46 protein-coding genes (1 of these 46 cut by a window edge) are annotated in these 57,671 nt (G+C 38.3%); 24 read left to right on the top strand and 22 right to left on the bottom strand.

Annotation, left to right across the window (positions count from 1 at the left end):
- The 4 genes in view from pgl to ACN0TV_RS04715 are tightly spaced (at most 27 nt apart) and all read right to left on the bottom strand, a layout consistent with a single transcriptional unit that may run on beyond the window.
- Positions 1-181: the 5' portion of a 6-phosphogluconolactonase gene (gene pgl, locus ACN0TV_RS04730; protein ID WP_417360626.1), read on the bottom strand. The gene continues 545 nt to the left of window position 1, outside the view; the window shows 181 of its 726 coding nt (coding positions 1-181); the start codon lies at positions 179-181; its stop codon lies beyond the left edge, outside the window.
- Positions 178-1,698, bottom strand: a complete 1,521-nt coding sequence (zwf, locus tag ACN0TV_RS04725) for a glucose-6-phosphate dehydrogenase (RefSeq protein WP_417360625.1) — start codon at positions 1,696-1,698, stop codon at positions 178-180. The genes pgl and zwf overlap by 4 nt, the downstream gene beginning before the upstream one ends.
- A gap of 19 nt (positions 1,699-1,717) precedes the next feature.
- Positions 1,718-3,127: an NADP-dependent phosphogluconate dehydrogenase gene (gndA, locus tag ACN0TV_RS04720; RefSeq protein WP_417360623.1), complete on the bottom strand. Its 1,410-nt coding sequence runs from the start codon at positions 3,125-3,127 to the stop codon at positions 1,718-1,720.
- 27 nt (positions 3,128-3,154) lie between these two features.
- Complete coding sequence (locus ACN0TV_RS04715) at positions 3,155-3,616, bottom strand: RpiB/LacA/LacB family sugar-phosphate isomerase (RefSeq protein WP_417360621.1); 462 nt, start codon at positions 3,614-3,616, stop codon at positions 3,155-3,157.
- 277 nt (positions 3,617-3,893) lie between these two features.
- On the opposite strand from ACN0TV_RS04715, the gene ACN0TV_RS04710 reads away from it, so the two are divergent.
- A complete protein-coding gene (locus ACN0TV_RS04710; RefSeq protein ID WP_417360619.1) occupies positions 3,894-4,313 on the top strand; it encodes a VOC family protein in 420 nt (139 codons plus the stop codon).
- On the opposite strand, the gene ACN0TV_RS04705 is transcribed toward ACN0TV_RS04710, so the two are convergent.
- Entirely contained in the window at positions 4,303-5,436 is a 1,134-nt protein-coding gene (locus tag ACN0TV_RS04705) for a formylglycine-generating enzyme family protein (RefSeq protein ID WP_417360617.1), read from the bottom strand. The genes ACN0TV_RS04710 and ACN0TV_RS04705 overlap by 11 nt on opposite strands.
- Positions 5,437-5,650: 214 nt before the next feature.
- On the opposite strand from ACN0TV_RS04705, the gene ACN0TV_RS04700 reads away from it, so the two are divergent.
- The 8 genes from ACN0TV_RS04700 (at position 5,651) to ACN0TV_RS04665 (ending at position 12,922) form a co-directional block, all read left to right on the top strand.
- A complete protein-coding gene (locus ACN0TV_RS04700; protein ID WP_417360615.1) occupies positions 5,651-6,685 on the top strand; it encodes an FAD:protein FMN transferase in 1,035 nt (344 codons plus the stop codon).
- A gap of 67 nt (positions 6,686-6,752) precedes the next feature.
- On the top strand, positions 6,753-7,319 hold the full coding sequence (locus ACN0TV_RS04695) for a DUF4251 domain-containing protein (protein ID WP_417360613.1): 567 nt from the start codon (positions 6,753-6,755) through the stop codon (positions 7,317-7,319).
- 64 nt (positions 7,320-7,383) lie between these two features.
- The gene (locus ACN0TV_RS04690; RefSeq protein ID WP_417360611.1) at positions 7,384-8,469 is read left to right on the top strand and encodes a sensor histidine kinase; all 1,086 of its coding nucleotides are present in this window, start codon (positions 7,384-7,386) and stop codon (positions 8,467-8,469) included.
- An 8-nt stretch (positions 8,470-8,477) separates the two neighbouring features.
- Entirely contained in the window at positions 8,478-9,794 is a 1,317-nt protein-coding gene (locus ACN0TV_RS04685) for a sigma-54-dependent transcriptional regulator (protein WP_417360952.1), read from the top strand.
- A gap of 352 nt (positions 9,795-10,146) precedes the next feature.
- Positions 10,147-11,436, top strand: coding sequence for a Glu/Leu/Phe/Val family dehydrogenase (locus tag ACN0TV_RS04680; protein WP_417360609.1), 1,290 nt, complete (start codon positions 10,147-10,149; stop codon positions 11,434-11,436).
- 41 nt (positions 11,437-11,477) lie between these two features.
- Entirely contained in the window at positions 11,478-11,918 is a 441-nt protein-coding gene (locus tag ACN0TV_RS04675) for a GreA/GreB family elongation factor (protein WP_417360607.1), read from the top strand.
- Between the two features lie 277 nt (positions 11,919-12,195).
- A complete protein-coding gene (locus ACN0TV_RS04670; RefSeq protein WP_417360605.1) occupies positions 12,196-12,501 on the top strand; it encodes a hypothetical protein in 306 nt (101 codons plus the stop codon).
- Entirely contained in the window at positions 12,491-12,922 is a 432-nt protein-coding gene (locus tag ACN0TV_RS04665; RefSeq protein ID WP_417360603.1) for a hypothetical protein, read from the top strand. The genes ACN0TV_RS04670 and ACN0TV_RS04665 overlap by 11 nt, the downstream gene beginning before the upstream one ends.
- A 109-nt stretch (positions 12,923-13,031) precedes the next feature.
- Here the strand turns inward: ACN0TV_RS04665 and ACN0TV_RS04660 are convergent, their stop codons facing one another.
- Positions 13,032-14,306 carry an O-acetylhomoserine aminocarboxypropyltransferase/cysteine synthase family protein gene (locus ACN0TV_RS04660; RefSeq protein WP_417360601.1) on the bottom strand — a complete coding sequence of 425 codons (1,275 nt, stop codon included), beginning with the start codon at positions 14,304-14,306 and terminating at the stop codon, positions 13,032-13,034.
- A gap of 712 nt (positions 14,307-15,018) precedes the next feature.
- Between ACN0TV_RS04660 and ACN0TV_RS04655 the strand changes: the two genes are divergently transcribed.
- On the top strand, positions 15,019-18,015 hold the full coding sequence (locus ACN0TV_RS04655) for a SusC/RagA family TonB-linked outer membrane protein (protein WP_417360600.1): 2,997 nt from the start codon (positions 15,019-15,021) through the stop codon (positions 18,013-18,015).
- Positions 18,016-18,026: 11 nt separating this feature from the next.
- Positions 18,027-19,631: a RagB/SusD family nutrient uptake outer membrane protein gene (locus ACN0TV_RS04650; RefSeq protein ID WP_417360598.1), complete on the top strand. Its 1,605-nt coding sequence runs from the start codon at positions 18,027-18,029 to the stop codon at positions 19,629-19,631.
- Positions 19,632-19,732: 101 nt separating this feature from the next.
- Here ACN0TV_RS04650 and ACN0TV_RS04645 read toward each other — a convergent pair whose 3' ends face one another.
- Positions 19,733-20,575, bottom strand: a complete 843-nt coding sequence (locus ACN0TV_RS04645) for an AraC family transcriptional regulator (protein WP_417360950.1) — start codon at positions 20,573-20,575, stop codon at positions 19,733-19,735.
- Between the two features lie 249 nt (positions 20,576-20,824).
- On the opposite strand from ACN0TV_RS04645, the gene ACN0TV_RS04640 reads away from it, so the two are divergent.
- The 6 genes from ACN0TV_RS04640 to ACN0TV_RS04615 all read left to right on the top strand — a co-directional run bounded on the left by ACN0TV_RS04640 (position 20,825) and on the right by ACN0TV_RS04615 (position 32,615).
- The gene (locus tag ACN0TV_RS04640; RefSeq protein WP_417360596.1) at positions 20,825-23,098 is read left to right on the top strand and encodes a DPP IV N-terminal domain-containing protein; all 2,274 of its coding nucleotides are present in this window, start codon (positions 20,825-20,827) and stop codon (positions 23,096-23,098) included.
- 15 nt (positions 23,099-23,113) lie between these two features.
- The gene (locus tag ACN0TV_RS04635) at positions 23,114-26,149 is read left to right on the top strand and encodes a beta-L-arabinofuranosidase domain-containing protein (RefSeq protein ID WP_417360594.1); all 3,036 of its coding nucleotides are present in this window, start codon (positions 23,114-23,116) and stop codon (positions 26,147-26,149) included.
- 305 nt (positions 26,150-26,454) lie between these two features.
- Positions 26,455-29,154, top strand: a complete 2,700-nt coding sequence (locus ACN0TV_RS04630) for a DUF5695 domain-containing protein (RefSeq protein WP_417360592.1) — start codon at positions 26,455-26,457, stop codon at positions 29,152-29,154.
- A gap of 194 nt (positions 29,155-29,348) precedes the next feature.
- Positions 29,349-30,272: a quinolinate synthase NadA gene (gene nadA, locus ACN0TV_RS04625; protein WP_417360590.1), complete on the top strand. Its 924-nt coding sequence runs from the start codon at positions 29,349-29,351 to the stop codon at positions 30,270-30,272.
- Between the two features lie 3 nt (positions 30,273-30,275).
- A complete protein-coding gene (gene nadB, locus ACN0TV_RS04620) occupies positions 30,276-31,817 on the top strand; it encodes an L-aspartate oxidase (protein WP_417360588.1) in 1,542 nt (513 codons plus the stop codon).
- 90 nt (positions 31,818-31,907) lie between these two features.
- On the top strand, positions 31,908-32,615 hold the full coding sequence (locus tag ACN0TV_RS04615; protein ID WP_417360586.1) for a class I SAM-dependent methyltransferase: 708 nt from the start codon (positions 31,908-31,910) through the stop codon (positions 32,613-32,615).
- A gap of 13 nt (positions 32,616-32,628) precedes the next feature.
- On the opposite strand, the gene ACN0TV_RS04610 is transcribed toward ACN0TV_RS04615, so the two are convergent.
- Entirely contained in the window at positions 32,629-33,129 is a 501-nt protein-coding gene (locus ACN0TV_RS04610; protein ID WP_417360584.1) for a DUF4199 domain-containing protein, read from the bottom strand.
- A 982-nt stretch (positions 33,130-34,111) separates the two neighbouring features.
- Between ACN0TV_RS04610 and ACN0TV_RS04605 the strand changes: the two genes are divergently transcribed.
- Entirely contained in the window at positions 34,112-35,773 is a 1,662-nt protein-coding gene (locus ACN0TV_RS04605; protein ID WP_417360582.1) for a sulfatase, read from the top strand.
- Between the two features lie 129 nt (positions 35,774-35,902).
- On the opposite strand, the gene ACN0TV_RS04600 is transcribed toward ACN0TV_RS04605, so the two are convergent.
- Both ACN0TV_RS04600 and ACN0TV_RS04595 read right to left on the bottom strand, forming a co-directional pair.
- Positions 35,903-36,598, bottom strand: coding sequence for an LrgB family protein (locus ACN0TV_RS04600; protein ID WP_417360580.1), 696 nt, complete (start codon positions 36,596-36,598; stop codon positions 35,903-35,905).
- Positions 36,595-36,930 carry a CidA/LrgA family protein gene (locus ACN0TV_RS04595; RefSeq protein ID WP_417360578.1) on the bottom strand — a complete coding sequence of 112 codons (336 nt, stop codon included), beginning with the start codon at positions 36,928-36,930 and terminating at the stop codon, positions 36,595-36,597. Before ACN0TV_RS04595 ends, ACN0TV_RS04600 begins: the two co-directional genes overlap by 4 nt.
- 429 nt (positions 36,931-37,359) lie before the next feature.
- Here ACN0TV_RS04595 and ACN0TV_RS04590 point away from each other — a divergent pair, with 429 nt between their 5' ends.
- The 4 genes from ACN0TV_RS04590 to ACN0TV_RS04575 all read left to right on the top strand — a co-directional run bounded on the left by ACN0TV_RS04590 (position 37,360) and on the right by ACN0TV_RS04575 (position 43,552).
- The gene (locus tag ACN0TV_RS04590) at positions 37,360-38,724 is read left to right on the top strand and encodes a family 43 glycosylhydrolase (protein ID WP_417360577.1); all 1,365 of its coding nucleotides are present in this window, start codon (positions 37,360-37,362) and stop codon (positions 38,722-38,724) included.
- Between the two features lie 113 nt (positions 38,725-38,837).
- Positions 38,838-39,809, top strand: coding sequence for a glycoside hydrolase family 43 protein (locus ACN0TV_RS04585; protein WP_417360575.1), 972 nt, complete (start codon positions 38,838-38,840; stop codon positions 39,807-39,809).
- Positions 39,810-39,860: 51 nt separating this feature from the next.
- Positions 39,861-41,567, top strand: coding sequence for a glycoside hydrolase family 43 protein (locus ACN0TV_RS04580; RefSeq protein WP_417360573.1), 1,707 nt, complete (start codon positions 39,861-39,863; stop codon positions 41,565-41,567).
- A gap of 62 nt (positions 41,568-41,629) precedes the next feature.
- Positions 41,630-43,552 carry an alpha/beta hydrolase-fold protein gene (locus ACN0TV_RS04575; RefSeq protein ID WP_417360571.1) on the top strand — a complete coding sequence of 641 codons (1,923 nt, stop codon included), beginning with the start codon at positions 41,630-41,632 and terminating at the stop codon, positions 43,550-43,552.
- Between the two features lie 55 nt (positions 43,553-43,607).
- On the opposite strand, the gene ACN0TV_RS04570 is transcribed toward ACN0TV_RS04575, so the two are convergent.
- The 7 genes from ACN0TV_RS04570 to ACN0TV_RS04540 all read right to left on the bottom strand — a co-directional run bounded on the left by ACN0TV_RS04570 (position 43,608) and on the right by ACN0TV_RS04540 (position 50,375).
- Positions 43,608-43,895, bottom strand: a complete 288-nt coding sequence (locus tag ACN0TV_RS04570) for a hypothetical protein (RefSeq protein WP_417360569.1) — start codon at positions 43,893-43,895, stop codon at positions 43,608-43,610.
- Between the two features lie 3 nt (positions 43,896-43,898).
- Positions 43,899-44,417, bottom strand: coding sequence for a ubiquinol-cytochrome c reductase iron-sulfur subunit (locus tag ACN0TV_RS04565; RefSeq protein WP_417360567.1), 519 nt, complete (start codon positions 44,415-44,417; stop codon positions 43,899-43,901).
- 13 nt (positions 44,418-44,430) lie between these two features.
- Positions 44,431-45,000 carry a 4Fe-4S dicluster domain-containing protein gene (locus tag ACN0TV_RS04560; RefSeq protein WP_417360566.1) on the bottom strand — a complete coding sequence of 190 codons (570 nt, stop codon included), beginning with the start codon at positions 44,998-45,000 and terminating at the stop codon, positions 44,431-44,433.
- 50 nt (positions 45,001-45,050) lie between these two features.
- Positions 45,051-47,270, bottom strand: coding sequence for a molybdopterin oxidoreductase family protein (locus tag ACN0TV_RS04555; RefSeq protein ID WP_417360564.1), 2,220 nt, complete (start codon positions 47,268-47,270; stop codon positions 45,051-45,053).
- Positions 47,271-47,291: 21 nt separating this feature from the next.
- Positions 47,292-48,347 carry an MFS transporter gene (locus ACN0TV_RS04550; RefSeq protein WP_417360562.1) on the bottom strand — a complete coding sequence of 352 codons (1,056 nt, stop codon included), beginning with the start codon at positions 48,345-48,347 and terminating at the stop codon, positions 47,292-47,294.
- Positions 48,348-48,595: 248 nt separating this feature from the next.
- Entirely contained in the window at positions 48,596-49,672 is a 1,077-nt protein-coding gene (locus ACN0TV_RS04545; protein WP_417360560.1) for a tellurite resistance/C4-dicarboxylate transporter family protein, read from the bottom strand.
- A gap of 241 nt (positions 49,673-49,913) precedes the next feature.
- Positions 49,914-50,375 carry a hemerythrin domain-containing protein gene (locus tag ACN0TV_RS04540; RefSeq protein WP_417360558.1) on the bottom strand — a complete coding sequence of 154 codons (462 nt, stop codon included), beginning with the start codon at positions 50,373-50,375 and terminating at the stop codon, positions 49,914-49,916.
- Between the two features lie 356 nt (positions 50,376-50,731).
- Between ACN0TV_RS04540 and ACN0TV_RS04535 the strand changes: the two genes are divergently transcribed.
- Both ACN0TV_RS04535 and ACN0TV_RS04530 read left to right on the top strand, forming a co-directional pair.
- On the top strand, positions 50,732-51,208 hold the full coding sequence (locus ACN0TV_RS04535; protein WP_417360556.1) for a hypothetical protein: 477 nt from the start codon (positions 50,732-50,734) through the stop codon (positions 51,206-51,208).
- Between the two features lie 115 nt (positions 51,209-51,323).
- Positions 51,324-52,247 (top strand): mechanosensitive ion channel family protein, encoded by a 924-nt coding sequence (locus ACN0TV_RS04530; RefSeq protein WP_417360555.1) that lies wholly within the window; start codon positions 51,324-51,326, stop codon positions 52,245-52,247.
- A gap of 292 nt (positions 52,248-52,539) precedes the next feature.
- Here the strand turns inward: ACN0TV_RS04530 and ACN0TV_RS04525 are convergent, their stop codons facing one another.
- From ACN0TV_RS04525 to ACN0TV_RS04505, 5 genes are all read right to left on the bottom strand, one after another.
- The gene (locus ACN0TV_RS04525) at positions 52,540-52,755 is read right to left on the bottom strand and encodes a hypothetical protein (protein ID WP_417360553.1); all 216 of its coding nucleotides are present in this window, start codon (positions 52,753-52,755) and stop codon (positions 52,540-52,542) included.
- Between the two features lie 123 nt (positions 52,756-52,878).
- Complete coding sequence (locus ACN0TV_RS04520; protein WP_417360551.1) at positions 52,879-53,205, bottom strand: 2Fe-2S iron-sulfur cluster-binding protein; 327 nt, start codon at positions 53,203-53,205, stop codon at positions 52,879-52,881.
- Between the two features lie 168 nt (positions 53,206-53,373).
- On the bottom strand, positions 53,374-55,074 hold the full coding sequence (gene cysI / locus ACN0TV_RS04515) for an assimilatory sulfite reductase (NADPH) hemoprotein subunit (RefSeq protein WP_417360549.1): 1,701 nt from the start codon (positions 55,072-55,074) through the stop codon (positions 53,374-53,376).
- Positions 55,075-55,116: 42 nt separating this feature from the next.
- Complete coding sequence (locus ACN0TV_RS04510; RefSeq protein ID WP_417360547.1) at positions 55,117-56,940, bottom strand: assimilatory sulfite reductase (NADPH) flavoprotein subunit; 1,824 nt, start codon at positions 56,938-56,940, stop codon at positions 55,117-55,119.
- 20 nt (positions 56,941-56,960) lie between these two features.
- The gene (locus tag ACN0TV_RS04505) at positions 56,961-57,596 is read right to left on the bottom strand and encodes a peroxiredoxin (RefSeq protein WP_417360545.1); all 636 of its coding nucleotides are present in this window, start codon (positions 57,594-57,596) and stop codon (positions 56,961-56,963) included.
- Positions 57,597-57,671 lie beyond the last annotated feature (75 nt).

Here is a 57,671-nt window from a genome sequence, read left to right as displayed (position 1 = left end):
AGTCAATCTTTTCACGATAACTATCAGTTGCGAGTAATTGATATAACCCTGCAGGGGAGGATCCCCCTGTCAGAGCAACAGTAAATTTTCCATGGTCCAAAATAGCTTGTTGTGCCTTACTCACAAAGTAATCGGCCAATTCAGCGTTTAGGTTTTCTTTATTCTCAAAAATTCGAATCATTTTTTGTCAGTTTCATTTGAATGTTTGTTTACAGCCCATACGTGACCTTCACGAGCTATAAGTGCTTCTGCATTTTCAGGTCCCCAACTTCCTGCTTGGTAATTTGGAAAATCAATTGATTCTCTTTTATCCCATGCCTCTAGAATTGTGGAGATCACATCCCAGGCTTCTTCAATTTGATCCGAACGCATAAATAGCGTTGTATCTCCTACCATAGCATCCAAGAGTAAAGTCTCATAGGCCTCTGGAGTCTGAGTGGAACAATTGTCGTAATTGAAAATCATCTCTGAAGGATTCAAATTCATTTCAAGTCCTGGACGTTTTGTCATAAATCGCAATAAAATATCCATCTGAGGTTGAATGTTGATGGTCAATCGATTTGGCATTATGCTGTCAATCTGATTGGTAGGGAATGAGGCATGAGGAACAGGTTTGAATTGTATAGTAATTGAAGAGGTTTTCTCTTGCATACGTTTCCCTGTTCTGAGATAAAAAGGAACATTTTGCCAACGCCAGTTGTCCAAATAAAACTTAATGGCTGCGTAGGTTTCTGTATTGGATTTCTTATCTACTTCATTTTCTTCCCTGTATCCAACTACCTTTTGACCTTTGATCCATCCTGAGCTGTATTGTCCTCTTACTGCGTAATGATGTACCTCTTCAGGTTTAATTCTACGAATTGAACGGAGTACGTCATATTTTCGGCTACGAATTTCTTCGGCATCAAATGATGCTGGTGGCTCCATAGCGACCATACAAAGGATTTGTAACAGGTGATTTTGGATCATATCCCTTAGGGCTCCCGACCCTTCGTAATAACCACCCCTGTCTTCTACACCGACCTGTTCTGCAACAGTGATCTGTACCGAGTCGATATAGTTCCTGTTCCACAATGGCTCAAATAAGGCGTTCGCAAATCGAAAAGCTAAGATATTTTGAACGGTTTCTTTACCTAAATAGTGGTCAATCCTAAAAATTTGATCCTCGTCAAAGGTTGCAGTTAATTTTTTGTTTAATTCAACTGCAGATGCTTTATCATATCCGAAAGGCTTTTCGATGATAATTCTATCCTTTTCTTTAATAGTTGCTAGACCAGAGTCACGTAAATGGAGACTTAAAGTCTCTATGAAACGCGGTGAGATGGATAAATAGAACAATCTATTGGCACGTTCTCCCCATTGTTTTTCATAAGGTTCTATGGTCTTTAATAACTCTGTATAGGATCCTTGATCATTGATGTTGGAAGTCAAATAGTGTAGAGATCCTTTGAATTTTTCCCAATCTGATTTTTTGGGTGTTCCTTTTCTTGAAAATTCTTTCAATCCTTGATATAGGTGATCTTGATAAGCTTTATCAGTGAGCTCTGTCCTTCCAAGGCCGTAGATGACAAAGTTCTCTGGCATCCACCCGTCAATAAACAAATTGTAAAAAGCTGGTATTAATTTTCTTTTTGCTAGATCGCCTGTTCCTCCGAATATAACGATAACCGTAGCAGTTGCATTTTTTCCTGTTTTCATATAAACTTTTTAGAATTGTTTAATCCTCCCACTCGGTGTGAAAAATCCCCTCACGGTCAGTTCGTTCGTAACGGTGTGAACCGAAGTAATCTCGTTGCGCTTGGATAAGGTTTGTAGGTAGGGTTTCACTTCTATAGGCATCAAAATACGCTAGAGCAGTACTGTATACTGAAAGCGGAATACCTAGGTTGATCCCTGTTTTTAACACCTCTCTGATGGCTTGTTGTTTTGGCTCCACTGTTGCTGCCAAATCTTTATCTAACAAGAGGTTAGGTAGCTCAGGATTGTTGCGGTATGCTTTTCTAAAGTTTTCCAATACAGTAGCGCGGATGATACAACCACCTCTCCAGATTTTTGAAACTTCTTCTAAGTCCAGCCCATATTCATATTCTTTAGACGCCAAGTGAAGCTGTGCCATACCTTGTGCGTATGCAGATATCATTGCGAAGTAGAATGCATCTTTCAATTGAACAAGAAAGGCTTCTAAATTTACATCACTCTTAGCTTCCCAATTGTAGATAGTAGAAGCGCTTATGCGTTCTTCTTTGTATTTTGAAATATCTCTCATAGTAACCGCAAGGTCGATTGACGGTACAGGTGCCTGAATTTCCATGGCGTTTTGAGAGGTCCATTTCCCTGTACCTTTAGCTTTCGCTGTGTCTGAGATAAGGTGAATTAATTTTTTACCTGTAAGCGGATCATCTTGTTTTAGAATATCAGCTGTGATTTCTACCAAATAAGATTCAAGCTCTTTGCTGTTATTCCACTGGTCGAATAATTCTTGAATGCGTTTGTCTTCAACATTTAGACCGCGGTGTAATAAATCGTAGGTTTCTGCAAGAAGTTGCATAATGGCGTACTCAATACCGTTGTGTACCATTTTGACATAGTTCCCTGCGGATCCGCTACCTAGATAGCTCACACAAGGTTCTCCATCAACTTTAGCGGCAACGGCTTCAAAAATTGGACGAAGTCGTTCATAAGCACCTTTGTCACCTCCGGGCATCATACTAGGGCCAAATCTGGCTCCTTTTTCTCCTCCGGAAATTCCCATTCCGAAATAATGTATATTTTTCTCAGCTAGTTCTTTTACTCTTCTGTTAGTGTCTGTGAAGTAGGAGTTACCCCCATCCACGACAATATCCCCTTCTTCAAGGTGTTCTAGTAAAGAACCAATTACGCTATCCACAGGTTTTCCAGCTGGAACCAACAACATAATGGCTCTTGGTTTTTCTATAAGGCTTACAAATTCTTTAACGTCAGTGGTTCCTTTAATCTGATGTTTATCTTCGGCTTCTTGCTCTAGAGAAGCAGCCTTTTCAGCATCTAAATCCAAACCAACAACAGAGAAATCGTGATCAGCCATATTGAGCAAAAGGTTCCTACCCATTACTCCAAGACCAACCATTCCAAAGTCAAATTTTTTCATAGTTTTTTATTCGTATTTATTGATATTCTATAAATTTTTGAAATTCAATTCTTCAATCGCTTTTACCTTATCCAATCTTCTTTGGAATCGCCCGTGATCGATAAATTTGGCTTCGAGAAATGCTACTGTGAGTTCTTCAATTAGGGCTGTACCTATGACTCTTCCTCCCATGCATAGGAGATTTAGATCATCGTGTTCTACACCTTGATGTGCAGAATAATGTTCTGATATCAGAGCAGCACGTACCCCCTTGAATTTATTAGCGGCAACAGAAACACCTACGCCACTTCCACAGATTGCAATTCCTTTGTCAATTTTTTGTTCCGAGATTGCGAGTGCTAAAGGCTTAACTATATCTGAGTAGTCATCTTTCGGATCCATAGTATGGGCACCAAAATCTTCATATTCATAGCCCTTCTCCTTTAAAAAAAGCTTTAGAGCTTCCTTATTTTTAAATCCTGCATGATCCGCAGCTATACCAATTTTCACAAGCAATATGCTTTTAGAATTAATTCAAAGTATAAAATTACGTATTTCTAAGGGATTAGGGTAATATAATTTGTATATATAACGATAGTTTTAGGATATGAGATATTTGTATCTCTTAGTATATTACGGTCTAAAGAGCCATAGACTTGAAGCTATAAATACCAGTAGGTGTCAGCGAATTGACATAGATTTTGTCGCATACACCCCCAACTATTGTCGCGTTTAACATGTTGAAACTGTGTTTTATGATGTACTTTTAATACTAAAATTAAAAATTATGAATGTAAAACAGTTGTGGTTAAATCTTCCTGTAAAGGATATAGAGAGATCTAAGAAATTCTTCACTGAGATTGGGTTTAGAGAAAATCCGATTCATAAGGATTCTACAAACCTAGCCGGGTTTTTAATAGGCAATCAAGATTTTGTATTGATGTTGTTTCCTGAAAATGACTTCAAAACTTTTACTAACCACGAGGTTTCAGATACGAAAGCGGGAAGTGAAATGTTGATTAATATTGATGCACAAAGCAAGAAAGAAGTAGATGAGATGGAGGCCATGGTTCGAAAGGCTGGAGGAGAGGTATACCAAAGCGCATCCGAGTCCCAGTCTTGGCTCTACGGATTTGGTTTTAAGGATCTCGACGGTCATCGCTGGGCCGTGTTACATATGGATATGGGCAAAATGCCTAGAGGCTAGTTGTTGGCTTGGTTGTATGCTCTTTTAGCATCTCTGCTGTGGCTATTGTCCTAAAACCCAAATGCGCCTGTCCAGAGTCGGTGGATGTAGCCATTCTAGCGGAGATACGATAGCTCGCGCAATAGGTATCGGAGCATAGGAAGGATCCTCCTTTAATGATCTTCTCCTGCGAATAAGGATTGTTTGGATTGAATGCTTTTTCAGCTCCATTTGGATTATGAACTACGCCATTTTCTAGAAGTTGTTTATAATAGTCCACATGATACCAATCTTGAGTCCATTCCCATACATTCCCAGCTATTTCATAGAGTCCATAGGCGTTTGGAGGAAAGGATTTTACAGGCGCTTTATTTTCAAAACCGTCGATTTGGTCGTTTTGGGTCGGGAATTCCCCAGTCCAAGTATTGGCATTAGCATTCAGCTCAGTTTCATTATCACCCCAAGTATAACGTTTGTTACGCATTCCTGCATTGGCAGCTAATTCCCATTGAGCTTCCGTTGGAAGTTTGCGCCCTGCCCATTCACAGTAGGCAATAGCGTCGGCAAATGCGATATGAACTACAGGGTAATTTCCTTTGCCTTCAATGGTACTCTCCGGCCCCTTAGGGTGTTTCCAATTGGCACCAATTTTCCATTCCCACCACTGTGAGAAATCATAAAGATTTGGAACGCTAGTTGCTGTTTTTTTGAACACCAAAGACCCAGGTTGTAGAATGGAGTCATGTGGTTTTGGAGTTCCAGCCGGGAGCTGTTTCTTGAGGTCCTGCCAATCAATTTCTCGTTCAGCAATGGTGATATAACCAGTTTGATTTACGAATTCGGAAAATTCATCATTAGTAACTTCTGTAATATCCATAAAAAATCCGTCTACCGCTACGGGATGTGCTGGTTTTTCATGTTCTAGTGCGAAGCTGTCGCCTTGTCGTGCACCTTGAGTGAAATTCCCTCCAGGAATCCATACCATACCTTCTGGGGTAATAATATCCGTTGGTTTTTTCTTGACCACCTCAATCTGTGTTGTTAGTGCTTTAGAGCTCTTACTGGCATTAGACGGGCTCTCCTTGGTGTTTTTACAGGATACAAGAAGGCAGCTTAATGCAGTGATAAGGAGAGTGATTTTCATCAGAAAAATTTTAATTTTCCAAACTTACAAAAGTTTTGAATACATCTGAAATTTGGATGGATCAGTTAACAAGAAAAGAACATTAGGTTCCAAGTGATACGCTATTTAAGTGAAAGATTCAACAATTAGTGACAAGTATTAATGGCAAAACAGGGGCCAAAGCATTGAGATAATCCTAATTTTGTCACTACTTTTGAAAAAAATAACTCAAGCGATGCATATACGGTCAATACGTTTCTATAGCCTCATTTTACCTTTAACCCTTGCCTTGTTCGTTGTAAGTTGTAAACAAGATCAAGAAGAATCGGAACAAACATACACTCAGTATGAAGGTCCTGTGTTTGGAACCTATTACCGTATTAAAATTGATTCCGATAATAATTTTAAGCCCCAAATCGACTCTGTTTTTCAGGCGATTAATACTGCTGCAAATAGTTATGTTGGTGCTTCTGAAATCACAAGCCTAAATTCAACAGGGAAGCTTGAAAATCCAAGCCCTACTTTTTTAAGTATGATAAAACAGGCTCAGCATTTTCAGCAGATCACTAAAGGTTATTTTGAACCGGCCTTATATCCATTGATCAAGGCATGGAGATTCGAGCAAGGTGGCGCCACCATGCAGGTAGATTCCCTTGAACTTGAAAACTTAATGAGTTTACTGCCCATGGAGGAGAGTGTCATGATTTCAGATACCTTGATCAAGGTCAAAAAAGAAGGCACTAAAATTGATCTCAGCGCGATGGGAGAGGGGTATGCAATTGAAGGAATCCACCAGGTTTTGATAGATGCAGGTATTGAAAATTATATGATTGAAATCGGCGGAGAAATCTTTGCTCGTGGACTAAACGAAAAGGGTAAGACCTGGACCATCGGTATAGAAGATCCATCAAAAGCAGCAACAAATTCTTACGACAACATCATCACCAAAGTACAGCTCAGTAATCAAGGAATTAGTACCTCTGGCAGTTATAGAAAATTCTATACCGATGATCAAGGAAATAAATACCCACATATTATAAATCCTAAAACGGGTTACCCAGTCCAGCATCATCTGGTGAGTGTAAGTATCAAAGCGGCATCTCCATTAGTTGCGGATACCTATGCAACGGCATGTATGGCAATGGGGACAGAGAAGGCCAAAGCATTTATAGCAGCAGATTCCGATGTCGAGTTGTTTATGGCGTATTATGTCAAAGATTCATTGAAAACCTGGAATTCACCAAACTTTTACAAAATAGCAACTCAATAGTGGTTTTCGTTGAATTTGTGTCGCGAATTTCTTAAATTGTAAGCTGTCTAATTTAATCCAATGGATTATGAGAGGTGTAAGTATCTTATTTGGAGTTTTTGCTATTTTTATGCTTTCCAATTGTGGGGGTTCCCAAAGTGCTTATGGGACGCAGCAAGATAAAGTTTTAGTGGACTCACTAATAGCAAAAAGGGAGTTTAGAATTGTCAATCAATGGGCACTTCCTATGATGAGTTCAAGTATGATGAAAATAGCATCAAGTGGAATTTTAGGACCCGGCAACAGCGGTCAACGTATTGATTTGTCCGGGAACGGTAATTTTTTGGAATTTAAAGGCGATACTGTAAAGGCTTTTTTGCCGTATTTCGGAGAGCGTCATATGGGTGGTGGATACAACACAGATGGTGTAGGTATTCACTTCGACCAAGTGGTAGAGACCATACAATTTGACTACAAAAATGCTAAAGACCAGCACATTATTAAATTTAGAGCAAAGGACGGTGCAGAAACCTTCGAATTGACCTTGTTTGTATTTTCAAATAAAAAGAGTTCTCTTCTTGTTAGTAGTAGCCAACGCGACATGATCCGTTACGAAGGAAACATAATAGCGTTGCCTGAGAAAGACCGTCCCTAATCCAATTGTTTTCAATATATTGTTTTTCAACAAGCCTTAACGGTGGTAAGTAATTAATTTAAAAATGAATACCATTGAGTATACCCTTAGAGAGCGATTGAAGGAGTTAACCTGCATGTATGAGGTCACTTCTATCATAGTCAATAGTGACTTTGAAAAGCTTGAACTGAGTTTAAAATCCATTGCTTTTTGTCTAAAAAAAGCTTTTCAGCATGAGTCTGAAGCTAGCGTACACATTATATGTTCTGAAATTGAAGTGGCAATCGGTCAGCAGCTTTCAAACTATGTTCAAATAAAAGCACCGATCAACGTTTTTAATGTGCCTAATGGTTCCATTGCAGTTCGTTATCCTTCAGATAAGTACACGCAACATGAGTTTCTGGAAGAAGAAAGTAAATTGCTATCCAATATTTGTCTGGAAATTGGAAACTTGATTGAAAGAAAACAAATCAAGGAAAAAGAAGAGTTGATCCGCAAGCAAATGGAGCGTAATGATCGGTTAAACATATTGGGAGAGATTACCGCAGGAATTGCACATGAACTCAACACCCCATTGACCAGTATTATTGGTTTTACGGAACTATTAGATGAGCAAATCAAGGACGAACTCGTTCAAAGTGATCTAAGTAGAATTAAAGAAAATGCACTTTTTTGTAGGGAAATTGTAAAAAAATTAATGTTCTTTGCATGTGAAGTTCCACAACAAATTCAAGAGATTTTGTTAAATCCTGTACTTCAAAATGTACTGAACTTGCTCAGTCCAGCGTTTAAAAAGAAGGATGTAACTGCGAATTTGAAGATGAAAGATAGTTATATAGGCATCAAGGCAGATGAAATACAGTTAACCCAGGTATTGTTTAATATTATTATGAACGCATTATATTATTCGCCACCCAAGACCACCGTAGATATACTGGCTAGCAAAGATCAAAAAGGTATCGTAATTTTGATCAAAGATCAGGGGCCGGGTATTCATAGTAATTTAAGTGATAAGATTTATGAACCATTTTTCACCACCAAACCTGTGGGTGATGGTTCTGGCCTGGGATTAAGTGTTGTGCACGGGATTATGAGTAGTCATAAAGGGAGTATTTCCTTTTACCCGAACAAACCCTATGGAACAGTATTTGAATTGTGTTTTCCAAAGTGACCATGAAGATAAATTTTAAGAAAGAAAATATATTGATAGTTGATGATGATATTCATGTTCTTGAATTATTAAAGCGTCATTTACAATCCATGCAGTACTACACTTTTAAGGCAGTATCTGTAAAAGAAGCTTTGAGCATTTTAAAAAGTAATCGAATAGATCTACTTATCACGGATATAAAGATGCCAGATGTAGATGGTTTTGAACTGATGAAATACGTCTGTGAACATTACCCTTCCATGCCTATACTAGTGGTAAGCGGCTATGTTTCTGCAAAAGAAGCACTGGAGATGGGTAAATCTGGAGTAATTGATTATTTAGTAAAACCCTTTACCAAGGATGAGTTAAAGGCTTCTATCACAAAATCACTCAGTGGACATCGTCAACTGTATCCACAAGAGGTGGCAACCACTACCTATAATTTTAGGGAGTTGGTTGGTAATTCACCTGCACTGAATCAGATCAAAGAAATTATACACCGGGTAAAAGATATCAAAGCCACGGTTCTGATACAAGGAGAGAGTGGAACAGGTAAGGAGCTAATTGCCCGGGCGGTTCACTACAATGGCAAATTTTCTAGAAAACCTTTTATCGCAGTAAACTGTGGGGCTATTCCTGAGGATTTGTTGGAGGCAGAGCTCTTTGGTTATGAAAAGGGTGCATTTACGGGTGCTAACGAATCTCGGGAAGGGTTCTTTCAAGCTGCAGAAGGCGGAACTATTTTTTTAGATGAAATCGGTAATGCCTCACCCAAGGTTCAAAATAGCCTTCTTCGAGTACTTCAGGAAAAGGAAGTACAGAAGGTGGGATCTCAAAAATCCACCAAAATAGATATTCGTGTGATCGCCGCTACCAATAGTAATTTGGTAAACGCAATTAAACAAGGAAAGTTCAGACAAGACCTCTACTACCGATTATCTGTAGTGGAAATCACGGCGCCCCCGCTAAGAGAACGTGTCGAAGATGTCGTACCACTTGCCAAATTATTTCTGCAAAAATATGCCATGGAATATAAGGATAGGTCCATGGCAATAGGAGCAGACACCCTGGAGATCTTAGAACGGTATAGCTGGCCAGGTAATATACGCGAGCTGGAAAATTGTATTCAACGTGCGGTGATCATGAGTGATGGAGAAATACGGCCAAATCAATTGCCAGATATATTTAAGTTTCAGATAAACTTCCCCAAGGATGGATTAAAGTCCCTTGCGGAAAAAGAAAGAGAATACATACAACAGGTCTTAGACCTTGTCGAAAACAATAAAACCAAGGCAGCAGAGATTTTGGGAATTGACCGAAAGACACTTAGGTCGAAGGTAGGTTAAAAGGTATTTCGTCCCTTAGGTTGGGGAGAATATCCCCGAATGGGTAAAATTTCCCGAATTAAAATTTAAATTGTCTTGAGTTGAAGTAAAACAATAATCTGATAATCAGTATGTTGTTGTTTATAGATCATAGAGGTAGTATTAATGGCACAACTGTTGAATTTAATGACAGCGGTTAATCGATCGTATGTTGTGTATCAAATTATCAAGAGGGTTAATTGAGTCGAAGTGTTAAAGCTTCTTGTCTGCCTTGACCGCTTGATGTTATAGACTATTGAAATAGTTCAGCATAAAATTGACCACCAAACAAACACTAAAATAACTTCATAACATATTAACTAACAGTATTTTGATGATTTCAGAAAAAATTAAAAAAAACGATCCGGCAAAGCGTGGGATGTTAGCCAATGTGATGCGGCAGTTTGAACATGCTTCGGATAGTATTGGACTGAATCCTAATATTAGAAAAATCCTTGCCATTACAAACAATGAGCTCGTAGTACACTTTCCCGTTAAAATGGATAGTGGCGAGATCGAAGTGTTTACCGGCTACCGAGTTCAGCACAACAACGCCTTAGGCCCTTATAAGGGAGGATTGCGTTACCATCCAACTGTTGATTTGGATGCTGCTAGAGCATTGGCGATGTGGATGACCTGGAAAACTGCTTTGGCAGGATTACCTTATGGTGGAGCCAAGGGAGGGATTCAAATAGATCCAAAAAAATATTCTACCGCTGAATTGGAACGAATCACGCGTAGGTTCACTTATGCACTTGGTGATAATATAGGGCCTGAGCTTGATATTCCAGCCCCAGATATCAATACCAATTCGCAAACGATGGCGTGGATATTAGATACCTATATGAGTACTAAGTCTCCAAACGAACGCTCTAAAAATTTACATGTGGTTACTGGAAAACCATTGGGTGCCGGTGGTTCTGAAGGAAGAGATCGTGCCACTGGATTCGGCGTGTTTCTATGTGTTAAATTTTGGGCTCAACAAAATAAGGTCGATTTAAAAGATAAGACTTTTATTGTGCAAGGATTTGGTAACGTAGGGTATTGGGCATCTAGTTTTCTTGAAAATGAAGGAGCAAAACTTATCGCAGTTCAGGATGTTACTGGGACCTATTATAATAAAGATGGGATTTCTGTGGAAGAACTCAATGACTATCAGAATTCTGTTGGCAGTCTTGAAGGATTTAAGAATGCATCGTTGATCCCTAGTGATAAATTTTTCGGTACCGAATGTGATATTTGTATTCCTGCAGCTTTGGGTAACCAAATTACTGCAGCCAATGCGCCAGGTATTAAAGCTAAAGTCATTGCTGAGGGTGCTAATGGACCAACAGATGTAGAGGCAGAGGAGATACTATTACAAAAGGATATCACCATTATTCCAGATATCTTATGCAACTCCGGAGGTGTTATTGGTAGTTATTTTGAATGGTTACAAAACAGAAATGGGGAGATTTGGACCATGGAGGAGGTGATGGAAAAATTAGAGAAAAAATTGAAAACCTCATTTGATAGAGTTATGAATGTTGCAAAAGAGCGAGGGGTAGATCCGAGAACCGCTGCTTTTATGATTGCAATAGAAAGGCTAGAACAGGCCTATATTCAACGAGGGATTTTTCCATAAATAAAATCTAAGCTCTAGAAAAAATACGAAATGAAATGAAAATGAGAATGACATATCAAGTACCCATTGTTGAGAAAAGAGAATATGTGCTTTTAAAACGATTGATAAGTTTATCTCATTTTCATTTTGATAAAAGGCAAGCTGCCGAGGTCAGAAAGCTAAGTGATTTATTAAAAAACGCTAAGGTTCTCGATGAGGAGGATATGCCTGAAAACATTGTGAGACTTTATACCACAGTAACTGTATCACGATTTGAATCAGAAGATATACAATTTCAAATTGTGCTTCCGGATGCCGCAAATTCCAATAAGAGGCTAAAGTCTATAATCTCCCCTTTGGGAGTAGCTTGCTTTGGACTAGGTTTAGGAGTTGCACTTCAAATTCCTACTACTGATGGGACAGTAAAAGCCTACACTATTCTCGGGGTAAAACAGTCCCATACAGCGAAAAACTCCATCTCAGTGAACTACAATATTGATTAAGTGCTTAACATGGTGTGTTTAAGCAATTCCAATTGAATTTTAAGCTTAGCTTCAATATCTGTTGTCTATTGCTATCATTGTAAAAAGCCTATATTGGGCATAGATTTTCTATGTATATATCATTATTTATTTGAAATTTCGAGATATTGTGTTAAATTGTGAAAGTTTTGAAATATGTTATATTTATCGTTAATTGAGATTTATTTCGTGATAAATGAGGTTATTTTAACTAAAGATGTTATTTTAGACATTTCTAATTAATTTAAAACTTTATATCATGAAAAAACTAATATTTACTTTGGCAAGTGTAATTGTATTGACAATCTTAAACTCATGTGCTCACGATGAGAGTACATCCCAAATTGATAACCTATATGCAGTGGACCGCAAAAATGTTGAAAGACCCGGAGACCAAGGTAAGGAGCCTTCATCAGTCGACAGAAGAAACGTTGAAAGACCAGGAGACCAAGGTCAAGAGAAATCGGTCGACAGAAGAAACGTTGAAAGACCAGGAGACCAAGGAGAGACTCAGTCTGTTGATCGCAGAAATGTCGAAAGGCCTGGTAACCAAGGTGGGAATTAGAATATTCGCAAGTTTTTTGGTGGCTCTATCTGGTTTGATTTTATTTTCGGATAAGGTTACTACTTTTGGCATAACAAGTAATTTCGGATTTAAGGACACTCAAACGTTTATTTGGGCGCTATCTCAATCTTTTTCGCCACTGATATTAATTCTTGGAAGTTGCTTTAAGCCTTTTCGAATTGCGTATACGATTCCTGGATATATTTATTTTATCCAAATTTATTGGGTATTTCATCCTGAAATAAAATTTGACGATGTGTTTTTGCAAATTTACGCTATCGGATTCGTTTCTGGTTTTACGACCCTAATTATTGTAATAAACTACATGTTCCAGGGTGAAAGAGAAGAAGAATTGGAGTACCATTCTAGATTGGAACATTATCTTGATCTCCAAAAGCCAGTTGCAAAAGCGACAGAATAGGCAGAGAACGGAGGTTAAAATGAGATCATAAATTAAAACAAAAAAAAAGGGAAGTGCTACAGACTATAAGCACCGCCCTTTTTTATTTCAAGAAATACTTTCTTTAAAATTAAAGCGACTTGAAGACTGATTTTAGGTCTTCTTTTAAGTCCTCTATGTCTTCAAGACCTATGGATAGTCTAATAAGATCTTGAGATACTCCAGCAGCTTTTTGATCTTGCTCGCTCAATTGTTGGTGCGTTGTACTTGCAGGATGTATAACCAATGATTTGGTGTCTCCAATGTTTGCAAGTAGGGAGAAATATTTGGTGTTATTTGCAACCTTCTTAGCTGCTTCGAATCCGCCCTTTACTCCAAAGGTAAGTATACCACTTTGACCTTCAGGTAAGTATTCTTTAGCAAGGGCGTGGTATGGACTGCTTTCCAATCCTGGATAGTTTACCCATGATACCTCTTGTTGTTCTTGAAGCCATTTCGCTAAGCTCAATGTGTTTTTACTGATTTTCTCCATTCTGATACCTAAGGTTTCTAATCCTTGAATGATCTGGAATGAGTTATAAGGACTAATGGCGGCACCTAAATCTCTTAAACCTTCAACCCGAGCTCTTGCTATAAAAGCAGCTGGCCCTAATGCATCGTGGTAAACTAAACCATGGTATCCAGGAGATGGTTGGGTGAATTCAGGGAATTTACCACTGCTCCAATCAAAGGTACCTGCATCGATAATCGCCCCCCCAATTGAAGTACCGTTTCCTCCGATATATTTGGTTAGGGAATGAATCACAATGTTTGCCCCGTATTCAAAAGGCTTTAACAAGTAAGAAGTCGCTACGGTGTTATCGACGATCAAAGGAATTTTATTCTCTTTAGCAATCTGTGCGATGGCTTTAATGTCAAGGACGTCCAATTTAGGATTTCCAAGAGATTCTATAAAGATAGCTCTGGTGTTCTCCTGAATGGCGTTTTGGAAATTAGCAGTATGTGAAGGATCAATAAAGCTTGTTGTAATTCCAAATCTTGGTAGGGTTACCCCAAATAAATTATAGGTACCTCCATATAAACTACTAGAAGAAACGATATGATCGCCACTCTTTAGTAGTGTTAGGATGGTGGTCGAAATCGCTGCCATGCCAGATGCGGTGGTAACAGCACCAATACCGCCTTCCAAAGCAGCTAACCGTTGCTCTAAGATGTCGTTGGTTGGGTTGTTTAGACGCGTGTATATATAACCTGCTTCAGATAGGTTAAACAGGTTGGCTGCATGATCAGCATCGTTAAACACGAAAGAAGTCGTCTGATAAATTGGTACTGCCCTAGTACCTCCATGGGCAGTAACATCATGGCCTCCATGTACTGCTGTGGTAGAAAATTTTGATTCGCTCATAATGGATTCAATATGTTTAATTGTTATAATAAATAAAAAAAGTCCCCAAACAATGAGGACTCTATATGTGTTCTATTAAAAGCACAACATTATATAGCCCCTGCAAGGTAGGACAAGCACATATAAATGTAATGTTTAAAAGTCGTTAATTTCATTATTAATGGAATGATTGACAAATGTATTTATTTTTTTCAAATGCAACAAATCCATCGATTTAATAGATTAAAGAAATCTATATTTTTTAATGCTTTTTTTGAAGTATTATAGGTGTGAGACTCTAATGTTTAGGGAGTTTCCGCCCTAGAAGAATAACTTTTCGGTCAGCTGGAAGCATAAGGGGTTACTGTCTTTATCACAATTTTCGCTAAAAACAAAGGTTTTTTTCTTCAAATCCATAATATACCACGGCCCATTCTGTTGTGATCCTTTTTGAATTTATGGCCTTCTAAGGATGCTTTTTAGTACTATTCTACAAATTATCTGGATGGGATAGTTTTGAGTTTTTAGTGTATTTTCTCAGGTTTACCCACTTATTGTTTGTTAAGTGGGTAATATAGTATTAGTATGTGCTAATATTTAAATAAATTTTAATATTCATAATCATAAATTTACAAGTGTTAAACTAACACGTATTTGGAGCGTCATATTAGGTTTTGTTTAATATGTTGTATCTATTTAAAAACTAACGAATTAACCTGTAAAACTATTGATTATGAAACAAACCAATTCATTTGAAGACATCGGGAGCGGGGAGTATTTTACTGCTTATAAATGGCTTTTTTTAGTTGTTTTTCTTTTGATGTCATTTACTTCAATGGCTCAAATCGGGATTCAGGGTAGCGTGAATGACCCTAATGGAATTCCCATTGCTGGAGCATCAGTAATAATAAAAAACACTTCTATTGGAGTGGTTACTGATTTTGACGGAAAATTTAACCTAAGTGTAATTTCAACCAATGCCGTTTTGACGGTTTCCTATATTGGTTTTGAAACTTATGAAATTAAGGTAGGGAATCAAACCAATTTTAATGTGGTTTTGGAAGAAAACTTACAAGAACTTGATGAAGTTGTTGTCATCGGGTATGGTACTCAGAAAAGGGCCGATGTGACCTCTGCAGTATCTACTGTTAAAGCTGAAGACTTTGTCAAAGGGAATGTAAAAGATGCCGCTCAACTTATTCAAGGTAAGGTGGCCGGGCTTACAATATCTGCACCTTCAGGAGATCCCACCGAAGGAACGCAGATAAAATTAAGAGGGGTGTCTTCATTAACTGGAGGTACAGCCCCTTTAGTTTTGGTTGATGGCGTTCCAGGAAGTCTAAGTACCGTAGCTCCTGAGGATATTGCAACTATTGACGTTCTAAAGGATGGTTCTGCGACCGCAATTTACGGAACCCGTGGTACGAATGGTGTAATTATAATCTCAACAAAACAAGGAAATTATAATGAGCGTCCTACTATTGAATATAGTGGTTATTCTTCGTTGTCAACTATTTCAGAACAAATGGATTTTTTGGATGCAGATCAACTGCGTGAGAAATTTGCGCAGGGTTATGAATTTACGGGTGCAAACCTGCAAGACTTTGGGCATAGTACAGATTGGCTGGATGAAATTACTCGGGATGCAGTTAGTCAGATACATAATTTGATTTTTAGAGGTGGAAATGATGCCACTAATATCACTGCTTCGATCAACTATAGAGATTTAGAAGGTATTTTTCTAAAATCAGAGACCGAAAAATACACCGGTCGTATCAGTGTAAATCACGCAATGTTTGACAACAAATTAAAAACCAATATAGCAGTTATTGCCAGTGAACAGGTATTCAATGCTTTGGGTGATGGAACTAGTTTTGATCCTTATATCTACCGACAAGCCATTATTAGAAACCCTACCGAACCAGTATATGATGAGAACGGGAATTGGAATGAGCGTGATGTGTATTTCTATGACAATCCCGTAGGATATATTGAAGAGACCATAGGGGAGAATCGCTACAGAAATTTGCGTTTTGATTTTAGTATGAGTTATGACTTTAATGATAATCTAACGCTAAAAGGACTCTATACGCGAAAAGGGAATTCAAATATTCGCGGTTTCTACAGAACTAAGAAACACGTCTCAACGGTCAAATACGGGCAGGATGGTTTTGCCTCCAGAGGTACTGATGAATATAGAGGGAACTATGGTCAAATCACCTTTGACTACGATCAGAAGTTTGGTAAACATAGTATTAGTGCAATGGCAGGGTATAACTATGAAGATAATGTTAACGAAGGATTTTGGGCAACCAACCGCAGGTTTCCCACCGATGGATTTAATTATAATAATATTGGAGTTGGACAGGGCTTAGAACTTGGAGAGGCCGGTATGGAAAGTTATAAAAACTCCGATAAATTAATCGCCTTTTTTGGAAGGGTAACGTATAACTTCGATGATCGTTATTTGCTGTTAGCTAGTTTACGACATGAAGGTTCATCACGTTTTGGAAAGGATAATAAATGGGGTAGCTTCCCTGGTATATCTGCAGGATGGCGTATCGACCAGGAGTCCTTTATGGAGGATGTAACTTGGGTGGATAACCTAAAACTAAGAGCAGGATACGGGGTGACTGGGATTAATGCCGGATCAAATTACCAATCCCTCAGTGGACTCACCTATGGTGATTACTTTTTAAACAACGGTAATTGGATCCGTGAATTAGTACCTTCTCGAAATGCTAACCCTAACCTTGCTTGGGAGAAGAAAAAAGAGGTGAATTTCGGATTAGATTTTGGTTTTTTAAACCATCGGATTAGTGGAACTGTTGATTATTACCAAAGAACCACAGATGGAGCTTTATTTAATTATAGTGTTCCAACACCTCCATATTTTTACCCAACTATAGCGGCTAATGTTGCTGAGCTTAAGAATTCGGGATTAGAAGTGTTACTTACCCTGGTGCCCTTTGATAATGAACATTTTAATTGGACATCCAACATGACTTATTCTACCAACTCTAACGAGGTGGTGTCACTTTCTAATGATGAATTTCAGTTGACTAACGATTTCTTCTACCAAGGTTATACAGGAGAACCTATTCAAATCGAGACCCACAGAGTGAAGGAAGGAGAACCCATCGGGAACTTCTATGGGCTTAAGAGTGTTGATATTACTGACGATGGTGTTTTTTTAATAGAGACTCCTGAAGGAGAAATAATTCCCGCAACGGAGTCGTCCACTGATGATCGTCAGGTATTGGGCAATGGTCTTCCAAAGGCATATTTCAGTTGGAATAACTCAGTTTCTTATAAAAACTGGGATCTTAATGTGAATTTGAGAGGTGCCTTGGATTATCAAATTTTAAATTTCTCTCGTATGTTTTATGAAAACCCTACGGTAAGTTACAACGTTCTCGATACTGCTTTTGACAAAGTATATGGTAAGGCCGTACTAAATGATGTACAGCGTTATGTGAGTCATTATGTAGAAGACGGAGATTTCTTAAAAATAGACAATGTAACCCTTGGGTACACACTTCCCAAGGATGCTTTGAAATTCACCAATAACTTTAGAATTTATCTGTCAGGATTAAATTTGGCCACTTTCACAAAATACAAAGGTATTGACCCGGAAGTGAATAGAAATGGTTTATCTCCAGGAAACGATGAAAGGGACAAATATCCTTCTACCAGAACATTTACACTAGGAATTAATTTTACCTTATAAATTATAGTCAGATGAAAAATAGAACAAAAAACATAACCTCTGCTTCTTTGAAAATGTTCAGTTTTGCTATAGTATTTGCTATCGTAGCGGCAGGCTGTACAAATCTTGAAGAGGAGGTATATTCAGAAGTTACAGAGGACTCATTTGTCCCCGCGGAATCTGATATTATTGCCGTTATGGCTTCCGCCTATACACCCCTTAGATACATTATGGGATGGCAGGGTTGGTTTGATTTACAGGAAGAATCAGCGGATATTATTGTAACACCTACTAGACCTAACGGTTGGGATGATGGTGGAACCTATAAACGTATGCATTTTCACAAGTGGGATAATTTACAATGGCAACCCACAAATACTTGGGTAACTTGTTTTAGTGGAATCAACAGTGCCAATAGGGTTATTCTTCAGATTGAATCTGGAGTCTTACCTGTTACAGAGGAACAAGCTTTGAGCATAGCTGCAGAAATGAGAGCTTTGCGCGCCCTGTATTATTCCATGCTTTTGGATACTCATGGTAATGTTCCAATTATCTCTAGTTATGGTGATGAGCTTCCGGTTCAAAACACCAGAAGAGAGGTTTATGATTTTGTAGTGTCTGAACTCACGACCGTAATTCCTTCACTTTCAGAAACTGTTGATAGGTCTACCTATGGACGTATGACCAAATGGGCGGCTTATCATGTACTGGCTAAGGTATATTTGAATGCTGAGGTGTATTCTGGTGACCAACAGTGGGACAAAGCCATTGCTGCATGTGATCAAATTATAAACAGCGGACAGTTTTCGCTCTCGCCCACATACACGGAGATATTTGATGCTCAAAATGAAGATAATTCCGAGATGGTTTTTGCTGTGCCATATGATCAAATCTATGCACCTGAGTTTGGTGAACACATGAAGATGTTGTTGCCGGATCACCGATCTGTTTTTAATATGGAAGCTCAGCCATGGGGAGGTTCAAGCTGTAATCCTCAATTCATTGATACTTACCAAGAAGGGGATAAACGTTTAGATGACACTTGGCTGATGGGAGATCAGATCAATGCTGTTGATGGTAGTGTGGTAATGACTTTGGTTAAGGAAATGCCTAGTATCTACAATTGTACTTTTACACAAGGTTTTAGACTTGGGAAATATGAAATTGAATCCGGAGCTACAGCGTCGCTTAACAATGACTTTCCATTTTTAAGATATACCGAGGTTTTGATGATTAAAGCGGAATCTTTACTTAGAATCGGAAGAGCTGCAGAGGCAGCAGTTTTGGTTACCGATGTTCGAAACAGATCCTTTGATAATCCTGCGGATGCAGCGGTAACAGGAGCTGAATTGCAAGGAAATACAACTTGGCACTATGGAACCTTAGCTGAAGATGGTAGTATTGACCAACTTGGTGATCAGTCCGTGGTTCAGTACGGTCGCTTTCTAGACGAACTAGGGTGGGAATTCGCAGGAGAAGCACATCGTAGAACAGATTTGATTCGATTTGGAGTTTTCCAAACTAAAAACTGGTACAACCACATTCCTCAGGGCGATCATACTATTCTTTTCCCTATAGGACTTGAGCAATTGAATACCAATACGAATTTAGAGCAAAACCCCGGGTATATTCAGTAATATTAAATTAATTGATGTTAGATAGATTATTAATTGTTAGAAGAAGGCGAATGGTTTTTAATCATTCGCCTTTAAATTTAACCGGAAGGTGATAATTGTTATTAGAATTGAGTTCTGTACTGAGAGGGTGTTATTCCCTTAAGTTCCTTAAATTTTCTATTGAAGTTTGTGATGTTTTGAAAGCCACATAACTCTGATACCGTAGCTATGGACATCTCACTGTTTTTATAAAGTAATTTACAAGAGTTTTCGATACGCATTTCAATTAGGAATTGAAAAAAGGTTTTATTTGTTCTCTTTTTGAAATATCTGCAGAACGCATTTTTGGTCATATTTGCCTTAGTGGCAACTTCTTCCAAAGTGATCTGGTTGTGATAATTTTCCATTGCATGTTCAAGCACTTCTCGCATGCGTTTACCTTCATCATCTGTATATTTTTTTCCATAGACAAAAGAAGACAAGGGTTTGTAATCTAGAATAAGGGATTGATCAATTATTTTTAACAACGATGCTATGCGTTCAATTTTACTTTGTCCGCGCAGACGCTTGAATATAGCTACAATTTTTTCGTGGTTACGGGATATTTTCATGCCATATTGCGCATGGGTGAAAAAATCTTGTGTTTTTTCCATATCACTAATTTGAAAGAAACCTTTTCCAAAAGCTTCTTTAGTGAAAAATAGGGTGAACATAACAGAATCAGAGCTAGACTCTGGGTCGCTTTTAAAGACATGAGGGATGTTTCCACCGATAATCAGAATGTCATTGGCATTGTAGGTGTTAATAGAATCTCCAACGATCAATGTACCGCTCCCTTTTTGGATATAACTTATTTGAAGTTCTTCATGTTGATGAAGCTTGTCATAAAAATATAATCCACGATCCTCTTGATACACCAGTGCTTCTTGCTTAGGTTTGGGTATTTTAAAAGGCAATACTTTCATGGTCTTTAATGTTTTAATCATCATCGTTGGCTTTTGATTATTATATATATGATTTTAATACTTTAGTGTTTCGGCTCTTAGGGGTGCCGAGTAAATTTAATACACCGTTTGTTAGAAATTTTTAATTGATCCATTTTATATCATAATACCTAAATAAATATACAATAATAGTAAAATGGGTTAATATAATATGAATTTTTGTTAATATTCTTCAAGATAATGAATGGGATTTTATATAGTTTTAATCTTATGGATATAAGGAATAATAGTCTCGAAAAAATATGTGTTTCTTTAACACTTTTATTTGTGGTAACAACTTCTGCTCAGGGTAGCTTAGAGGATTATAAGCGTTCTGTAGCAGTGGACAGTTTGTTTAAAAATACGGTGTATAATTCGCCGAAGGATTTTCATTGGCTGAATGATCAGGTGTTTTGGTATATGAACAATACAAAGAAGGGATTACGATACATAAAAATTAATGCCAAGTCCAACACTCGGAGTATGGCGTTTGATCATTCCAAAATGGCAAATAGTTTATCAGAATTTCTAAAAGAAGACATCGCCGAGGATGCTATTAGAATTCGAGATCTAGAGGAAGATCAGACAAATAACACGCTTAAATTTAAAGTCGATAAATTGGAGCTTTTATGCCATTTGGCCACTTATAAAATAAAACTCCTTGATAGTCTCGATCAAAAGAAACCAACAAGGTATTGGGGAAATAAGGCAGATGAAGTAGACCTTAAACCCATTACCTCTAAGGATGGTAAATTCTCTGCTTTTATAAAGAACTATAATGTATACGTGAAAAATCTGGAGACAGCTCTGGAGCAACAATTGAGTTTTGACGGTTCTGCAGCGTTTTATTATTCTTCTCATATAGTTTGGTCCCCGGACAGTGAAAAGTTAATGGCCTACAAATACAGACCATCACAGGATCACAAGATTTACTTTGTGGAATCCAGCCCTGATGATCAACTACAACCCAAGCTGCAGTCTAGGGATTATCTTAAGCCTGGTGATCAGGTTGCATTTAGGAGTCCTCAATTATTTAACGTTATTTCCGGCGAGCACATAGAGGTTCCTACAACCGAATTTAATCGGCAGTATCACTTGAACAACTTCCAATGGCGTGATGACAGTAGTGGTTTTACCTTTGAGTACAATCAAAGAGGGCATCAACGCTATAGCGTTATTTTTGTGGATGCAAATCAGGGTGATGTTAAGGTATTGATCGATGAATTAAGTCCAACCTTTATAGATTACAGTTCAAAAAAATATCGGAAAGATGTGGCCGGTGGAAATCAAATTATATGGGCATCGGAAAGGGATGGCTGGAATCATTTATACCTCTATGATGGTCGCAGTGGTAAACTGATTCGTCAGATTACAAAAGGGGATTGGCCGGTGAGAGAGGTTGTGAAGGTGGATCAGAAAAACCAACATATTTATTTTATCGCGAGCGGATTGGACAAGGATCAAGATCCTTATTTCAAACATTATTGCAGAATTGACTTTGATGGGAAAAACTTTAAACGTTATACGGTGGAGAACGGAAATCATAAGGTATTTTTCTCAGAGGACAACAGCTATTATGTGGACCAGTATTCTAGAGTGGATATGCCACCAGTTACAGTTTTGAAAAATGCAAAAGGCAAGGTTATTCAGAAACTTGAAACAGCAGATATTTCAGAATTAAACGCCACCGGTTGGAAAGCTCCAGAGGTGTTTACAGCAAAAGGGCGTGACGGAGAAACAGATATTTGGGGTATTATTATTCGTCCTACAAATTTTGATCCTTCCAAATCGTATCCAGTAATTGAATATATCTATGCTGGACCTCATGATTCTTTTGTGCCTAAGAGTTTTCAGAGCCATTATTGGTCCATGTCTTCTTTGGCAGAACTTGGATTTATCATGGTTCAGATAGATGGTATGGGAACTTCAAATCGCTCCAAGGCATTTCATGATGTGTGTTGGAAAAACCTAAAAGATGCCGGTTTCCCTGATCGGAAATTATGGATAACAGCAGCTGCACAACGGTACCCATATATGAATATCGAAAAGGTTGGAATCCGCGGAACTTCTGCAGGTGGACAAAACGCAGGAGCTGCTCTAGTTTTTCATCATGACTTTTATGATGTGGCTGTAGCATCCTGTGGTTGTCACGATAATCGCATGGATAAAATATGGTGGAACGAACAGTGGATGGGGTACCCTATTGGACCTCAATATGAAGCCTGCTCTAATGTTGTTCATGCCAATCAAATGGAAGGTGATTTAATGTTAATGGTAGGGGAGCTGGATGATAATGTTGATCCTGCATCTACATTTCAATTTGCCAATGCTCTAATTGAATCAGGTAAGGATTTCGAACTGGTAGTGATTCCAGGTATGGGACATTCCTCAGGAGGTACTTTCGGCGAACGTAAGCGCAAGGATTTCTTTGTAAAGAAATTATTAGGAGTTGACCCTCCGTCTTGGGAGGAGATATACCCTAAAAACGAAAATTTACAGAATTAAACTAAAACTAATTAAATGAAGCTAGCTAATTTATTTACACTTATCATATGGAGTCTTTGTTGGTTACATACCTTTGGATTAAAGGCTCAGGAAGGTGATCAGATTCTGGATGGGATTGGAGAAACGGCCTTAACAGCCCGTTACGTTTTCGATGAGAATCTAAGGGATTGGTCACGAAATAATCTTCATGCCGAGTTACAAGGTAGTGAAGTAGTTTTTGCGGATGATGCTGTTTTTGGAAAAGTATTGTCCTTGCAGAGCGCTGATAAGAACTTCATCAAACTTCCTGGAGCATTAATAGGTGCTGAGGAATCTTTGACCATTTCAGGGTGGTTTTTATCAGATTCTGAGCAGACCTTAAGTTTATTAGATTTTGGTGTTAATACAAAGAATCATTTTTCAATAGGACTTTCCAAGGGTAATTTAATTGCTGAGGTAATTGCAGATGGTAATCAAATACAAACAAAAAAACAAGGCTTGAAGTTAAATAATTGGCATCACTTTGTAGTGATCTTTAATATTGTTAAAAGTGATTTTGAGCTTTATGTGGATGGGAAATTAGAGGAAACTACAACTATAACTAATATAGCTTTAAACCAAGTGTTTGATTTGAGTAATACCAAGAACAATCAATTTTATATTGGACAATCGCTGTATGGGAGTGAAAGAAAGGGAGATGTAAAGCTTCATGATTTTAGAATGTATCATGTTGCTTTGAGTGCACAACAGGTAGAGCGGATATATCACACTGCTTTACAAGGGGAAGCTGTGGTAAATGAGCGTCAAGAAAATGAAGATAAATTACCAGGTTTCCATGCGCAAACACCTGAGCTTTATATTGCGTACTTGAAAAGCGTTGAGGATATCCAGGTTCGTACTAATGTAGGAGAACTACCGCGATTACCAGCCTATTTAGACGCACAGTACAACACAGGGGTTGACAACACTAAAGTTCGTGTTATATGGCCTACGCCAGAGGATAATCACAAGGTTCAACAAGAAGGGACTTATACTCTTGTCGGCAGAATTTCAGGTTCACCATTACAACCTAAGGCAACAGTTACCGTAAAACAAATGCCCATCAAGGCTCCCCAACGTATTTTAGAACCCTTTAAATTAAGCCAGGTACGATTAAACAAAGGCCCCCATGGAGAGCAGACCAAGTTTATTGAGAACAGGGATAAGTTTATTGGCGCTTTAGCACAAACCAATTCAGATTCATTTTTATACATGTTTCGAAATGCTTTTGGGGTAGAGCAACCACATGGAGCAGAGCCTTTAGGGGTTTGGGATTCTCAAGAAACCAAACTAAGAGGGCATGCTAGCGGGCATTACCTTAGTGCAATTGCCCAAGCCTATGCCAGTAGTACCTACAATAAGGAACTTCAGGATGTGTTTGCAAAAAAGATGGAGTATATGGTTGAAACCTTATACGATTTATCAAAATTATCTGGTGAGCCTAAAACTCCAGGAGGAGATTTTGTTTCAGATCCCAGAGAGGTACCTTTTGGACCTGGGAAATCCGGCTATGACTCTGATTTAAGTGAACAAGGGATTAGAAATGATTATTGGAATTGGGGGAAGGGCTATATTAGTGCCTACCCACCAGATCAGTTTATCATGCTAGAAAGGGGTGCCACTTATGGTGGTCAGAACGATCAAATATGGGCGCCTTATTATACGCTACACAAGATACTTGCAGGACTGTTAGATATCTATGAAATTAGCGGAAACAAAAAAGCACTAGTTGTTGCACAGGGTATGGGAGACTGGGTTGCTGCTCGAATTGGCGAGCTCCCAACACCAACCCTTATTAGTATGTGGAATCGCTATATCGCTGGGGAATATGGCGGGATGAATGAAGTTATGGCCCGCTTGTATCGCCTTAGTGGAACTGAGCCCTATCTTGAGGTTGCTACTTTGTTTGATAATATAAAAATGTTTTATGGTGATGCCCAACATACTCATGGTTTGGCCAAGAATGTAGATACATTTAGAGGTTTACACGCCAACCAACATATTCCACAAATTGTTGGGGCTTTAGAAATGTATCGTGATACCGATGTAGTGGAGTATTTCAAAATTGCAGACAATTTCTGGTTTAAAACTACCCATGATTATATGTATAGTATTGGAGGGGTTGCAGGAGCACGGAATCCTGCAAATGCAGAGTGTTTTCCAGCACAGCCGGCCACCCTGTATGAAAATGGATTTTCTTCCGGCGGTCAGAATGAAACCTGTGCAACCTATAATATGTTGAAACTTACCAGAAATTTATTCTTTTTTGAGCCCAAGGCTCAGTTGATGGATTATTACGAACGTGGACTGTACAATCATATACTGGCTTCCGTAGCTAAGGATAGTCCAGCTAACACCTATCATGTGCCTCTTTTGCCAGGATCAGTGAAACACTTTGGTAATCCTGATATGAAAGGGTTTACCTGTTGTAATGGTACGGCCATTGAAAGTAGCACCAAGCTTCAGAATTCCATTTATTTTAAAAGTAAGGATAATAAAAGCTTGTATGTTAATCTTTTTATTCCCTCTAGACTTGATTGGACTCAGCGTAATATTCAAATTGATCAGATCACCTCCTTTCCAAATGAAGATCATACGACTTTAAAGATTAAAGGTAAAGGGAGTTTTGAACTAAAAATCAGGGTTCCAAGTTGGGCAACAAATGGGTTTTATGTCAAAATCAACGGTAAAGAAATTGATCTCGAAAGTAGCCCTGGAAGCTACGTAAGTATCAATCGCAAATGGAGAAATGGCGACACTATTGAAATTCGTATGCCTTTTGAATTTAGATTGGAGCCGGTGATGGATCAACAAAACATTGCCAGCTTGTTCTATGGTCCTGTTCTACTTGCAGCTCAGGAAGACGCACCAAGAACCGAGTGGCGTAAAGTAACTTTTGATGCCCAACATTTAGGGAAGTCCATTCAAGGTGATCCATCTACTTTAGAGTTTAATTATAAGGGTATAGTGTTTAAACCTTTCTATGAAACCTATGGGCGTCATTCGGTGTATCTGGATGTGAGTCTGGACTAAGACCTTTTGGAAGCAGCAGTAAGCCTTGGTGAAGATCGTCGATAGCAAAGTATATCTTTGATTGACACAAATCATCAAAGGTATCTCTAGTAGCTAATCTAAGAAAAGGATCAATAGTCCGAACCCCAAGGGATTATTCCATTAGTCCAACTGACGGGATGTTCTATGGTAAAGTGAAAATTAAGAAGATGTCCAAATTGAGTATACAATTTGTATCAGAAACAATCTGCCTTTAGATGTGCCAAAGCAAAGCACTTCTAAAATGTGTTTAAATTAAACAAGCTAACTAATTGATAATCATAACAATGAAATACAGCTACTCAAAGAATTATCTGGTATTTATGATAGTTTTAATGTGTTCAATAGGTCTGAACGCACAGCAATATTGGGATAAAATTAAAAGCCGGAAAGCAACTCTTGGACTCGAACAAGGCTATTCTAAAGTTGAGACCGCGAACTTTACATTAAAATTAGTTAATAGCTCTCAAACTGTTGCAGGTTTATTTGCCAATGGTGAAGAGGGATTTGATTTTACACCAGGGGAACGTATAGAGATTCGTGATAAGGATAGTCTGTATCATCTAGGGGATATTAATATAACGCTTAGGACTAATGAAGGGTCGTGGAATTCTTATTCTTCGGCCTACCACAGAGCGAGGGTTACGCCACTTTTGGCTCATGGGGATGTTTTAGCTGCTTCGGATTTGGCAAACACATTTCCTGAGCGCATGCCCGTGAATATCAAGCGTTATTACCAAGAAGATCATGGGGACTTGGTTTTGAGGTTCGTGATCACGAATACTTCAAATACAACAGTAGAATTGGGAGCTCTTGGAGTGCCTATGGTTTTCAACAATATACTTGAAGGAAAATCCTTGGATGAAGCTCATGCAGATAATGTGTTCTTTGACCCCTATATCGGCTTGGATGCTGGTTATCTAGAAGTGAAGCATCTTCATGGAAAAGGAAAAGCATTATTGGTAATCCCAAAGGAGAATATGCCTTTTGAGGCGTATCGTCCATTATTAGACGATCTGACCCCAAGGAGTATTGTCTTTGAGGGCTTCCATGAATGGATGGCACTGAGCAAATCATATGCTGAAAATCAGTGGAAGGGAGTACAACAGTGGAACACACCAACTTCTGCTTTTTTAAAGCCAGGAGAGGCTAAAGAATTTGCGCTTAAGTTTACCCTGGCCAACGATCTGAGATCGATTTCGGAACGTCTGGTTGATCATCATTTGCCTGTAGCAGTTGGAATCCCAGGTTATGTACTACCAATGGACGTTGAAGGTAGCCTGTTTTTAAAATGGCCTAGTCCTATTGAATCCATTAAGGTAACACCTGAGAACGCTTTAACGATCTCACCAAGTGAGATTCTTAAAAATGGATATACCAAGTATGCTGTGGCGCCACAGAAGTGGGGACGAGCTCGGGTATCCATCGTATATGAGGATGGAAAGCAACAAACTATACACTACAAGGTCATCAAATCCGAGGAGGATGTGGTTAGTGATATGGGAAATTTTTTAACCACCGAGCAATGGTTTGATCAAAAGGATGATCGCTTTAATAGAGCTCCTTCGGTAATTTCTTATGATTATCAAATGAAAAGACAACAAACACAAGACAGCCGAGCTTGGATTGCCGGGCTCAGTGATGAAGGTGGTGCAGGTAGCTGGCTTGCTGCAATGATGAAGCAATATGTTCAGCCTGACCAAAATCAGATGGATAAAATGACAAGCTTTGTACACCAAACGATGTGGGGTGGCATTCAGTACAATTCAGGGAAAAACAAATATGGTGTAAAGAAAAGTATGTTCTATTACCAATCTGATAGCCTTCCAAAAGGGACTTATAATGATAGTATAAATTACAATACCTGGGCGGCTTGGGATCACAAGCATGCCAATGACCCTGGACGGTCATACAATTATCCTCATGTGACCGCTGCCTATTGGGTACAATACCGTTTAGCACGATTTCACAACAAAATGGTTGATACACAATCTTGGGATTGGTATTTAAAACAGGCATATCATACGGCTATGGCCATGACCGAGCTCGCTCCATATTACGCACAATTCGGGCAGATGGAAGGGACAATATTTCTCGAAGTTCTTATGGATTTGAAGCGAGAAGGTATGGATACCATTGCTGCTACTTTGGAGGAAGCAATGAAGAAAAGAGCTGATCATTGGAAGTCACTTAATTATCCTTTTGGAAGTGAAATGCCATGGGACTCTACAGGTCAAGAAGAGGTGTTTATGTGGTCGGATTATTTTGGTTATGATCAAAAAGCAACAATTACTTTAAATGCCATATTGGCTTATATGCCGACTATGCCACATTGGGCGTATAACGGTAATGCCAGACGCTATTGGGATTTCTTATATGGAGGAAAACTATCTCGAATTGAACGGCAAATTCATCATTATGGATCGGCACTTAATGCCATACCGGTTTTAAAAGCTTATCAGAATTCTCCAGATGATTTATATCTTTTGAGAATTGGTTATGGAGGAAGATTAGGAGCGATTGCGAATATCACCCAAGATGGATTCGCTCCAGCAGCATTTCACTCCTTTCCAAGTACTTTGGAGATCGACTACCTTTCTGGTGATTACGGTTCTGGATTTTTCGGATATGCGATAAATTCAGCGGCATATTTGATCAATTCTGAAACTTTCGGTTGGCTAGGTTTTGGTGGTAATATTACTAAGCAAGGCAAGAAAGTAGAGATGACCCTTACAACGGCATCTAAAAATCAAGTTTTTATTGCTGCGGAGCAATTGCTGATTACTTTAGATGCTGGTACCATTCATAGTGTGGAATATGATACCAAAAAAAACCGTATTAAACTTAATCTAGATCCTGAAAGTGAGCATACCCCTACTGCATACTTGAGCGCCAATAAAGAAATTAAACTTCCCTTTACTCAAGAAAGAGGTAGGTACAAAATTCCATTGGGTAAAAGTAAAACAAGCATCGAAATAGCATTGTAGATTCCACAATTAGATTAGAAATAATGGGTTGTAAATTTTAAGTGCTCCTGAAATACTTTTGAGCCCTTAAGCTACTTACTGTGTTGTTAGGAAGCTTTCTAATTAGCGGTGAAAATTTATATATTTATGACCTTGATCATAGAAATTTGATTTTGTTGTTTCTAATTTTATGCGCAAAATTGAATGCAATAACTATGGATCTTTCCCAAAAAATAGCAGAATTAAAAAAGAAGAAAAATGCTGTAATTCTGGCACATTATTATCAATCTACCGAAATTCAAGAAGTCGCTGATTTTGTTGGTGATAGTCTAGGGCTATCACAACAAGCTATTTCTTCTAATGCAGAGATTATAGTTTTTGCAGGCGTTCACTTCATGGCAGAGACTGCTAAGATTTTAAATCCTTCAAAAAAGGTGTTGTTACCCGATCTTGCTGCGGGCTGTTCTTTGGCAGACTCTTGTCCGCCAGAAGCTTTTAAAAAAGTAATAGATCAACATCCTGATCATGTTGTAATTACCTATATCAACTGTGCTGCAGAGATAAAAGCGATGAGTGATCTGGTTTGCACCTCTTCAAATGCGGAACAAATCGTCAATTCCGTTCACAGAGATGTGCCCATATTATTTGCACCTGATCGGAACTTAGGAAAGTATATTCAAAAAAAGACCAATAGGGAAATGTTACTTTGGGATGGATCATGTATTGTCCATGAGGCATTCTCCTTTGACAAATTAATGAAATTATATCAGTCTTATCCAGGTTCTAAAATAATTGCACATCCGGAGTCTGAATCTCATATTTTGGAAACAGCTTCCTATGTGGGTTCCACGGCTGGAATGATAAGGTATGTAAAAGAAAATCCTACCTATGACTATATTGTTGCCACTGAAGCAGGAATTCTTTACAAAATGCAACAAGAGGTGCCTACTACGCTTTTAATCCCAGCACCTGCCGAGGAAGATAATCATTGCGCCTGTAGTGAATGTGCGTTTATGAAGTTAAATACTTTGGAAAAGCTCTACAATTGCTTATTAAATGAAACTCCTCAAATTGATATCCATCCAAGTGTACAGCAAAAAGCGATTGCACCCATACTTCGAATGTTAGAATTATCCTAAGCCATGATACATACAAATTTCCTAATCATAGGCTCGGGTGTTGCAGGTATGACCTTGGCCATCAAATTGGCAGAATATTTTCCATCTAAAACAATAACAATAGTCACAAAGGTAGGTGAATCCAATACTCGTTTTGCGCAAGGTGGGGTTGCAGTGGTGCTGGATAAAGACCAGGATTCTTTTCAAAAACACATAGATGATACCTTAAGAGCTGGTGATGGTTTGTGTGATCTGAAAGTGGTACAACAGGTTGTCAAACAAGGACCTATACGTGTAAATGAACTTCTAGCATGGGGAACGCGATTTGATCGAGATCCCAATGAAGAATTGCTGCTTTGCAGAGAAGGAGGACATACCCAGCACCGGATCGTACATCACTTAGACGCTACGGGTCGCGAAATAGAACGTGCATTAACCAAGAAAATTCAAGCTCTTGAAAACATTAAAGTTCTAGAACACTGTTTTGCCATCGATTTACAGACCAGAATCTCAAGTGATGATGGCAAACAAGTCTCAGTAACAGGAGCCTATATCTTCAATCAGAATTCCCTAAAAATCTTTTTTATTCAAGCTCAAACTACAACCATGGCAACCGGTGGAATAGGGCAGTTGTATGCACATACCACCAATCCTTCAATTGCAACCGGAGATGGTATTGCGATGGCCCTTAGAGCCAAGGCTGAGGTTAGTGCTATGGAATTTATCCAATTTCATCCTACGGTCTATTTCGAGAAGGGTTCGGGAACATCTTTTTTAATATCTGAAGCAGTCCGCGGACATGGAGCTTATCTTAGAAATTCAAAAGCTTATCGATTTACACTTGATTATGATCCCAGAGGTGAACTAGCCTCACGAGATATCGTGTCCAGAGCGATACATTCAGAATTGGTATTGTCCAAAGAGAAATGTGTCTATTTAGACTGTACCCATCTTGACCATGAAGAATTTAAAAAGCAATTTCCTACCATTTATGATACCTGTTTACAAAGAGGCATAGATGTTTCAAAGGACTGGATCCCTGTAGTGCCAGCAGTTCATTATTTATGTGGCGGTATTGTCGTGGACCCCCAAGGGAAAACCAGCTTGATGAATTTATTTGCTTGTGGAGAATGTTCCAGTACTGGTCTTCACGGAGCAAACCGTTTAGCTTCGAACTCTCTCTTGGAAGCCTTAGTGTATGCCCATTCTATATTTGATTTTCATCGAGAGAATTTTTCTGAAGATCATGATCTTGTAGCTCCCATTCAAAATAGAGCTACTCCTTTTAGGTTCGTTGAGGAATCTGAAGGGGTTCAACAAAAAATTGTACAGCTTCAGCTTATAATGTCTGAGAATGCCGGAATTGTTCGCAGTACAGATCAACTTATACGGACTAAAAAAAGACTTCAAAAGCTCATCAGTAAAGTTCAAATAAGCCATTTTAAGGTGTCGGTAAATACAAAACTCTGTGAGTATCGTAATATGCTTATAGTCGCTCAATCAATTATAGACCAGTCTATTGCTCGAAAAGAAAACAAAGGAGGCTATTTCAATAGTCAACTTTAGCGCTTATTTTGATTGAATTTTAAATTTGGACTTCGTAGTCCCTTAAATGCTATTGGGTTTGTTTTTAGTGCTATTTCATACATTTATGGCATGAAATCAACCATAGATGAAATAGAAAAGCGCTTTGATAAAGACGTTGAACGTTTTTCAAACTTAGATACTGGACAGGCAACAACCTTAGATGCTGCTCATAATTTAGAACTCATAACAGCTGCCATAGCAAGGCATTATCCTTCTGGGATTTCAGTGTTGGATGTTGGTTGTGGTGCTGGGAATTACAGTGTGAAGCTTGCTCAAAAAGTCTCAGATATCAATTACACCTTATCAGATTTGAGCAAAGCTATGCTCGATAGAGCAACACAACGACTAAGCGGTTTAACCAAAGGAAAGGTGAGTGCTGTTAAAGGAGATTTTAGAAATCAGTCACTTGGAGAATGTCAATACGATGTCATTATTGCTACGGCCGTATTACACCATCTTCGTGATGATGAGGATTGGGAAACTTCGTTTAAAAAGCTCCATTCACTTTTAAAACCTGGAGGAAGTATTTGGATTTTCGATTTGGTGGAGCAAAACACCAAGTCTATGCAGCAGTATATCTATAGTGACCTATACGGAGCTTATCTAACAGGTTTAAAGGACGAAAACTACAGGGATGATGTCTTTGCTTATATTCTCAAAGAAGATACTCCTAGGAGTCTTATTTATCAGTTGGATTTAATGCAAAGAGTTGGTTTTTCTTCCATTGATGTGTTACACAAAAACTTGTGTTTTGCCTCTTTCGTAGGTTTTAAATAATGCTAGATAAACTTTAATGATTTCCTTTAGGTTTTACATTGTTGTGTTTGGATAGGGTGTGTCTGCTTGCTTCAATAGTATTCCAGCTGTCTTTGAAGAGTTGCATAAATGAAAGGGTGAGTACTACGGTTGTTGCCAGACCCATAAGGAAGATTGTCAACAATAACATGCCGTTAGTTGCGGACCATTCAAACTCCCACTGCTTCATAAAAACTTGCGTAAAGTTTGGATTCAGCGCAGTGATATAAAGGACGGAAAACAGGGTGAAAATAACCGTTGCAGTAAAACCAGTGCCTATTCCTACAGCAAACCCGAATTGATACTTAAAGTCTTCCTTTTCGATTTTCTTTACCCTCCGGATGGCTAGAAAAATACCCGCTGCGGTAATTACGATATTTAGAATACTGTAAACAGCCTGCGTGTGTAGGTCTATCATTGCCAATAAAAGGAAGTAAATAATTAATACTGCACCAGTGATAATTCCGTACTTCAATGCTGTTTTTTGAACTTCCATGGTTAGTGTTTTAATTAAATTTAATACAAATTATAAATTTTTAAAAAAAATAGTAGTGTAGGATGACTATAATTTTGTTTAAATTCCAAACGGTTCCCATTTTTTAACAATTCATCACCTCTCTTTAAGTCTTTTCGTGGTTTAAAAACTTACCATTTGGATTAATATTCTTTTTTGATCTCTAAATGCTCTCAATTATAGATTCCCTTTTGTAGTGTTTCTGTTTTATCAGGAGATGTGTTGGTGTATTCTTAATTTGTTTATGCTTTGATGTATTGCTATCATTGGAGTTAAATGGCTTTTCACCCCAATGGTTGTGTTCTAAAAAGTATTCAATTTGTATCCCAAAAGTACTCAAATGTAACCCTAATGTAATCCTGGAGGCTTTAGGCTTTTAAAACCATTTTGATACCTTGTGCCGAAAAATAATTAATCAATGAGCCTAAGCCTATTTTGGCTACAAAGAACAACACTTGAAATCATTAGATGTGATATCATTATTAGATATTTTGGGATGTTAACAGTCTTAATTGGGGTATTGATTTGTTTTTGAATCTGCAATGGTTAAAGTTTTTTAATAGTAAATATTATAGATTTAAATGTCAGACGCCTTTAGTTTAGAAGGAAACACACGTGAAGAACTATTAATTTCCGCTAAAGGATGACTTAGAATATTGCCAAAGATCTGCAATTTACAGGTATTAAATCACTAATAAAGACGATGAGAAATGTATTTGATGCTCTAAAAGATGGAACTAAAAATTAATTGAATTAAAGATAAGAGTCGACTGATTAATCTCAGTTGACTTGGGTTGGTTGGTTAAACTATCTGCCAATATTTATTGGCGGATAGTTTTTTAAATGTCGATCTGATTTTAGTAGTGTAGTCTAGGGCTCATAGAATTAAATATTAATCAAAACTAGTTATATACCTTTCCTTATTTAAACTGATTTTAGATCGGGAAATTAATTCCATTGCAATATGAATTATTTAAAATGTAATCTCCTCTTTTTTATCATTTTGGCTTTGTTTTCGAGTTGTTCCCAGGAAAAGGAATTACCTACAAATCCAAACATTGTTTTTATCATGTCCGATGACCATGGTTACCAGGCTATAAGTGCCTACAATGACAAATTAATTCAAACTCCGAATATAGACCGTATTGCTAATGAGGGGATGTTGTTTACCAATGCTTCGGTAACCAATGCGATATGTGCCCCTTCAAGAGCGGTTATTTTGACAGGTAAGCATAGTCACATGAATGGTAAAATTGATAATCTTAGTGCTTTTGATACTACTAATGTAACCTTTCCTCAACTGCTTCAAAAGGCGGGCTATCAGACTGCAATGTTTGGAAAATTACATTTTGGAAACAATCCTGAAGGCTTCGATGAATTTAAGATTCTACCAGGGCAGGGAAGTTATTACAATCCTGATTTTATTACGAACAAAGGGGATACGACGATTGTAGGTTATGTCACTGATATTATCACGGATTTGACTATTGATTGGTTAGATCACAGACGTGATCCAGAAAAGCCATTTTTATTGATGTATTTGCACAAAGCGCCACATCGTGCATGGTTACCTGCTGAACGTCATTTGGATGAATATACCCACAAGACCTTTCCACTTCCAGGGACTCTCTTCGATGATTACAAACGAAATGCTACCGGTGAAAATATAAGCTCAGGTGACTTGAAGAAGGGTGTGAATTTAAATCCATATAGTATTGCTTCACGTCAAGCAGAGATGGGTATTAAAAAGCATATGACTTTAGGGTACGACAATAAAATTTATACACAAACACTTGTTGATCTGGGGATTAAAGAACCTTATATGAATAGTGACCCGACCTCAAGGATGAACCAGGAACAACGTACCGCATGGAAACAGGCCTATGATCCGATTAACAAATCGTTTAAAGAAGCGTATTCTGAAATGAATGACTCCATGTTGACCGTGTGGAAATACCAACGCTATATGCAGGATTATCTAGGAACCATTGCCTCAGTTGATGAGAATGTTGGTAGATTACTTGATTATCTTGAGACTAATAATCTTAGTGAAAATACAATAGTGGTTTACACCTCTGATCAAGGGTTCTTTTTAGGTGAACACGGATGGTTTGATAAAAGGTTCATGTATGATGAATCCTTTAAAACTCCTTTGTTAATTAAATGGCCTCATAAAATAGAAGCAGGGATTACAGAGGATGAAATGGTGCAAAATCTAGATTTCGCTCAAACCTTTTTAGAGGTTGCAGGGGTTACGGCTCCTGAAGATATGCAGGGTAAAAGTCTTGTTCCATTATTAACAGGATCAGATGAGATCTGGGATAGGGATGCCGTGTATTACCATTATTATGAGTATCCAGCAGAACACAGTGTGAAAAGACATTATGGTATTGCAACTAAGAAGTATAAATTGATCCATTTTTATTATGATATTGATCAGTGGGAACTCTATGACAGAAAAAATGATCCAAATGAGCTCCACAATGTTTATCACGACCCAGCGTATGCAGATGTGGTAGCAATGATGAAAGAAAAATTACAACAGGTACGTGAGAAGTACAAAGACTCAGAGGAGAAGGATCACCGCTTTATCGAATTATACAAAGCAAAAATTAACGCTAAGTAAACTGTTTTATCCTAAAGCAATCATGAAAGTGTTGTAGGGCTATCCGGGAGAGATAGCCGCTATTTAAGGAATCAAGCTATGCTTTAATAAACGAAACATGGTTTGATTCCTTTATTTTTTGATCATTGATTAACTAAATATCCACTCTAAGATGTAAGGTGCTAAAAGGGCGGTTAATAAGCCGTTAAAGCACATAGCCAAACCACTATATACACCAGCAGATCTATTGATTTCAAAGGCACGTGCGGTTCCAATTCCATGAGCCGAGGTGCCTAAAGCCGTTCCAATGGCTAAGGGGTTTTTAATGCCCAACTTTTGGAGAAATGGTGCTCCTATGGCATTTCCAAGAATACCCGTTATAATAACTATACCAGCAGTAATCTCTGGTAGGCCTTCGGTGATCTTGGTAATTTCGATAGCAATAGGTGTGGTGACCGATTTTGCTATTAAAGACCTCGATAAAATCTCAGGTGCGTTCCACAAATACAAGCTTCCCAATACCGAAAGCATTCCGATGAGTCCTCCTAGGACGACAGAAATTATAAAGGGTTTTAAATCTTGTTTTATTTCTTCTAACTTTTCATATAAAAAGACACCGAGTGCCACTACTGAGGGTCCGAGGAAAAAGCTGATATATTTACCACCAATGTTGTACTGCTCAAAATCTACCTTCAATATCAGTAGTACAGCGATGATCATAACTACTGAAACGAGTATTCGGTTAAACAGTATGTAGTCAAATTTTCTCTTTAAGAGACCTGAAAGGTAATAGGCTAAAAGGGTTAGTGTTACGCCAAAGATGGGTTGTTCGAAAAATAATTTCATTTCTTATGTAGTGTCTGAAATAATAAACCAGTGATATAAAGGCATAGAAGGGTGCTGAAAATTACCGCTACCGAAATTGGCAACCAGTACTCACTGAGTATATCGGCATAAACCATCAGACCTACTCCATAAGGAATAAAGAATACTACTAAATATTTAATTAAGAAATCAGAGGCAGGCTTCACGTCTTTTAACTTCAGTACCTTTAAACAAAGTGCCAGAAATATCAAAAGCATTCCAATAATGTTTCCTGCCATTGGTAGCTTAAAGAAGAATTGTAAAGACTCACCAATCAATAAAAACAGGAAAATCAACAATAGGGATTTTATCATGCGAATCGTATTTATCGTTTTTGGATTATAACCATTTTAGACATGGTTTCAATTTAGGTCAAATATACCTTTTTTGTATGTGATACATAATGCAGTTTTTGATAAATAATAGGGGTTATTTGTGATGTTTATTAATCGTGATCCTTGTATGTGCTTGTCTGTCTGATTCTTCTTGTAACTAATGTAATAGCTTGTATTTGTCTGATATTATTGTATATGTTATAAAGCGATACGAAAATGTAACAAAGCGTTACAATCGTCATTTTATTATCTGATATATTTGATTCGAACCAACAAGGTGTATAAAGTAATACAGTGTAATGAGTTCAAAATCATTTTCATTTTCCGTATCCTTGTGTAGGCAAAAAAGGAAAATAGCAGTGATTGTTAGCTTTTGTAAAATCAACATAAACATTTAAATCATTTAAAATGAGAACTGCCTTTTTGAATTATAAAATTCATGACATTCTAAAATTATTTTTCTTTCTAATGCTGAGTTTTTCATATGGGCAGAATCCTTTAATAATGGATCAATTCACTGCGGATCCGACAGCAAGAGTTTTCAATGGGAGAATATATGTTTATCCATCTCATGACATTATACCACCCAAGGGAGAAGGTCGAGCTGAGTGGTTTAATATGGCCGACTACCATGTGTTTTCTTCCGACAATCTAACCCAATGGAAAGATCATGGTGTGATTTTGGATCAGAAAGATGTTCCTTGGGGTGATTCGGATGCCTATAGTATGTGGGCACCGGACTTGATCGAGCGCAACGGGAAGTATTATTTTTATTTCCCAAATAGAAGGAAGGAAGCTGCTGATGGTGAAGGAGGATTTTCAATTGGTGTTGCCATCTCTGATAAGCCTGACGGTCCTTTTACTGTACATCCCTCACCAATAGAAGGTGTGGAGGGAATTGATCCGAACGTAATTATAGATAAAGACGGACAGGCCTATTTATTTTGGTCGCAAAGTAAAATATATGGAGCGAAGCTAAAGGACAATATGCTTGAACTTGCCTCAGAGCCCAAAACCTTTGTGGAACTACCGCAAAAAGGACATATGGAAGGCCCTTTTGTTTTTCAGCGTGATGGGCTTTATTATATGACCTATCCACATGTGGCTAATAAAATTGAAAGGCTCGAATACGCAGTAAGTGATACGCCTTTAGGTCTGTATACTCACAAAGGTGTTATTATGGATGAATCGCCAAATGGTACTTGGACAAACCATCATTCCATCACAAAGTACAAAGGACAGTGGTATTTGTTTTATCACGATAGTGAGCTATCGCCTAATTTTGATAAAAACCGTTCCATTCGGGCTGATAGTTTGTCTTTTAATGAAGATGGAACCATTCAAAAGGTACTGCCCACGTTAAGGGGGGTAGGAATATCATCTGCTTATAAACATATACAATTGGATCGCTATAGCAGAAAAAGTAGTGACAGTGTAGAGTCAGTATATTTGGATAAGGAGGATACTTTTAAAGGTTGGATGCTAGTTTTTACTGACACTGATGCAACAGTCCGTTATAATGCTGTGGGATTTGGAGACACTGCACCTAAAGAACTTCTGATCAATATTAATAGTGCTCTATCCAGTAAAACAAGCGTAGAGATTCGTGATGCTCAGGGCAATGTTATTGCAAAATCCAAGATTAAGGCCACCGATGGTTTTGAAGTAATTACACTTCCGGTCGGTGGAAAACCAACAGGAATTAAGGACTTGGTATTGGCAATCGAGAGTGATGGCGTCGTTCAAGTAGATTGGATACAATTTGTAAAGTAATCTGAGATAGGTATCCATTAAAAGTAATACAAATAGTCACTGCTCTTAGATTTAAATTAAGAAGCATACTGAATTCAACCTTTGAACCATTAGAACATTTATATTATAGAACTATGACTTTAAAATTCAACTTTTTTGGGCTCGCGTTGCTTGCTATGGTAATGATACCTCAATTATCAGTAGCCCAAAACCCCATTATTACTGAGGTGTTTACTGCGGATCCAGCACCAATGGTATATAAAGATACTCTGTACCTCTATACAAGCCATGATACGGCTTCCGTTGCTTCTACCAATTATGAAATGAAAGACTGGTTGGTATTTTCAACCGTGGATATGAAAAAATGGACAAATCACGGTCCTAAATTATCACCAAAAACCTTTTCTTGGGCAACAGGTGATGCTTATGCGGCCCAATGTGTAGAGCGTGATGGGAAATTTTATTTCTATGTTTCCACCTTCCATAAAGAAAACCAGGATAGCAAAGGAGGCGCCGCAATCGGTGTCGCTGTTGCAGATAGCCCTCTTGGGCCATTTAAGGATGCTATCGGAAAGGCATTAGTTGTTAATGAAATGACAAAAGATAAGCCACATGCATGGGATGATATCGACCCGACTGTATTTGTAGATGATGATGGTCAAGCCTATATGTACTGGGGTAACGGTAGTTGTAAATGGGTAAAACTCAAGGATAATATGATTGAGTTTGACAGCGAAATTCACTATTTGGATCTTAAGAACTTTATCGAAGGACCATGGCTTTACAAAAGAAATGATCTCTATTACTTAGCATATGCGAGTAAAGGAGAAAGCCGTGAAGCAATAGACTACAGTACTTCAAAAAGTCCTGAAGGACCTTGGGAATATCAAGGTGTAATGTCCGATATGGCACCAAATAGTTTTACCATACATCCAGGGATTATCAATTACAAAGCAAAAGACTATTTCTTTTACCACAACGGACTTCTACCAACAGGAGGAAGTTATCGTCGATCCATAGCTGTTGATTATATGTACTACAATGAGGATGGCACGATTAAACAAGTTGTACAAACCAAAGAGGGAGTAGCTCCCATTACAGAATAAAAAGAACTATTAAATTGAATTAAATTAATATTATCACAACGCTTTTTTAAAATGAAACAACACGCTCTTATTACAGCTTTGCTGGTCTTGTTTGTCCTTACCAGTGGGACAGCTCAAAAAAATTCACCGGTATTTTCTAAAGTAGTTTACAGTGGGAATGACAATGTATACAACGAAAATCCTTTAGAAGCAGATGAATTTTACAATCCAATCTTGCAAGGGACTTATCCAGATCCATCGATTACTAGAAAAGGGGATGATTACTACATTGTAGTATCATCGTTCTCTATGTTTCCTGGGGTTCCGATTTTTCATTCTAAGGATTTGGTGAATTGGACTCAAATTGGCCACGTATTGGATCGTAAATCACAACTTAAAGTGCACGATTCCGGAATTAGCATGGGCATTTATGCTCCAGTGATCCGTTACAATAAATACAATGATACATTTTATATGATTACGACTCAATTTGCCGGTGGTATGGGTAACATTGTAGTGAAATCCAAAGATCCTCATAAAGGATGGAGTGATCCTATCAAACTGAACTTTGATGGAATCGATCCTTCTCTTTTCTTTGATGATAATGGTAAGGCATATGTGGTGCATAATGATGCTCCAAATAAAGGAGAGGAATTATATCAAGGACACCGCGTGATTAAGATTTGGGAATATGATTTGGAAAAAGATCAGATCGTCGCAGGGTCAGATAAAATTATTGTTAATGGAGGAGTTGATCTTTCAAAAAAACCAATCTGGATTGAAGCTCCACATATTTATAAAAAGAATGGAAAGTACTATTTAATGTGTGCAGAAGGTGGAACCGGAGGTTGGCATAGTGAGGTCATTTTTTCAAGTGACAGCGCCACAGGTCCATTTATTCCGGCACCAGGAAACCCTATCCTTACACAACGTCACTTTGCTAAAGACAGAAATAATAAAGTGGATTGGGCAGGTCACGCTGATTTAGTTGTTGGTCCAGATGATAAGTATTACGGAGTGTTTTTAGCGATTCGTCCTAATGAAAAGGATAGAGTCAATACAGGAAGAGAAACTTTTATTCTTCCGGTAGATTGGACTGGAGAGTTCCCGGTGTTTATCAATGGAATGCTTCCAATGGAGCCAACACTTAAGATGCCAGAAGGTGTTGTCAATCAGACAGGAAAAAATGGTTATTTTCCAAATGGAAATTTCACCTATACAGAAGACTTTTCTTCACAACCACTGGATTACCGTTGGATTGGTTTAAGAGGGCCACGTGAAGATTTCCTTCAATGGACTAAAAACGGAATTCAAATCACTCCGTTTGACGTTGACATTAAAGAAATGAAGCCAACTTCAACATTATTTTACCGTCAGCAACACAATACGTTCTCCTTTAATACCACTATGTCATATAAGCCAAAATCTGAAAATGATTTAGCGGGCATTACTGCATTGCAAAATGAAGGATTCAACTATGTGTTTGGTGTTACCAAGAAGGATAAAAAGTATTATTTGGTATTGAAAAAGACCGTAAAAGGAAAGACAGAGATCCTTGCCTCTAAAGCGATTGATCTTGGTAAAGAATTACAACTTCGAGTGGAGGCACAAGGCGATGCATATACTTTCAGTTATGCTACCGGTGAAGGTGATTTTCAAAATCTTGGAGAAACTGTATCTGGTGCAATATTGTCTACCAATGTTGCCGGAGGTTTCACAGGAGCCTTGTTGGGCTTATACGCAACGCATGCAAACGATGCTCTATTGACTCAAGAATAATAGCAAATTATGGCACAGTAATTAACCAACCAAAATTCACCAATTTTTAAAGCTTAAAAGTTATGAAAAACGTTCAATGTATTGCCTGCTATGTGCTGTTAATGGTATTATCCATTAGCATGCATGCGCAAGAAATTGCGATGCAAGCTCCAAAAGGATTTGACGTAGAACAAGCTGATATTGCCAAGGGAAAATTAGATACCATACAATACAACTCTACAACGGTAGGGAATACTCGAGATGCTTTAATCTACACCCCTCCAGGGTTTAAGAAGGGTAAAAAATATCCTGTATTGTATTTGTTACACGGTATTGGAGGAGATAAAAATGAATGGCTCAATGGTGCAAATCCACAAGTGATTTTAGACAATCTTTATGCTGCAGGTAAATTGCAGCCTATGCTTGTCGTTATGCCTAACGGGAGAGCGATGAAAGATGACCGCGCAGTTGGAAATATATTTTCAGCTGATAAGATTGAGGCCTTTAGTCGCTTTGAAGATGATTTGCTTAAGGATCTTATTCCATTTATTGAAAAGAATTACCCGGTTAAAAAGGACAGTAAAAGCCGAGCTATTGCAGGTTTATCTATGGGAGGTGGTCAGTCGCTTAATTTTGGTTTGGGCAATTTAGACACTTTTGGATGGGTAGGCGCGTTCTCTGCGGCTCCTAATACAAAATCGCCAGAAGAGCTGATTCCTAATCCAGAAAAAGTTAAAGGAAATTTAGAATTGCTCTTTATCTCCTGTGGAGTTGATGACAATCTGGTTGCTATAAGTAAACGTACTCACGACTATTTGTTTAAAAAGGGTGTTCCACATATTTATTACCTAGAACCAGGTGTTCATGATTTTAAGGTATGGAAAAATGGACTTTATATGTTTAGTCAATTTCTTTTCAAATCAGTCGATAATTCAAGTTTAAATAAATACACCATATTAGGAACCCCAGCCAGTACAAATGTGCGCAATGCTGACTATCCACAGATATTACCCGATCATAGAGTCAAATTTCGTTTAAAAGCCCCTGAGGCCAAAACGGTACAAATTGATCTTGGGAAAAAATATGATATGAAAAAGGACGCTGATGGCCTTTGGTCGGCTACTACGGATTCTATAGGGGAGGGCATCCATTATTATTCTTTAGTTATCGATGGTGTAGCAGTTGCAGATCCTGCAAGCGAGACATTTTACGGTATGGGTCGAATGGCCAGCGGTATTGAAATACCTAGTCGCAATGGAGACTTCTATGGCATAAAAGATGTAGAGCATGGAGATACGAGAATTAAACACTATTTTTCCAAGGTTACCTTTGGTTGGAGAAGTATGTATGTTTATACGCCACCAGGTTATGATACCGATACACAAAACACATATCCGGTACTCTATCTTTTACATGGTGGAGGAGAGGATCAACGAGGATGGGCTACTCAAGGACGGGCAAACTTTATTTTGGACAACCTTATAGCAGCTCAAAAAGCAGAGCCTATGATTATCGTGATGATGGATGGTAACCTTGGAGGCATGGATTCATTTAAAAGCGCTCTAGGGCGTTTTGAAGCCGAATTATTACAATCCGTGATTCCATTTGTAGAGGATAACTTCCGCGTGAAAGCGGATGCTGCTCACCGCGCCTTGGCAGGTCTTTCCATGGGAGGCTTACAAACCTTGTATGCGGGAGTTCGCCACACAGCTATGTTTGGTTATTTGGGAGTGTTCAGCTCTGGTTGGTTTACTAATAACGCGGAATTAACAGCCCCTGAATATGCTTTTATGAAAGAGAATGCTACGCAGATAAATGAGAATTTAAAATCATTTTGGATTGCAATGGGTGGAGAGGAAGATATCGCTTATCACAACAATAAAGCGATGCTAGCCAAATATGATGAAATGGGAATAAAGTACCATTATTCAGAATATCCAGGAGGACACACCTGGCCTGTATGGAGACACAATCTCTATTCATTTGCAGCGATCTTATTTAAATAAAAAGACGCACTGAAACTCAGTGCGTGATCTTATAAAATTTAGAGGGGAGTAAGGATTATTGTTGATCTTTACTCCCTTTTTTACGTGGTGCATTTGTGAACCTTTTCTTTAGGGGCTCAGGTAAATACCTAAGAACAGCAAAGGATGCTATAGCCATCAATAACGACCCCACAAAGGTTGTGGTTGCAAAAAATATATTACCTTCTAATGCATTGTTGAGTGCTCCAAATAAAAACCAGATCTGCATGCTAATAAACAGGATTTGCAACACGATTATTCCCGTCATAATGGTATTGGTCTTTTTTGGGTGCGCTTTGTTCTGTGCCCCTCTAAAATTGCTCATTTGTTATACGTTTTGATTTTCCACAAATTCTTTGACATATACTTTTCCTTCTTTCACGACTACTTCCAATTGCGGTAGTGGACGTGGTGGTGGCCCTTGTAGTACTTCTCCTGTATCAGCACTAAACCATCCATTATGACAGGGACACTGAATCTTGTTGACTTGTTTATCATATCTTACAGCACAGGTTAGGTGGGTACATTTTTGCTCAAAAGCACGCCACTCATTTTCCTCCAAATGGATAAGGATATAAGGGATAGTCTTAGATCCTTCAATTTCGAATTGGAACATTTCTCCAACGGCAACCTCACTGGCATCGACAATAAAATGTTCGCCTTCTAACGGTTTTTCCGGAAAAGCCATTGCTCTTACCACGATAAAACCATTACTCAGGGCAAATGCCCCTGATAAAATTCCAAGGAATTTGGCAAATTCCCTACGACTAACATGCGTAACGCGTCTTGTTTCAATGGGAAAATCACTTTTCCAATTTGGCTCTTTTTCAGAATTTCCTTGTGCCATGATTCTAAGTAAATTAAGGGATGAGTAATTGATCTGTGCCTTTAGGCATCATAATATTAACTTTGGTGTTTACCTCCTGTTTGCCAAACAAGAATGAATTGACAGGAACACTGTCTGGTCGCATTCTTGCAATTTCTTCTTTTGTTCCGAAGAAAAGTGCCTGACTTGGACATACCGTTGCACACATTGGCTTTTTACCTACACTAGTCCTATCATAGCACATATTACATTTCATCATCAGTTCCGCTTCTTCCATTTTCTTTGGAACTCCGAATGGACAAGCTAAAACACAATTGGAGCAACCAATACATCTTGAGGTGTTTGCAGAATGTACGACTCCAAATTCATCTTGGTGTATGGCGTCGGCAGGGCATACATTCGCACAGGTTGGATCCTCACAGTGCATACACACTTGAACTGTTGTTTGTGGGCTTTTAGACCTGTCTACGTAATTCACATGGATCATACTCTCCTGGCCATTCGTTTCGCATTCAGCGCAGGCCATTTCACAGGCACGGCAACCTATACAGCGTTGCATGTCTACGAAAAAAGCCATTTCCTGATCATAATTTGTTTCCGGCATAATTGTGTTTTTAAAGGTTAATTCTAGTCTTTTTAGTTCCTATATAATTTCTACAACCCACTTTGGTAGGCTGTTTCAGTTCTTTCTTGAGATCCTTTTTTTCCAGTTTTCTCGAGCTGGCAGGCACAAACCTTATATTCGGGTATTTTAGAGATAGGATCTAAGTTGTCTATTGTTAATTGATTTGCTGAGTATTTACCTCCCCAATGATAGGGTATAAACACAGTATCTTCTCGGATGGTTTCTACTACGTGAGCAGGGAATTCAGCTTCACCACGTCTTGTTTTGACTTTAATTAAATCACGGTCTTCAATACCGTACTGGAACGCCAATTTTGGATGGATTTCCAATAATGGTTCTGGATACTGATCTACGAGTTTTCCAATTCTTCTTGTGGATGAACCACTCAAATATTGTGACACTACACGACCGGTGGTCAGTACTACCGGATATTCTTTATTTGGCATTTCAGAGGCAGGACGGTATTTCGCAGGATTAAAATGCGCTTTTCCATCCGGAGTTTCGAATTTCAGATCCTCCCATAGTCTTGGGGTTCCAGGGTGATCCAATGTTTTACATGGCCAGAATACACCGTAGTTATCCTCGATCTTTTTGTAGGTGATCCCATAGTAATCTGCTGTTCCACCTTTGGATGCTACTCTAAGTTCGTTGAAGATATCCTCACTAGTCGGGTAGCTAAACTTATCACCCGCACCAAGTCGATCTGCCAAATCCATTATGATTTCACCGTCTCTCCTAGCTTTACCTGGAGGTGTTATGGCTTCATTTATTTTTACCACCCTTCCCTCAGCAGTAGTTACTGTTCCTTCTTCTTCCTCATGCAGAGAACCAGCAAGTAAAATATCAGAATAACGGGCTGTTTCACTCAAGAAGGTGTCAATACAGACATAGAATTCGAGCTTCTCAAGCGCTTCTCTTACAAAGTTGTTGTTTGGAAGGGAGATTAATGGGTTGAAACAAATGGAAATCATACCTTTTATTTCACCGCGGTGGATGGCCTCGATTTGTTCATAGGCTGTAAGTCCCTTTCCGGGCATATCTTTTTCATCAATTCCCCAAACTTCAGAAATGTACTTTCTGTGCTGCGGATTTGTAATGTCTCTGTTACCCGGCAATTGATCACATTTATGACCGTGTTCTCTTCCTCCTTGTCCGTTTCCTTGTCCTGTGATGGTACCGTACCCGCAATATGGTCTTCCAATTCGACCAGAAGCCAATACGATGTTGATACAACTCACGACATTGTCCACACCTTTAGTATGGTGTTCAATACCGCGAGCGTGTAGTAGGAAGCTTGTATTGGCTTTCCCCCACATCTCTGCAGCTTGGTAGATCAATTCCTTTGAAATGCCAGTGTGTTCTTCCGCCCAATCAAGATCATAATCTTTTACAGCATCAATGGTTTCCTGGAATCCAGAAGTATGATTGTCTATGAAGTCGTGGTCCAGCCAATCATTATCAACCATTATCTTCAGGATGGCGCCAAATAGAGCAGAATCACCTCCCGGTCTCACAGGGAGATGCAGGTCTGCAGTCCTAGCCAACGGAATTACTCGAGGATCAACCACAATTAATTTAGCTCCGTTGTCTCTAGCTTGCCAGATATAATGTGTTAGTGTAGGAAATGTTTCGCTGACATTAGCTCCGGCAATAAGAATGACTTCGGCGTGTTTTAAGTCAGCCCAACTGTTGGAAGTTCTATCGAGTCCAAAGGCTTTTTTATTTCCACCTCCGGCACTTACCATACAAAGGCGACCGTTATAGTCCAAGTTTGCAGTTTTCAGGGCAACTCGGGCAAATTTACCGATCATATAACTCTTCTCATTGGTAAGCGATACTCCAGAAAGCATAGCAAAAGCATCCTTTCCATACGTATCCTGGATTCGTTTGATTTCACTTACCGTTTTACTCATGGCATTTTCCCAGTCTGTTGGAACAAACCCTTTGCCTTCCACTCGCTGGAGTGGGCTCATAATTCTGTCAGGGTGATTGTTTTGCATATAACGCATCACACCTTTGGGACATAGACGCCCTTCATTATAGGGGAAGTCCTCCCATGGCTCAAAACCGGCAATTTTATTATCCTTTACTTTGAGTTTAATACCACATTGTAAACCGCAATAGCAACAATGGGTTTTAACAAGCTTGTCGGGTTCATTGTTCCCAAGAAATCCAGACTTAGGTGCATAGGCCTTATGCGGTCCATAATCTTCTATGAGTTTATCTACGTGAACGGGAAGTTTCGCCATTATTTTTTCTTTATCTAGTTTTTAACCGAATAATTTACCTGATTCTTGTCGTGCTTTTAAATGCGCATTAGCCAAGGCAGAACGCTTTCCTTCTGGACTCAAATCCATGTGATTGGTACCATCTTTTTTATCGTAATTGAACCCAAGTGTTTTTGAGACTTCCTTGAGATCGTCAATATGTGTTTGGGTTGCAAATTCTTCTTTGGTGTGAGGGCAGGTTGCCATTCCTCTTCGCTTACCCTCGGCTTTATATAGGGTAGCTCCTAGTTGCGCCAGGCGCTGAAATATGTGGAAAAACTTTCCAAATGGAAGCCATACTAGGAACAGTATCACTGTAATCGCGTGTGTGACTGCCATGAATTGATAAGTTTTACCCTCTAAAAAAGTGTAGTCATATGAAATTCCAAGTCCGGTGACAGAAATTGCGATCAGTAAAAATAGAGGGAGCCAATCATTTTCAAAACTTTGAGTGGCAATTAATCCACCATCAGTGAAACGTCTCTTCATCATGATAATGGCCCCGATTGTTACCAGTACTGAGCTCCATACTAAACCATGAAATGCTATAAAGGCAAGGGGAGACCCAAGTTGAAAAGATCCTGCTTCAAATCCAAAGAGCATTGCGTAATAGGTAGTGTCATCACCCGGTTTGAGGATAAAATGTATCCATCCAAATGTCAGTGGAATAGTTATAGCAAAAGCAATCATACAACCCGTGGCCAACATGAAATGACCAAACCATCTTGTTCTACTTCTAAATGCAATAAATCTTTGGAAGAAAATATTTCTAACGAACAGTTTTAAAGATCGCAATAAATAAGGGAAAAAGTATCTGCTAAAGAGAAATTGCATACTACGACGCCAATAGAGTTTTGTGGGTGGTCGTTGTAACCAAACCGAATACCTGTAAGCAATTCCAAAAACAGCAAAAACAGTTCCGATAAGGTAAGCAATCAGAGCCGGATCAAAGTTCTGAAGGTTTCTAGAACCCATAAGAACAAAGATAACCGTTAGTACCGCAGCTATTATGGCTTTGATTAGGGCACGACGATTTAAGGTTTTAAATAATCGGTACATAATGGATTTTACGCATTAAAAGTTAGAAAATATAGGATACCCTAATTTAGTGAATTTTAGACACCTTATAAAATATACTTGGCCATTCAACACAATTTAAACTTGATCTAAACAAGTCCGTAGCGGTGTTAAAAAAGTAGATTTATCTCCCATCGACATTGTATCTGCTACAAAGTTGTAACTTTAAAACGGATCAAAATATGATAATCATCATATTGCGGAATATCATTTTTTGGTTTGAAAACCCTTTAGTTTCCTTCCTTAGTAATCGGAGTGCTTTTTTTAGCCAGAAGTGTAGTGTATAGGTTACGTAGAAATCCAGTCATTACAGCGACCCAAGCAAAAAGAGCCACGTATATGAAATACTTTGGAATGTGTTGTAAAAAAGGAATTTCAAGAGCTTCACTCAACCTGAAGGTACTCACTGCATACATTCCGAGTGGAAACACCATTCCCCAATAACTGGGATCATAGCCTTTCGCAGTGGAAGGCACTGCTACTTTCATTATTAAATGCCTCCACATGCCTAGGATAATCAGCAGCGGTATCCACCATGTTCCAGCCGCCCAGAAGAACAGTGTAAACCCTTTTATAAAAGGAAGGATATCGGTTATAAAATTGAAATTCTGTGTATGTAAAATCAGCATCGATCCAGCCAGGGTTGTTATGGCTGTTGCTCCCATATTAATCCAGTAAGGTGCGCCTAGCTCTTGTGCATTCAACGAAAAGAAGGAAATGCGATAAATGATTAGAGACATGATGTATAAATAGAATATACATCCTAATAAAAAGAGACACAATGCCAGAAACAACAAGAAATATGCGGGTTGATCTTCGCCTTCGGTAAGGAAGCTAATCAAACTAGATAATGCTTGGATAGCAACTATAATTACGAGCCACGTACCATTGATACCCTGGTTTAGTGGTTTTTTATCTTTAGTTACTGTTATATTGAAAAAGAAACCATAACCTATGAGTATCCACGCTATAGCCGCGACAATTAACAATAGCCTGGCGGATGCTATGTCTCTGTTTAATAGGATAAATTGATTCCCAACTATACACAAGGCAGCCACTATGGTGAAAAATCCTGGTCCTTTGAGGTAGCTTCTAAAATCTTCAGAAACATCTTTGAAATAGAATATACAACGGTAAATAAATACCCCTAGCAATCCCGTTAGAAAAATTAGATTTAAGTAAAAAAGACCGAATGATAGACTTGTAGATCCGGTTAAATGAAGCGCTATGGAAATTATTCCTGTGGCCATCACCATTGCGAAGTAGGCGGGGAGAAGATTCTTAACTTTCTTCTGAAGTACATTCATATGTAGGAGCTTTTAGTATCAAATATACACAATTTTCACTCTTGATTCATGGCTCGTTAGTTCGAATGTCACTCATATGGATATACTTGGCTAACGATCTCAACCAAAAGTTATGCTAAGAAATTAACAATGCATTCAGCAAAAAATGACATAAATCAGCTTTTAGAGAAATATTTAGCCTGTATGTTCGACTTTAAGTGCTCACTAAGATCTCGATTAAACAGGTCTGCCAATTGGATTTTTAATCCTTCCAGAAATGATCCTTCCAATCTTGGTCATTATAAGGTATGGCCATCAAATGTTGTTCAATTTCCATAAGCTTATCAGGGCTGACTATAGCTCTAATTTTTCGATAAAGAATTAGCTCTTCAAAGCGTGTATAAGCAGCCAACTCCTCTTCTAAAAGGCTCAATACTTTTAAATCCTCACAACTGCAGCTTAACAACCGATTAATTCGTCTGTGATTGGCCAGAGCTCTCTTAACCCTAACATTCATCCCTAAAATTGGGAAGATATGTTCTTTTTCTAACTCAAAATGTGGATCTAAGTAATGGGTTCTAAACCAGTCAACATAGTCTCGTATACGTTGTGTGTTTACTTTTCGGTGCAAACCCTTCCTGATCCTGATACATAAGCGAAGTACCAATTCGTGTTCATTTGTAAGTTGTTCCAGGCCGGTGTTGTTTTCAATTTCCTTTATCATTTTAAGTGCATTTTTAGAAGCTCTTGGCTTTGATACAGTCTTTGGTCTTTATTTATTATAGTTAACTTAGGCGAAGTAAATCACATCACTATGTTATTTTACTAATTTCTCAAAATCCCTAATTACTTTCCTAAGTTTCTTTACGTTCGGCTTAAAATCGTATGGACAAAATTCAGATAATATAGGTTCTGATTTTATGATGCAGATCATATTAGGGCACCATGGTTAATTCGTAAATTTACACCGCGACAAAAAGAAGCTTAAATGAAATGTCTTTTTACTGATAATCAGAGAAAAAACGGACTTTGTTTTTAATTTCAGTGCTAATTTTAAATATAAATTAATTCAAATTAGGTATGGAATCTATAACAATTGCAAGAATTATCCACGTATTGTCCGTGGTAATATGGATTGGAGGGGTAGGCATGGTAACCATGGTTGTAATCCCTGCGGTAAAACGTATGGGTTCCAAGGAAAACAAAATTTATACTTTTGAAAGAATAGAGGGGCGTTTTTCCAGAATTGCGCGAGTCACAACAGTGTTAACTGGACTAAGCGGGTTTTACATCATGTATCAGATGGATGCCTGGCAAAGGTATTTGGATGTTAGATTTTGGTGGATTCATGCCATGACCATTGTTTGGCTGATCTTTACGGTAGTCCTGTTCATTCTTGAACCTTTTGTATTACATAAAGTATTTAAGAATTATGTTTCTTCAAATCCAGAACAAGCTTTTAGAATTATGCAAAGGGCTCATTGGGTTTTACTTATAATTAGCCTAATCACCATAATAGGTGCAGTTGCCGGTAGTCATGGACTATATTTCTTTTAAATTCCGGTAAATTAGTTGTACTTCTACTTGAGGGCAAATTCACTTTTGTTTCGAAATGACTGTAGTATTATCAAAAGATGTATTATTTTAAGGCTAAAATTAGTACCAAATTATAATGAGGAAGCTTAATAATAAACAATGGATTTTGATTTACGCCATAGTGTCGATACTGTTTATGTCCATGCATTATGCACTAGATTTAGATATTTTCGATGCTTGGAATGAATATATTCCCTTTCTTAAGAAACTAACGATGAGTTTGTTCTTGATCGTTTTGATATTTTTGATTAGTAAGCTTATCGAACAACTGATCAATGCTCAAACGAGAACAGAGGGAGACCGCTATAATTTGGTTCGAATAATTCGTTTTTTGGCCCTTGTATCTAGCTTTATTGTGGTCATCTCGTTTTTATTTCAAAATCTATATGCTGCAGCGGTCAGCTTTGGGTTGATTTCCCTAGTCTTAGGTTTTGCTTTACAGGCTCCCATTTCTTCCTTCATCGCATGGGTCTATCTGGTTTTTAGGCGGACTTATTTAGTTGGCGATCGCATACAGATAAAGAAATTCCGAGGAGACGTTATTGAGATTGGCTATTTGGATACCTCAATATTGGAGTGTAGTGGAGATTACCTTGAGAACGATAGGAAGAGTGGAAGAATCGTTAGATTCCCAAACAGCTTGATACTCAAGGAGGAGGTAATTAATTACTCTGGTCCCGAAATTCCATTTATTTGGAATGAAACACCAATTCAAGTAGCATACACTAGTGACCTGCAGTTTGTGGAAGAATGTTTGTTAGAGGCTTGTATCAGGGACTTTAAGGAGCGTTATTCTCATCTCGGTAATCCAGAGAAACAACGGTGGGAGCCTAATGTGTATTTTAGGATAAATAAGTTTGCTTGGATGGAAGCGGTGATTTCTTATCCGGTAGAACCTGAAGATACCACAGGCCGTCGGAACCGAATTCTCCGCTATGCTTTACCCTTGTTAAATGCTGCTCCAGATAAGGTGAAATTTCCTGAGGGTAGCTTGCGATGATAACGTAGTAATAATGCGTTTAAAGTACCAATTCGAGGTACGTTTCTCGAATGTTTGCTTTTTTGAATTATGTTAAATACTTGGAGAAAGTTTAATTTTTTAGAAAAGGAATGCTATCTCTTTTGTGCTGATCCTCAAAACTTATAGAAGAAGGCAAAAGTTGCGATTTCAATTTTAAAAGTTGAATAGTATTAAGGTCCTTAGATCGAGAAATGTGATGACCTGATTTCTTCTATTTTATAGACTTTTAGAAACTTGTTGATAACATTAAAAACAGTGTTTTTAAACTGTCTTAGGCGTAGTCCGGAAGATCAATTTTCTCCATTTTTCCATTTTTTAATTTTCCGAGTACAATAACTTTTTTGTTTTTCTCATACTCTTTTATAGCATGAACTAATTGTTGTTTTGTCGCTCTATGAATTTTAATTCCGCTTTTCTGATTCTTGTTACAAATTTCTATATAATAACCGTCCCTCAATTTAGTGGGCCTTGTTGCTGGTCTTCCCATAATTAATTTATTGATTTATTCGAAATTTAAATTTGGATTCGATAAACATAGCAAAATGAATCATTAAAAGCGAATTTAAAGGCCTGATAAACGCCGTTTTAAGGATATTTTAACCCTACAACGTTATAATGACTCCTCAATTTTGAAAACGATACCATCTAAATCTGCATTTAGGAGTATTTGACAAGCTAAACGGCTTCTTTTAGTGGCACTATCAATTATAGAAAGTGTATGTTTTTCTTCGGCATTCATTTCATCAGAAATTTGACCCTCAAGGATTTGAATATGACAAGTTCCACACCACGCTCTTCCTTTACATTCACCCCAATCTTGCAGATACTTATCGAAAAGCAACTCCATAAGATTATGGTACTCATTAGTTTTAAATTCCCCTTGGTGTTCATCTCCTAATTCATCAAAGAAGGTAAGGTGGTATATTTCCTTGGACATATGCTTTTTAGTTAAAGTATTGCGCTGCTGCGTTCATGTCTACTCAAACGCAGCATTGCAAATACTGGGGATTAATTTAATTAAAGCTCGCCAATATACCTAACGAATCTGATTTAGCTTTGGTCGGTTTTTGACACAAGATTGAATTGTGTAGAATCTCTGTGTTATTTATACAAGCACATGTTGCGGACGGTCGGTCTCCTTGACAATTTCTTTTCGGATCACAAAATCTCCAAACGATTCTCCTTGGTCTTTTTCTTGTGCAAAGGCTGCTATAATAGGAGTGAGTTCTTTAATAATATCCTCCTCGGATAGCATTTCTTTATAAAGTGTATTGAGTCTATCCCCATTGTGGCTAGCTCCTAAATGGAGGTTGTAGCGTCCAATGGCTCGTCCCACAAATCCAATTTCACCCAGGGATGACCGTGCACAGTTGTTTGGACATCCTGTCATTCTGATATTAATTGCTTCTTCTTCCAGGCCATTGTCCCTCATGATAATATCTAGTTTGTCAACTAAAGAAGGGAGATAACGTTCAGATTCTGCAAAGGCAAGACCACAGGTGCCAAGTGCAACACAGGCCATGGAGTTTTTGCGAAGCCCAGTTAGCTTACGGTGGCTTGTAACGCCATTTTGTGTTAAAATCTCATTTATGGTTTCCTTGTCTTTTTCTTCTACATTTCCAATAATAAGGTTCTGGTTCCCAGTTAGACGAAAATCACCAGTGTGCACTTCTGCGATTTCTTCTAATGCTTTTTTCAAGGTATAATCCCTTTCATTTTTTACCCTTCCATGTTCTACAAACAAGGTATAGAACCATTTGTTGTTTATTCCTTTTAGCCAACCATACGTATCTCCGTTGGATACGAATTTATAGGCTTTTGGACTGCCAAGTTCCCAGCCAAGACGTGCATTTAATTCACTTACGAACCATTCTAAACCTCTGTCGTCGATGGTGTGTTTTAACCTTGATAGTTTTCTATCTGATCTATTACCGTAATCTCTTTGAATGGATATCACGGTCTCTGCCACTTCGATGACTTTTTCTTTTGGCGCAAAACCTATGACGTCTGCCAGTCTTGGGTATGTTGCAGTGTTTCCGAATGTACTACCTAAACCCCCGCCAACACAAATATTAAAACCCTTGATCTTGTTATTTTCCTCAATAGCTATAAGACCAAGGTCATTGGCAAAAACATCAATATCATTGTTTGGCGGAATAGCTAGTGCTATTTTGAACTTACGGGGTAGATAGGTATGATGATATAAAGGCTCAAAATCAGGTGTCCCTGATACCTTTTCTTTATTGAGCCAAATTTCATGATATGCCGTAGTTTTTGGAAGGAAATAATTGCTTATTTCCCCGGCAAATTCATACACCTCACTATGTATAGGTGATTGATACGGGTTGGGATTACACATTACATTTCTATTGACATCCCCACAGGTTGCCAGGGTAGATAGCAAGACCTCATTCACTTTTTGAATTACAGGCTTTAATCCGCCTTTAAGTATCCCGTGAAACTGAAATGATTGCCGTGTCGTCAATTTCAAGGTGCCATTCCCATAAAGGTCTGAAAGTTCACTTAGTGCAAGCCATTGCTTAGGAGTGGTAATTCCACCTGCAGCCCGTACCCGTACCATAAACTGATACAAAGGCTCCAGTTTTTTCTGTTTTCTTTCACTTTCTTGATCCCTATCATGTTGTTGATACGAACCATGATATTTTATAAGTTTTACATCATCAGGATGTAAAGCCCCGGTCAAAGGATTTTTTAAGCTATCCTTGATTGTACCCCTAAGGTAGTCACTTTTGTTTTTTATATGTTCGTCTTCCGATAAGTTCTCCTGTGCAAATTGTTTGTCCATAACTATATTTTTTTGAATGTCAGATACTGTACCTAACTGTTTTTAATAAATATCAGTTTGATATCGATTTGACAATTGAAGGTTTTTAATATACGCTTCTGTTTTTTCAAGCGACAGACCACCTTGTTGTTGAATTATTTCTTTTAAAGCAGAGTCCACGTCTTTTGCCATTCTTTTTGCATCTCCACAAACATAAAAGTGTGCTCCTTTTTCCAACCATTGGTACAATTCCTTACCATTTTCAATCATTCTGTCCTGTACATACTGTTTGTGCTGCTGGTCCCTTGAAAATGCTACATCAGCTTTTGTTAATACTCCTTCATTGAGGTATTGGTGCCATTCGGTTTGGTAAAGAAAATCCGTTGTAAAATTTCGATCACCAAAGAAAAGCCATGATGGCGTTCTTTTTTCAGACACCTCTAGTTGTTGCATAAATGCTCTGAAAGGTGCAACTCCGGTTCCTGGACCCACCATGATTATGGGAGCCTCCGGATCGGTTGGAAGTCTAAAACGGGTGTTTTTATCCACGAAAACCTTCACCTTGTCATCTACCTCAAGACGATCTGCTAGGGTAGTGGAGCAGTGCCCCTCTTTATCTCTACCTAAGGCATTATAACGGACAACTGACACTAACAAGTGCACTTCATTTTCTACAGCATCTTGAGAGGAAGCAATGGAATACATTCTAGCTGTATTTTTTCTTAGAATTGAAATAAAGGCTTCAGCCGAAAGCTCAAATGGAACTTCAGTTATCAAATCTAGGATATCACGTCCTTTAAGATATTCTGGTAATTCATTAGTATTTGTTAGGACATCTTTTAATTGTTGATTATCCGTCAGATCGGCATACTTCTCTAATGTTGATTTAGTTAAGGGAGTCAACTCATAATCATATGTAAGTGCTTCTAATAAGCTTTGTTCTCCTTTATGAGTTGCTACAAGTTGGTCTCCAGATAATTTGGTTGCCGCTAAAACAGCCTGTGTTAATTTATCAGAATTACTACCGTACACTCCTAAAGCATCACCAGGTTCATAGGTGATTCCTGATCCTTCTAAATCCAATTCGATATGAATGGTCTCCTTAGAGGAGCCTTTACCATTAAGGTTGATTTTTTCTAGAATAGTGGCTTCAAAAAGATTTTTTCTAGAGTATACAGTTGTTGTGGCGCTGGCTTGTTCACTGGCTTGAAGATTGCCAGTAGAAGAAGCTGCACCTGAATTTTGAGTTAAACTATTAAGAAACGCGTTTTGCCAAGCCTCTGCAGGCTCATCATAATCTACGTCACAATCTTGGCGGTCAAGTATTCTTGTAGCGCCTAATTTTTCTAATACTGCATCAAAATCTTTACCAGTTTGACAAAAATCTGCATAACTGCTATCGCCAAGAGCTAATACAGAATAATTAATATGAGAAAGATTTGGAGCCTTTTTACCATGAAGAAACTTGTAGAGATCTTCTGCCGAAACAGGCGGTTCACCTAAGCCATCGGTACTTACAATAATTGCTAGAGTTTCAACTTTTTTTAAGTCTCTTGTTTTAAAGGATGCCATGTCTGAAACACTAGCTTGGATACCTAATGCTTTTGCTTTAGCAGCAAGGTCCGCTGATAATGCTTCACTATGACCGGTATGAGTACCGTATAAGATGGTAATATTCTGAGGCTTAACTTCTGTTGCTGAGGGTGCTGAAACAACTTCTTGATTTGTTACTGTTCCTGAGGCAATTGAAGTTGATTGACTGATTCCACTGAAATATCCGCTCAACCAATTTAGCTGATCAACATCAAGTTCAGATAATACATTGCTCAGTCTTTCGGCCTGACTATCATTAAATGGTCCTCTTCCTAATCCCTTTTTTAATTCCATGGCTTACGGTGATTTTTAAATTATTTGTTAGGCTGTGGGGTATATCTTAAATAAGAGTTTACAACACGGTGTCCTTTTGGAAATTTGGCCTCAACATCTTCTTGTTTCACTGCAGGGGAGATGATTACATCTTGTCCTACTTCCCAATCAACAGGAGTGGCAACACTGTGTCCGGCAGTAAGTTGTAAAGAGTCGAGTACACGTAATATTTCTGAGAAATTCCTGCCAGTTGAAGCAGGATAAGTAATGATTGCTCCAATTTTTTTAGATGGGCTGATGAAATAAACCGATCTTACTGTCGCAGTAGTTGAAAAGTTAGGGTGGATCATGTTATAAAGCGTTGATACATTTTTGTCAGTATCTGCGATAATAGGGAATTCCACCTGAGTGTTCTGTGTTTCATTGATGTCAGTGATCCATCCATTATGAGAATCAATGTCATCTGTGCTTACAGCTAATACTTTGGTGTTTCTTGCCGCAAATTCATCTTTTAATTGTGCGGTACGCCCAAGTTCTGTTGTGCAAACTGGAGTAAAATCGGCAGGATGTGAATAAAGAATCCCCCATTGATCTCCTAACCATTGGTGAAAATCGATTTCCCCTTGCGTGGTTTGAGCTGTAAAGTTTGGTGCATCGTCTGCAATTCGTAAACTCATTTTTTAAAGTTTTAGATTAAACAATGGAAACAGTTGCCTATTTCTTTGATTTGTCAAAGGTAGGGTGCAACAAAA

The organism is Galbibacter sp. (genome assembly GCF_048266365.1).
GTDB lineage: Bacteria > Bacteroidota > Bacteroidia > Flavobacteriales > Flavobacteriaceae > Galbibacter.
This window is presented reverse-complemented; position numbering and strand designations above follow the sequence as displayed.

Coding starts and splice junctions, on each gene's coding strand:
- zwf (WP_417360625.1), bottom strand. CDS start 1,698: ATGAAAACAGGAAAAAATGCAACTGCTACGGTTATCGTTATATTCGGA.
- gndA (WP_417360623.1), bottom strand. CDS start 3,127: ATGAAAAAATTTGACTTTGGAATGGTTGGTCTTGGAGTAATGGGTAGG.
- ACN0TV_RS04710 (WP_417360619.1), top strand. CDS start 3,894: ATGAATGTAAAACAGTTGTGGTTAAATCTTCCTGTAAAGGATATAGAG.
- ACN0TV_RS04705 (WP_417360617.1), bottom strand. CDS start 5,436: ATGAAAATCACTCTCCTTATCACTGCATTAAGCTGCCTTCTTGTATCC.
- ACN0TV_RS04700 (WP_417360615.1), top strand. CDS start 5,651: ATGCATATACGGTCAATACGTTTCTATAGCCTCATTTTACCTTTAACC.
- ACN0TV_RS04695 (WP_417360613.1), top strand. CDS start 6,753: ATGAGAGGTGTAAGTATCTTATTTGGAGTTTTTGCTATTTTTATGCTT.
- ACN0TV_RS04690 (WP_417360611.1), top strand. CDS start 7,384: ATGAATACCATTGAGTATACCCTTAGAGAGCGATTGAAGGAGTTAACC.
- ACN0TV_RS04680 (WP_417360609.1), top strand. CDS start 10,147: ATGATTTCAGAAAAAATTAAAAAAAACGATCCGGCAAAGCGTGGGATG.
- ACN0TV_RS04675 (WP_417360607.1), top strand. CDS start 11,478: ATGAGAATGACATATCAAGTACCCATTGTTGAGAAAAGAGAATATGTG.
- ACN0TV_RS04670 (WP_417360605.1), top strand. CDS start 12,196: ATGAAAAAACTAATATTTACTTTGGCAAGTGTAATTGTATTGACAATC.
- ACN0TV_RS04660 (WP_417360601.1), bottom strand. CDS start 14,306: ATGAGCGAATCAAAATTTTCTACCACAGCAGTACATGGAGGCCATGAT.
- ACN0TV_RS04655 (WP_417360600.1), top strand. CDS start 15,019: ATGAAACAAACCAATTCATTTGAAGACATCGGGAGCGGGGAGTATTTT.
- ACN0TV_RS04650 (WP_417360598.1), top strand. CDS start 18,027: ATGAAAAATAGAACAAAAAACATAACCTCTGCTTCTTTGAAAATGTTC.
- ACN0TV_RS04645 (WP_417360950.1), bottom strand. CDS start 20,575: ATGAAAGTATTGCCTTTTAAAATACCCAAACCTAAGCAAGAAGCACTG.
- ACN0TV_RS04640 (WP_417360596.1), top strand. CDS start 20,825: ATGGATATAAGGAATAATAGTCTCGAAAAAATATGTGTTTCTTTAACA.
- ACN0TV_RS04635 (WP_417360594.1), top strand. CDS start 23,114: ATGAAGCTAGCTAATTTATTTACACTTATCATATGGAGTCTTTGTTGG.
- ACN0TV_RS04630 (WP_417360592.1), top strand. CDS start 26,455: ATGAAATACAGCTACTCAAAGAATTATCTGGTATTTATGATAGTTTTA.
- nadA (WP_417360590.1), top strand. CDS start 29,349: ATGGATCTTTCCCAAAAAATAGCAGAATTAAAAAAGAAGAAAAATGCT.
- nadB (WP_417360588.1), top strand. CDS start 30,276: ATGATACATACAAATTTCCTAATCATAGGCTCGGGTGTTGCAGGTATG.
- ACN0TV_RS04615 (WP_417360586.1), top strand. CDS start 31,908: ATGAAATCAACCATAGATGAAATAGAAAAGCGCTTTGATAAAGACGTT.
- ACN0TV_RS04610 (WP_417360584.1), bottom strand. CDS start 33,129: ATGGAAGTTCAAAAAACAGCATTGAAGTACGGAATTATCACTGGTGCA.
- ACN0TV_RS04605 (WP_417360582.1), top strand. CDS start 34,112: ATGAATTATTTAAAATGTAATCTCCTCTTTTTTATCATTTTGGCTTTG.
- ACN0TV_RS04600 (WP_417360580.1), bottom strand. CDS start 36,598: ATGAAATTATTTTTCGAACAACCCATCTTTGGCGTAACACTAACCCTT.
- ACN0TV_RS04595 (WP_417360578.1), bottom strand. CDS start 36,930: ATGATAAAATCCCTATTGTTGATTTTCCTGTTTTTATTGATTGGTGAG.
- ACN0TV_RS04590 (WP_417360577.1), top strand. CDS start 37,360: ATGAGAACTGCCTTTTTGAATTATAAAATTCATGACATTCTAAAATTA.
- ACN0TV_RS04585 (WP_417360575.1), top strand. CDS start 38,838: ATGACTTTAAAATTCAACTTTTTTGGGCTCGCGTTGCTTGCTATGGTA.
- ACN0TV_RS04580 (WP_417360573.1), top strand. CDS start 39,861: ATGAAACAACACGCTCTTATTACAGCTTTGCTGGTCTTGTTTGTCCTT.
- ACN0TV_RS04575 (WP_417360571.1), top strand. CDS start 41,630: ATGAAAAACGTTCAATGTATTGCCTGCTATGTGCTGTTAATGGTATTA.
- ACN0TV_RS04570 (WP_417360569.1), bottom strand. CDS start 43,895: ATGAGCAATTTTAGAGGGGCACAGAACAAAGCGCACCCAAAAAAGACC.
- ACN0TV_RS04565 (WP_417360567.1), bottom strand. CDS start 44,417: ATGGCACAAGGAAATTCTGAAAAAGAGCCAAATTGGAAAAGTGATTTT.
- ACN0TV_RS04560 (WP_417360566.1), bottom strand. CDS start 45,000: ATGCCGGAAACAAATTATGATCAGGAAATGGCTTTTTTCGTAGACATG.
- ACN0TV_RS04555 (WP_417360564.1), bottom strand. CDS start 47,270: ATGGCGAAACTTCCCGTTCACGTAGATAAACTCATAGAAGATTATGGA.
- ACN0TV_RS04550 (WP_417360562.1), bottom strand. CDS start 48,347: ATGTACCGATTATTTAAAACCTTAAATCGTCGTGCCCTAATCAAAGCC.
- ACN0TV_RS04545 (WP_417360560.1), bottom strand. CDS start 49,672: ATGAATGTACTTCAGAAGAAAGTTAAGAATCTTCTCCCCGCCTACTTC.
- ACN0TV_RS04540 (WP_417360558.1), bottom strand. CDS start 50,375: ATGATAAAGGAAATTGAAAACAACACCGGCCTGGAACAACTTACAAAT.
- ACN0TV_RS04535 (WP_417360556.1), top strand. CDS start 50,732: ATGGAATCTATAACAATTGCAAGAATTATCCACGTATTGTCCGTGGTA.
- ACN0TV_RS04530 (WP_417360555.1), top strand. CDS start 51,324: ATGAGGAAGCTTAATAATAAACAATGGATTTTGATTTACGCCATAGTG.
- ACN0TV_RS04525 (WP_417360553.1), bottom strand. CDS start 52,755: ATGGGAAGACCAGCAACAAGGCCCACTAAATTGAGGGACGGTTATTAT.
- ACN0TV_RS04520 (WP_417360551.1), bottom strand. CDS start 53,205: ATGTCCAAGGAAATATACCACCTTACCTTCTTTGATGAATTAGGAGAT.
- cysI (WP_417360549.1), bottom strand. CDS start 55,074: ATGGACAAACAATTTGCACAGGAGAACTTATCGGAAGACGAACATATA.
- ACN0TV_RS04510 (WP_417360547.1), bottom strand. CDS start 56,940: ATGGAATTAAAAAAGGGATTAGGAAGAGGACCATTTAATGATAGTCAG.
- ACN0TV_RS04505 (WP_417360545.1), bottom strand. CDS start 57,596: ATGAGTTTACGAATTGCAGACGATGCACCAAACTTTACAGCTCAAACC.